We start from the raw sequence: 55,403 nt of genomic DNA on the forward strand, positions 1-55,403 counted from the left end.
GGGCAGCGGGGCCGGCCGGGGCAGCGGGGCCGGCCGGGGCGGCGGGCCCCAGCCGGGCCCCAGCCGGGGCAAGCCGGGCCGCCGGGTCCCGGCGGGTCCCGGCGGGGCGGGTCAGGCGACCGCCTTGGCGGCGGCGCGGCCGGCCGCTCGGCCGGAGAAGACGCAGCCGCCGAGGAAGGTGCCCTCCAACGCCCGGTAGCCGTGGACGCCGCCGCCGCCGAAGCCCGCCGCCTCGCCCGCCGCGTAGACCCCCGGCAGGGGTTCGCCCGCGGTCGTCAGGACGCGCGAGGACAGGTCGGTCTCCAGGCCGCCGAGCGACTTGCGGGTCAGGATCGAGAGCCGGACGGCGATCAGCGGTCCGGCGGCCGGGTCCAGGATGCGGTGCGGGGCCGCGGTGCGGATCAGCTTGTCGCCGAGGTACCTGCGGGCCCCGTGGATGGACATCACCTGGAGGTCCTTGGTGAACGGGTTGGCGATCTCCCGGTCCCGGGCCACGATCTGGTCGCGCACGGTGGCCTCGTCCAGGAGGTCCTCCTCGGTCACCGCGTTCATCCCGCGCACCAGGGCCGACAGGTCCCGCTCCACGACGAAGTCCGCGCCGTTGTCCATGAACGCCTTGACGGGCCCCGGGACGGCCTGGCGCGCCCGGTCGATGACCTGGCGGACCGACTTGCCCGTGAGGTCGGGGTTCTGCTCGGAGCCGGACAGCCCGAACTCCTTGCCGATGATGCGCTGGTTCAGCACGAACCAGGTGTGGTCGTGGCCGGTCTTCATGATGTGGTCGAGGGTGCCGAGGGTGTCGAAGCCGGGGAAGAGCGGCACGGGCAGCCGCCGGCCGGTGGCGTCCAGCCAGAGCGAGGACGGGCCGGGCAGGATGCGGATGCCGTGCCGGGACCAGATGGGGTTCCAGTTCTCGATGCCCTCGGTGTAGTGCCACATCCGGTCCTTGTTGATGTGGCTGGCGCCCGCGGCCTCCGTGATCCCCAGCATCAGGCCGTCCACGTGCGCCGGGACCCCGGACAGCATCCGCTGCGGCGGGGTGCCGAGGCGCGCGGGCCACTGGGCGCGGACCAGGTCGTGGTTGCCGCCGATGCCGCCGCTGGTCACGATGACGGCCTGGGCCCGCAGGGAGAAGGTGCCGGTGGCCGCGCGGCCGCTCGCGGTGCCCCGTACGGCGTCGGAGGGCTCCAGGACCTCGCCGGTGACGGTGTCCACGGAGCCTGCCGTGCGGGAGAGGCCGGTGACGCGGTGGCGGAACTTCAGCTGGACCAGGCCGCGCGCGACCCCGGCCCGGACCCGGCGCTCGAAGGGCTCGACCAGGCCGGGGCCGGTGCCCCAGGTGATGTGGAAGCGGGGGACGGAGTTCCCGTGGCCGTTGGCGTCGTAGCCGCCGCGCTCCGCCCAGCCGACGACGGGGAAGAAGCGGACGCCCTGCCGGTGCAGCCAGGAGCGCTTCTCGCCGGCCGCGAAGTCGACGTACGCCTCGGCCCAGCGCCGCGGCCAGGCGTCCTCCTCGCGGTCGAACCCGGCGGTGCCCAGCCAGTCCTGGAGGGCGAGGTCGCGGTTGTCCTTGATCCGCATGCGGCGCTGCTCGGGCGAGTCCACGAAGAACAGGCCGCCGAAGGACCAGTGCGCCTGGCCGCCGAGCGACTGCTCGGGCTCCTGGTCGAGCAGGATCACCTTGCGGCCGGCGTCGACGAGCTCGGCGGTGGCCACCAGGCCCGCGAGCCCGGCGCCGATCACGATCACGTCTGCGTCGTACGTCATGCGGAACCCGTCCTCCGTCGGTGGTGGGGCGATCCTTGGCTACGGACGGGTAACCCGTCAACAGGGGTGATGGGATGGACCGCATGAGTGCCGCTGATGAAGTACTGGACGTGGTGGACCGGGACGACCGGGTGACCGGGCGGGCGCCGCGGGGCGAGGTGTACGCCCGCGGGCTGATCCACCGGTGCGTGTTCGTGCGGGCCCGGGACGCGGCGGGGCGGGTCTTCGTGCACCGCCGGACGGCGTCGAAGCTGGTCTTCCCCGCGCACTACGACATGTTCGTGGGCGGGGTGCTCGGCGCCGGCGAGGACTACGCGCAGGCCGCCCTGCGGGAGGCGCAGGAGGAGCTCGGGGTGCGGGGGCTGCCGCAGCCCGTAGCGCTGTTCAAGTTCCTGTACGAGGGTCCGGGCGGGGCGTGGTGGTCGTACGTGCACGAGGTGCGGTGCGAGCTGCCGGTCGACCCGCAGGCCTCGGAGGTGGACTGGCACGCCTGGCTCCCGGAGCGGGAACTGGAGCGGCGGGTGGCGGACGGGAGCTGGCCGTGGGTCCCGGACGGGCTGGAGGCGTACCGCAGGCTGCGGGAGTTCCGGGGGGCCGGCCAGTAGATTGGCCGGGTGATCGACTTCGTCAGGGACATGCGCCTCTGGTTCGCACCCGAGCGGCTGAGGGACGAGGGCGAGACCCCCGACTACCGCTTCTCGCTGGCCAACGAGCGGACCTTCCTCGCCTGGATCCGGACCGCGCTCGCCCTGGTGGGCGGCGGTTTCGCGGTGGACCAGTTCCTGCCGGACCTGCGGTGGGCGGTCCGGGTCGGGATGGCGCTGGCGCTGCTCGCGGTCGGCGCGGCCTGCGCGGTGCGGGCGGTGAACCACTGGGTGCGGTGCGAGCGGGCGATGCGGCGCGGGGAGGACCTGCCGCTGTCGCGGTTCCCGGTGGTGCTGTCCGCGGGGGTGGGGCTGGTGGCGGTCACGATGATGGTGGTCGTGCTGCTGGGCTGGACGAAGGGGCAGTGAGCGGCGCGCACTCCGGCACCGGCTCCGGAGCTGAATCCGGTTCCGGCTCCGGAGCCGGCTCCGGGGCGACCCGCGACGCCGGTCTGCAGCCGGAGCGGACCCGGCTCGCGTGGCGGCGCACGACGCTGGCCTGCTCGGTGGCGGCGGTGCTGGGGCTGCGGCAGGCCTCGCGCGGGTCCGGTACGCCCGCGGACGCGATCGGAGCGGCGGTGATCGTGCTGGTCTGGCTGGCGTTCCTGTGGGTGGCGCACCGGCGGATGCGGGAGCTGGCGACGGCCCGGCCGCCGGGGCTCGGGCCCGGCACGGCGGTGGCCACGGTGGCCTGCACGGTGGCGCTGGCGGCCTTCGGGACGGCGCTGCTCCTGCTGCCGGCGTCCGACTGACCGGGCCGGGAGGGGTGCCGCCCTCCGCCGCGGACCGCCGCGGGCGGCCGCAAGGGGCCGTGGTCCGATGATCGGGCTTTTTCGTGCCGCCGGGACACAACGGGTGGTTTCGGGTGATCCGGACTAGCCTCGGCGGCATGACGACCCTGCACCACGAGCACCCTACGCACGAGCACACCCACGGCACGGACTGCGGCCACCGCGCGGTCCCCCACGGCGACCACGTCGACTACGCGCACGACGGCCATCTCCACCGGGAGCACGCCGGGCACTGGGACGAGTGCGAGCCGGCCGGGCACACCGCCCACGACGGCCACCCGCACGCCCACGGCACGGACTGCGGGCACGAGGCGGTGCCGCACGGGGACCACGTCGACTACGTGCACGACGGCCACCGGCACGCCGAGCACGACGGCCACTACGACGACCACTGACGGAGCGGCCCCGGGGCTCCCCGCCCCGGCCCCACCCCCGGCTCCCACCCCCGGCTCCGCCCCGGGAGACCGCCCTCCCCCGGCCCCGCGCCGCCTGGCAGGATGCTGACCTCCTGTCGGAGCGACCCGGGGAGAGCGCAGATGACCGTTGCGGAGCCGTACCTCGTCCAGCCCGCGGCCGGGGTGTACGCCTACGTCCAGCCGGACGGGGGCTGGTGCCTGAACAACGCCGGCTTCGTGACCGGCGGCGGACGGACCCTGCTGGTCGACACCGCCGCCACCGAGCGCCGGGCGCTCGCCCTGCGCGCGGCGGTCGCGGCGGCGGGCGCCGCGCCGCCGCGCACGGTGGTCAACACCCACCACCACGGCGACCACACGTACGGCAACGGCGTCTTCGCCCCCGAGGCGCTGGTCCTCGGGCACGACAACGCGCGGTCGGAGCAGCTCGCCGCCGGGCACCAGCTGGAGGCGATCTGGCCCGCGACCGACTTCGGCGCGATAGAGATCACTCCGCCGGACCTGACCTACAGCGACCGGATGACCCTGTACGTCGGTGAGGCCGAGGTGCAGGTCATCCACCCCGGCGTCGCCCACACCACCGGGGACTCGATCGTGTGGCTGCCCCGGCAGCGGGTCGTGTTCACCGGGGACCTGGTCTTCGCGGAGGGGACGCCGTTCCTGGCGATGGGCTCCCTCTCCGGCTCGCTGCGGGCCCTGGAGCTGCTGCGCTCGCTCGGCGCGGAGACCGTCGTACCGGGCCACGGACCGCTCACCGACGGGTCGGCGTACGAGGCCACCGCCCGCTATCTGCGGTACGTGGCCGGGCTCGCCCGGGAGGGGTGGGCGCAGGGCCTGACCCCGCTGGAGACGGCCCGCCGGGCCGATCTGGGCGAGTTCGCGGCCTGGCGGGAGAGCGAGCGGCTGGTGGCGAACGTGCACCGGGCGTACGCGGAGCTGGCCGGGGAGCCGGAGGGCGTCCCGCTGGACGTCCCGGCCGTGCTGCGGGACATGACGGTGATGAACGGCGGGACGCCGCTGCCCTGCCACGCGTGAGGCGGCGGACGTCTGCGCCGGCGGGCGGAGGGGGTTCTTTCCGCCCGCGCTCTGGACGGCATACCGACTGGTCGGCATGATGGGCGTCGTCCGTCCGACCGATTCGACTTCACTCCCTGTGGAGGTGCGCACCATGTCCTCAGCCTCAGCCGACCCCCGGGGCCTCGATCTGGAGCGGCTGCGCGGCCATTTCGACGCCGTGCGGCCGGGACTCGTGACCGGGGCGCTGCGCGGCCGCCTGATCGAAGGGGGCCGGTCGAACCTCACGTACGAGATCACCGACGGGACCGCCCGCTGGGTGGTGCGCCGGCCTCCGCTGGGGCACGTACTGGCCACCGCGCACGACATGCGGCGCGAGCACCGGGTCATCGCGGCGCTGCACGGCACGGCCGTACCGGTGCCGGGGACGGTGCTGCTCTGTGAGGACGAGTCCGTGCTCGGGGCGCCGTTCTACGTCATGGAGTACGTGGACGGGGTGCCGTACCGGACGGCCGGCGAGCTGGCCGGGATCGGCCCGGAGCGGACCCGGCGGGCGGTGCTCGGCCTGGTCGACACCCTGGTCGACCTGCACGCGGTGGACCCCGGGGCGGTGGGCCTGGGCGACTTCGGCCGCCCCGAGGGGTTCCTCGACCGGCAGCTGCGGCGCTGGGGCAAGCAGCTCGCGGCCTCGCGGGGGCGGGAGCTCGCGGGGATCGACGAGCTGCACGCCGCGCTCGGCCGGGCGCTGCCCGGCTCCCCCGCCCCGACGGTGGTCCACGGGGACTTCCGGCTGGACAACGTCCTGATCGGCGGTCCGGACGACTCGATCCGGGCCGTCCTGGACTGGGAGATGTCCACGCTGGGCGACCCCCTGACCGACCTCGGGCTGCTGGTGATGTACAGCTCGGACCTCGGCCTGGCCGAGTCGCCCGTCAGTACGACGAGCCGGGCGCCGGGTCACCCGGACCCGGCCGAGCTGATCGAGCGGTACGCCGCCCGCTCGGGCCGGGACACCGCGGCCATCGCCTGGTACACCGCCTTCGCCTGGTTCAAGCTCGCGGTGATCCTCGAGGGCATCCACTACCGCTACACGCTGGGGCAGACCGTCGGGGCCGGCTTCGACCGGATCGGCGAGCTGGTCCCGGTCTTCATCGAGCACGGACTGACCACGCTGAACGACCTCCGGAAAGGCTGAGGCACTCATCTCATGGACTTCGCATTCGACGCCCGGACCGAGGAACTCCGCGAGCGGCTGCTCGCGTTCATGGAGGAGCACGTCTACCCGGCGGAGCCCGTCGCCGCGGAGCAGCGCGCGCGGCTGGCCTCGCCCTGGGACACCCCTGCCGTCTTCGGCGAGCTGAAGGCCGAGGCGCGCCGCCAGGGCCTGTGGAACCTCTTCCTGCCCGACGCGGAGTACGGCGCGGGGCTGACGAACCTCCAGTACGCACCGCTGGCCGAGATCACCGGCCGCAGCCCGCACCTGGCCCCGACGGCGACCAACTGCGCGGCCCCGGACACGGGGAACATGGAACTGCTCTCCCAGTTCGGCGACGAGGCGCAGAAGAAGCAGTGGTTGGAGCCCCTGCTGGCCGGGGAGATCCGGTCCGCCTTCGCGATGACCGAACCGGAGGTCGCCTCCTCGGACGCCACCAACGTGGAGACGCGGATCGAGCGCTCGGGCGACGAGTACGTGGTCACGGGCCGCAAGTGGTTCATCTCCGGGGCGATGAACCCGGAGTGCAAGGTCTTCATCGTGATGGGCAAGACCGACCCGGACGGCGTCGACCCGCGCCGCCAGCAGTCGATGGTGCTGGTCCCGCGCGACGCCCCGGGGGTCGAGATCCGGCGGGCGATGACGGTGTACGGGTACGAGGACCACGACCACGGCGGCCATGCCGAGGTGGTCTTCGACGGCGCCCGGGTCCCGGCGGGGAACCTGATCGGCGAGGAGGGCACCGGCTTCGCCATCGCCCAGGCCCGGCTGGGCCCGGGGCGCATCCACCACTGCATGCGGCTGATCGGCATGGCGGAGCGGGCCATCGAGTTGATGTGCCGGCGCGCGGTGGAGCGTACGGCCTTCGGCAAGCCGCTGGCCGCGCAGGGGGTCGTGCAGAACTGGATCGCGGACGCCCGGGTGACGGTGGAGCAGCTGCGGCTGCTGGTGCTGAAGACGGCCTGGCTGATGGACACGGTCGGGAACCGGGGCGCGCACACCGAGATCCAGGCCATCAAGATCGCGACTCCGCGCGCGGTGGTGTCCATCCTGGACCAGGCGGTGCAGCTGCACGGCGCGGGCGGGGTGAGCCAGGACTTCCCGCTGGCCGAGCTGTGGGCGGCGGCGCGGACGCTGCGGCTGGCCGACGGTCCGGACGAGGTGCACCAGCGGTCGCTGGCGCGGCGGGAGCTGAAGCGGTACCGCTGACCGGCGGCGCCGGGGCCCGTCCGGGCTGGGGCCCGCCCCGGACGGGCTCCGGCGCGTGGGAGCCCGTCCGGGGGGCCGGGCCGTGCTCCCGCCGGGCCGGTCCCCGCCGCCCCGAGGCGGGGGGACCGCCGGGCTGATCGTTCCTGATCGGTGCGTGGCGCTCCGCGACCGAACGCGTCCGCATCCGCGCCCTCGCGTTCCAAGTGACGCGTGAGTACTGCACATCCCTTCGGTGACAGGCGTGACTGTCGCGGCACCCGCCACGGGTGACACGGTAAGTCCGCCGCCGACGGAGGGAACCGGAGTGAACAAGGGGTACGCCGCCTTCTGCGACGCAGACCGCTGGTTCTACGACGCGCCCTACCGGCGGGTCGAGGAGAACTACCGGGCCGCGCTCGCCCCCGTACCTGCGGGGTGGCAGTCGCACCGCAGCGGGGACTGGTACGCCCTGCGCCCCCTCGGCTGCGAACTGCCCTCCCAGGGCTGGAAGATCCACGTGTCCGCCGGTCTCGACAACGCCGAGTCCGTGCTTGAACGGGTGTACGCCTACTGCACGGACCGGCGCATCGCCTTCAAGTTCGTGCCGAGCCGCTACCTGCTGCACCTGCGCAACGCCAAGTACGCCGACCGGGCGGCCAGCGGCAAGTTCCTGACGGTGTACCCGGCCGACGAGGAGCAGTGCCGGCGGATCGCCGAGGACCTGGACGCGCTGCTGGCCGGCGAGGCGGGTCCGTACATCCTGAGCGACCTGCGCTGGGGCGCCGGCCCCGTGCACCTGCGCTACGGCAGCTTCACCCTGCGGCACTGCTACGACGAGCACGGCGAACTGGTCCCGGCCATCGAGGATCCGGACGGGGTGCTCGTCCCGGACCCGCGGGGGCCGGTGTTCCAGCCGCCGTCGTGGCTCGCCCTGCCCGACTTCCTCAGACCGCACCTCGACGCCCGCTCCGCGGTCACCCTGACCGATGTTCCCTACGCGGTCGAGCGGGCCCTGCACTTCTCCAACGGCGGCGGGGTCTACGCCGGACGCGACACCCGCACCGGTGAGCCGGTGGTCCTCAAGGAGGGCCGGCCCTTCGCGGGCCTCGCGGCCGACGGGGCCGACGCGGTGGCCCGGCTGCACCGGGAGCGGACGGCGCTCGAACGCCTCGCCGGGCTGGACTGCGTCCCCGCGGTCCACGGCACCTTCACGGTCGGGGACCACCACTTCCTGGTCATGCAGTACCTGGAGGGCGAGCCCCTCAACACCTACTTCGCCCACCGGCACCCGCTCATCGAAGCGGACCCGGACCCCGCGGAGCTCGCCGCCTACACGGACTGGGCCCTGAAGATCCACCGGCTCGTGACCGAGGCCGTGGACGCCGTGCACGCCCGGGGGGTCGTCTTCAACGACCTGCACCTCTTCAACATCATGGTCTCGGAGGACGCCGCGGGCGAACCGTCGGTCGCCCTGCTGGACTTCGAGGCCGCCGCGCACGTCGACGAGGGGCTGCGGCAGACGGTGGCCAACCCGGCGTTCGTCGCACCGCCCGGCCGCCGCGGCTTCGCCGTGGACCGCTACGCCCTCGCCTGCCTGCGGCTCGCCCTCTTCCTGCCGCTGACGAGCCTGCTCGTACTGGACCGGGCGAAGGCCGTGCACCTGGCGGACATCGTCGCCGAGCAGTTCCCCGTACCGCGCCGGTTCCTCGACGAGGCGGTGGAGGAGATCCTCGCCGGGGCGGACTCGGAGCCCGCATCCGCGCCGCATGCCGCAGGAGCGGGGCGGATACCCGCGCCGGCCGGACCGTACCTGCCCGTGGAGCCGGGCGACCACGAGGCGGCCCGCGCCTCGATGACGGCCGCGATCCGCGCCTCGGCCACCTTCGGCCGCGAGGACCGGCTGTTCCCGGGCGACATCGCCCAGTTCGCCACCGAGGGCGGCGGCACCTGCTTCGGGTACGGCGCGGCCGGGGTGCTCCACGCCCTGGCGGAGACCGGCGACGAGCCCTGGCCCGAAGCCGAGGAATGGCTGCTGGCCCGGACCAAGGAACCGGCATCCGGCACCCCGCTCGGCTTCTACGACGGCCTGGCCGGCACCGCCTGGACCCTGGAGCGGCTCGGCCACCGGGACAGGGCGCTCACCCTGGCGGAGCAGCTGCTGCGCCAGCCGTGGCAGGACGTCGGCCCGGACCTGCACAGCGGACTCGCGGGCATCGGGCTGGCCCTGGACGCCCTCGGCACCTCGGCGTCCGAACCGGCCCTGCTCGACGCGTCCGTGCGCTGCGCCGAACTCACCGCCCGGTCGGCGCCGGAGCTGAAACGCGCGGGCCTGCTGTACGGCGGCTCCGGACCGGCGCTGCTCTTCCTGCGCCTGTACGAGCGCACCGGCGACCAGGACTGGCTGCTGCGGGCCGGCGACGCCCTGCGCCGCGACCTCGACCACTGCGTGACCAGCACCTACGGCACGCTCCAGGTCAACGAGGGCTGGCGCACGATGCCCTACCTCGGTGCGGGCAGCGTCGGCATCGGCATGGTCTTGGACGACTGGCTGGGGCACGGCGCGGACCCGCGCTTCGAGCAGGCCCGGCGGGAGATCGTACGGGCCGCGCAGGCGACCTTCTACGCGCAGCCCGGGCTCTTCCGCGGCGCTGCCGGGATGGTCCTGTACCTGGCGCGGACCACCACCCCCGGGCCCGGCACCCGACCCGACGACCTCACCCGCCAGATCGACGCACTGGCGCGGCACGCGGTGCCGTACCAGGGCCATCTGGCCTTCCCCGGCGAGCAGTTGATGCGGCTTTCCATGGACCTGTCCACGGGGACCGCGGGCGCGCTGCTCGCCCTCGGCAGCGCGGCGCCCGGCGGGCGCGCGCAGCTGCCGTTCCTCCCGCCGCCGCGGCGCGCCGCGGCGGCCCCAGAGCCGGCCCCGGATCCCGGGGCCGTGTCCCATCGGAACAACCCAGTGAAGAAGAGGAAAACGACATGACCCTTCTGGACCTGCAGTCGATGGAAACCCCCAAGGAAGAGATCACCGAGGCCGGACTCACCGGCGGCAGCCGCGCCAGCCTGCTCCTCTGCGGGGACAGCAGCCTGAGCGTCACGACCTGTAACTGACCAGGTCCTTCCCGGGCCCGGGCGGCATCACGCCGCCCGGGCCCGCACCACACGTCTGGAGCACCTGCGGATGACCCCGCCCGACCCGACCGGCGAGGCGGCGCTCGCCCACAGCGGTGACCGGGCCCTGGTGGCGGCCGCCCGGCACAGCGCCGGGCGGACCGCGGCCGTCGGCGCCTGCTCGGTGGGTGCCGCGCTGGCGGCCCTGGCCGAGCCGGCCGTGCTCGGGCACGCCCTCGACCTGTTGCTGCGCGGCGATCCGGCCGGCCCCCGCTGGACCCTGTGGTGTGCCGCGGTCGTCGTGGCCGAGATCCTGTTGGACGCCCTCACCACCCGGCTGACCGGACAGGTCGACGGCCGTTCCACGGCCTGGCTGCGCCGTCTGGGCCTCGCCCGGCTGCTGGGCACGGCCCCGCACCACGCGCAGCGGTACGCGCCCGGGGAGCTGGCCGCGCGGCTGACCGCGCACGCCACCGAGGCCGGTACCGCCCCGGCCGCCGCGGCGGGCGCGGTCGCCTCACTGCTGCCGCCGGTCGGCGGGCTCGTGGCCCTCTTCCTCATCGACGTCTGGACCGCGCTCGCCTTCGTCGCCGGCATCCCCCTGCTGGCCGTCCTGCTGCGCGCCTTCGCCCGGGACTCCGCCCTCAGCGTCTCCCGCTACCAGCGGGTGCAGCTCGCGATGGCGGCCCGCCTCGTCGAGGCGCTCGCCGGGGCCCGGACCATCGCCGCCGCCGGAACGGTGGCCCGCGAACGCTCCCGAATCCTGGCCGATCTGCCCGAACTCGGCTCCGAGGGACGGCAGATGTGGCGGGTCTACGGAGGGGTCACCGCCCGGACCTCGGCCCTCATGCCGCTGCTGCTGTACGTGGTGCTCGGCGTGGGCGGCTTCCGCCTCGCGGCCGGGGCGCTGGGGGTGGGCGCGCTGCTCGCCGCCGTGCGCTACGCGGGGCTGGCGGCCGGGGTGGGCGCGGTGACCGGCCGGCTGGCCGCCGTGGTCCGGGGCCGGACGGCGGCCCGCCGGACGGCGGCCCTCTTCGAACTGCCCGCGCTCTCCCATGGTGTCGGGGAGTTGCCCGAGGGCGGGTCCGGCGCCCTGGAGCTGCGCGGGGTCACCGTGCTGCGCGGCGGGAAGCCCGTGTTGCAGGAGGTCACCCTGCGGGTCCCGGGGGGCGCCACCGTCGCCGTCGTGGGCCGGTCCGGGTCCGGCAAGACCGTCCTCGCCGCCGTCGCCGGGCGCCTCACCGACCCCGACGCCGGCCAGGTGCTCCTGGACGGGACGCCCCTGCCCCAGCTGTCGCAGCGGGCGCTGCGCGGCGCCGTCGGCCACGCCTTCGACCGTCCCGCGCTGCTCGGCGAGACCGTCGCAGACGCGGTCTCCTTCGGCGCGGGCCCGCGCCCGGGGCCCGACGCGGTGCGGGCCGCGGGCCGGGCGGCGGGGGCCGAGTCCTTCGTACGGCGCCTGCCGGACGGGTACGACACCCTGCTGGCCGACGCCCCGCTCTCCGGGGGCGAGTACCAGCGCCTGGGTCTGGCACGGGCGTTCCTGTACGCGGGTCGGCTGCTGGTGCTCGACGACGCCACCTCGGGGCTCGACACGGTGACCGCGAGGGAGGTGGAACGGGCCCTGGCCGACGGGGTCCGGCCGGGCACCCGGATCGTGATCGCGCACCGGATCTCCTCGGCGGCCCGCGCCGATCTGGTGGTCTGGCTGGACGGCGGCCGGGTCAGGGGCACGGGCAGCCACGCCCGGCTGTGGCGGGACCCGGAGTACCGGGCGGTCTTCGGCGCCGATCCCCCGCCGGGGTCGCCGGAGGCGGTACCCGGGCGGCAGGCGGCGCCCGGATCCGGAGCCGTACGGGCCCCGGGGGGCGGCTCGCGGGCCGATGCCGGGGAGCCGCCGGCATGAGCGGCACCGACACGAGCCTGACGAGCGCCGACGACGGCACGGGAACGCCCGGCGACGGAGGCGGGGCGGCTCCCGAGGGCACGGCGGGCGCCCGGGCCGCGGGCCGCCCCTACGACCGGGCCGGGGCCGGGTCGCCTGGCGGGGCCGCGGGTGAGGACAGGGACCGGGGCGCGGACCAGGGTCGGGGCAAGGCCCGGCTTCCGCGCAGAAGTGGGGGGCGGGGCCGGCGCGGGCAGGGGATGTGGCGGCGGGTGGGGCCCGAGGCGCGCCGGTTCCTGCGGGGCCGCCCCCGTACGCTGGCCGTGCTCGCGCTCTGGTCGCTGCTGGAATCCGCCCACACCTTCCTCGGGGGCTACGGAGTGGCCCGCGCCCTCGACGACGGCTTCCTGGCCGGGCGCACCGCGACGGGACTGGCCTGGCTGGCGCTCGCCGGCGTCGGCGCACTGCTCGGCGGCCTCGCCCTGCGCGGGGTGTTCGGCGCACTGGCGGATCTGGTGGAGCCGCTGCGGGACGGGCTGGTGCGCCGGGCCGTGCGTCAGGCGCTCAACCGTGCGGTGGCCGACCCCGCGCGCGCCGCCGACGCGAGCGCGGTGTCCCGGCTGACCCAGCAGACCGAGATGGCCCGCGACTCCTTCGCCGGACTGGTGCTGACGGCCCGCTCGTTCCTCTTCACCGCCGTGGGCGCGCTCGCCGGGATGGCCGCCCTCGACCCCGTGCTCCTGGTCGTCGTGACTCCCCCGCTGCTGCTGGGGCTGGCCGGCTTCCTGGCCACGCTGCGCCCGATGGCCGCCGTCCAGCGCGAGGCGCTGGACACCGACGAGGCGCTCGCCGCGCGGGTGGGCGAGCTGGCGGCGGGGCTGCGCGACGTCGTGGCCTGCGGGGCGGGCGGCCTGGCCGCGGCCCGGGTGGAACCGCTGATCGCCGCCCAGCAGCGCCTCACCGGGCGGCTCGCCCGCTGGGGTGCCGTCCGCACCCTGGCCCTCGGCTGCGCGGGCCGGGCCCCCGTCCTCGCCCTGCTGGCCGCCACTCCGTGGCTGCTCGCCCGCGGGGTGACGGCCGGTACCCTGGCCGGCGCCCTGACCTATCTCGTGCAGTCGCTGCTGCCCGCCCTCAACACCCTGATGGCCGCGCTCGGTTCCGCCGGGACCCGGCTGCTGGTGGTCCTGGACCGCTTCTGCGACCCGGAACCACCGCACGGGCCGGAGCCCGTACGGAAGCAGGTGCAGGAGCAGGAGCAGGAGACGGAGACGGTACGGGGGCGGCCGCAGCGCCCCGGCGCCGGAGCGGCGGGCCCGGCGCCCCGACCGGCCGTTCCCGCCCCCGCGCTCCCCGACGCCCCGGCCGCCGAGCTGCGCGGCGTGGACTTCGCGTACGGACCGCGCGCCCATCCCGTACTGGACTCCCTCGACCTGACCGTACGGCCCGGCGAGCACCTCGCGGTGGTCGGGCCGAGCGGGATCGGCAAGTCCACGCTGACCGCGCTGCTCGCCGGGCTGCTCGGCCCGGACCGGGGCACGGTGCTGGTGGCGGGGGCGCCCGCCCGCCCGGGCCCGGCGGGCGGCGGTCCGGACCCCCGGCGGACGCTGCTGCCGCAGCAGGCGTACGTGTTCACCGGGACGGTCCGGGAGAACCTGACCCACCTGTGCCCCGATCCGGCGGCCGTGCCGGGGGACCGGGTGGCGGACGCCGTGGCCGCCCTGGGGCTGACGGAGCTCCTGGAGCGGCTGGGCGGTCCGGACGCCCCCGTCGACCCGCTCACGCTCTCCCAGGGCGAGCGCCAGCTGCTGGCGCTCGCCGCCGCGCACCTCTCCCCCGCCCCGCTGCTCCTGCTCGACGAGGCCACGTGCCACCTGGACGCGCGGGCCGAGGAGCGGGCGGAGCGGGCGCTGGCGGCCCGCCCCGGCACTCTGGTCGTCGTCGCGCACCGGATCTCCTCGGCGGTCCGGGCCGACCGGGTCCTCGTACTCGACGGGACCCGGGCGGTGTGCGGCACGCATGCGGAACTCCCGGACAGGTCACCCCTGTACCGGGATCTGGTGGGAATGTGGGACGAGAACGGCCGGATCACGCCGGTCTGAGCGACCGGCGCGCGCCCGGGCGCGGGCCTCTACACCCAGCCCGCCGTGCGCGAGATGCGTATGGCGTCTATGCGGTTGCGGGCGCCGGTCTTGCGCGTCGCGGCGGCCATGTAGTTGCGCACCGTGCCGCAGGCCAGGTGCAGGGCGCGGGCTATCTCGGCGACCGAATCGCCTTCGGCGGCCCGGGCCAGAACGCTCAGCTCGCGCGGGCTGAGGGGCACGGGGTCCGCCTCCATGAAGGCGGAGGCGAGGGACGCGTCTATGAAGCGCTCGCCCGCGGCGACCTTGCGCACCGCGCGCACGAGCCGGCTCGGGGAGCCGTCCTTGTCGACGTATCCGAGGGCTTTGGCCTGGAAGGCCCGGCCGAGCGTGCCGGGCGTCCCGGCCGTCGCCAGGACGAGGAGGGGGGCCGGCGGGGTGAGCGGCCGCCGGCGGGAGCGGGCGTCCCCCGCGAGGAGGGCCGTCGCCCCCGGACAGTCGGCGTCGACGACCGCGACGTCCGGCTGTAACGCGTCCACGCTCCGTGCGGCCGTGTGCCACCCCGCGGACGCGACGTCGAAGTCGCCTTCGGATCTCAACAGCGCGGCAAGGGCGGACCGCACGAGACTCACGCTGTGCAGGACGAGGACCTTCGTCATCACTAACTCTCCTTGGGGGCCGGACTGATCAGCACCATCCGGCTGCCCCGGTACCGGCCCGGTGGAACGTGGTCGCCGGGGGCGTGCGGGGGCGCATGGCTGTAAACAGCACGCCCCTGAGTGCTGCCGTACGCCGCACTGCCCCCTCGGCGGCCGGCGGTCGCCCCCCCCCGGCGGCCGGACGCGGCGGCCGGACGCGGCGGCCGGACGCGTCAGGGCCGCAGGGCGCGCAGCAGCAGGTCGGCCAGGTGGTCCGCGACCTGCTGGGGCGTGAGCGGACCGTCCGCCCGGTACCAGGTGGAGAGGTGGTGCACCGATCCGAAGTGGTAGTCCACCACCAGATCGGCCGGCGTGGCGGTGGAGAAGACCCCGGTGCGCTGCCCCTCCTCGACCAGCGCCCGGAACCGCTCGTGGTAGCGCCGGCGCTCGGACCGCACCTGCTTGAACTTCTCCGGGCTGAGCTGGTGCATCGAGCGGAAGAAGATCATCGCGTCGTCGAGGTTCTCGATGGTGGTGACGACCACGTCGGCGGCGGCCGCGCGCAGCCGCTCCTCGACCGGGGCGTCGGATTCGGCCACCGCGTCGAGCCGCTGCTGCTGGAGGCGGAGCATCCGCGCGTACACCTCGTGCAGCAGATCGTCCTTGGACCCGAAGTAGTGGTAGAGCGCGCCCTTGGTGACCCCGGCCGCCTCGACGATCTCCTGCACCGAGGTGCGGTCGTAGCCGCGCTCGGCGAACAGCCTGGTGGCGACGGCCAGCAGGCGCTGCGGTACCGGCGCTTCGTGTGTGCCCTCGGGCTCCGTGGTCCTGGCCGCCATGGCGCTGCCCTTCCCTTCCGTGTCCTTCGTCGTGGCCCGTCGTCCCGCGCCGGTTCCGGGCGGCCGGGGCGGTCACCGGCGACCGCCCCGGGGACCGTGCGGCTGTTTTCAGCCGCGGTCGCGCAGTTCCCGTCGCAGGATCTTGCCACTGGTCGTCTTCGGAAGGACAGGCAGGATCTCCACCTGGCGCGGGTACTTGTACGCGGCGATGCGGGCGGCGCAGTAGGCGGACAGCTCCGCCGGCTCGGCCGAGGCGCCGGGGCGCAGGCTCACGTACGCCTTCACGCTCTCCCCCCGGTACGGGTCCGGAACGCCCACCACGGCCGCCTCGCGGACGGCGGGATGGGTGTAGAGCACGTCCTCGACCTCGCGCGGCCAGACCTTGAAGCCGGAGGCGTTGATCATGTCCTTCTTCCGGTCGACGACGTAGAGCCAGCCGGCCTCGTCCATGAACCCGATGTCGCCGGTGCGCAGTTCGCCGTCCGGGAAGGCGCGGGCGGTGTCGTCGGGCAGGCCCCAGTAGCCGGGAACCACTTGGGGGCCGCGGACGGCTATCTCCCCGGCTTCGCCGAGCGGGACCTCGGCGCCGTGCTCGTCGAGGACGCGCACGACGGTGTCCGCGCCGGGCAGCCCGACGGAGAGGGCGCCGGAGGCGGGGTCGACGGGGGCCTCCAGGTGGGCCGGGACGGAGGCGCAGGGCGCGGTGCACTCGGTGAGGCCGTAGCCGTTGCGGAGGTAGAAGCCGAAGTCGGCGCGCAGGCGCTCGACGAGTGCGGGCGGCAGCGGGGCGCCTCCGGAGGAGACCACCCGCAACGAGGCGAAGTGGTCCGCGGTGGCGTCCGGGTGGGCGGCGAGGGCCATGAAGGCGGTGGCCGGGCCGACGGTGTAGGCGGGGCGGTGTTCGAGGAGGGCGTCCAGGACGGTTCCGGCGTCGAAGCGGTGGGCGAGCGCGAGGGTGCCGGCGTTCGCGAAGCAGGCGGCGAGCTGGCAGACCATGCCGGTGATGTGGAAGAGGGGCGCGAGGGCGAAGTAGGTGGCGCCCTCGGGGACCGGGTGGCCGGTGACCTGGCGGACGGCGTTGTAGGTGAGCGCGCCGTGCGGGTTCAGGGCGCCCTTGGGGGTGCCGCTGGTGCCGGAGGTGTAGCTGATGAGCGCGGTGTCGGCGGCGGTGAGGAGCGGGTCGGCGGGGGCGGGGTGGCCCTGGCGGGCCACGGCCGCGAAATCACAGGCGCCGAGGCCGACCTCGCGCACGCCGGGCCCGGCCGGTACCGCCTCGCGGCCCTCCCGTCCCGCCTCGTGTTCGTCCCGTCCCGCGTCGGACTTCAGGACCCGCGGGTCGTTCCTGGTCTGGAAGTCGCGCTCGTGGGCGGTCAGCACGGTCCGTACGGCGGTGCCCGCCGCGGCCCCGCCGAGGTACGCGGTCCACGCGCGGTCGTCGCAGACCAGTGCGACGGCCCCGGAGTCCCGGAGGATGTGTCCGACCTCGCCGGACTTGTACATCGGGTTGAGCGGGACGACCACCGCCCCGGCCTTCCAGGCGGCGAGGACGGCCAGCACGAAGTGCGGGGTGTTCTGCAGCATGACGGCGACCCGGTCCCCGCGGCGGACCCCCCGCAGCGCGAGGTGGCCGGCGACGGAGTCGGAGAGCGCGTCGGCCTCGGCGTAGTCCGTGCGGCCGTCGAAGTAGGCGAGCGCCGTGCGGTCGGGGGCCCGGGCGACGGCGCTGCGGAAGGCGTGGAGCACGCTGGCCGGCGGCGCGACGGGGGCGCGCTGGGCCGGGCTGAGCAGCCCTAGCCAGGGCCGGGCCGCGTACGGCGATCCCGGGGCGGGCGCGATCCCGGGGCTCACCGGTCCTCCCACTTGCGCTGGAGGTGGTTCATGCCGCCCAGCCAGCGGTCCGGCTCGGTGGCGCGGGCGGCGTAGAAGTCCGCGACCTCGGGGTGCGGGAGGATCAAGAACCGGCCCTTCTCCATGCCGTCGAACAGCGCGTCGGCGACCGCTTCCGGCTCGATCGCGGTCGGCGCGAGGACGAGTTCGCCCGCCGATCCCGCGGCGGTCAGCATGTCGGTGCGGACCCCCTGCGGGCAGATGGCGTGGACGTCGACCCCGCGGTGGCGGTAGGTCAGCGAGAGCCACTCGGCGTAGGCGAGCGCGCCGTGCTTGGTGACACTGTACGGCGCCGCTCCGATCATGGTCAGCAGCCCGGCGGCCGAGACGGTGGACACGAAGCGGCCGCTCCCCCGCTCCAGCCAGTCGGGCAGCAGCAGCCGGGCCGCCCGGACGTGGGCCATCACGTTGGTCTGCCAGGCGGCCTCCCAGACGGCCTCGTCGGCGAAGGCGTCGCCGCCCGAGGCGAGCCCGGCGTTGGCGCAGTAGACGTCGACCCTCCCGCCGAGGGCCTCGCGGGCCTCGGCCACGATCTCCGAGGCGTCGCCCGGCACCGCGATCGCCCGCGCCCCGATCGACCCGGCGACGGCGGCGGCCCGCGCGGGGTCGATGTCGTTGACGGCGACGGTGGCGCCTTCGGCGGCGAAGCGCCGCGCGAGGGCGGCTCCGATGCCGCCGCCCGCGCCGGTGACGACGACTCGCTGGTCCTGGTACGCGCTCACGGGGATCACCTTTCGGGGCCGGGTACCGGGGCGCCGGTGGCGGATGGCCACCGTACGTCCGGCGGGGATCCGCGGCGCGGATCGCGGGCAGACTAACCAGTCGGTATGTCCTGACGGAAGGGGTCTGCCGCCTAGCGTGGCCGGATGACTCTGTCGCGACGCGGGGTACTGGGACTGGCGGGGGCCATCGGGGCGGCGGGGGCGGCCGCGACCCCCGCGCCCGCCGCGGCGGCGGGCGGGCCGGCGGGCGGGCAGGCGGGCGGGCGTGTGCGGACCGGCTTCGGGCAGCTCGCCGCGGACGGGTACGCCGCCCTCGCCGGGCAGAAGGTCGGCGTGGTCACGAACCCCACCGGGATCACCGCGGACGCCCGGCACCTGGTCGACGTGCTGCACGCGGACCACCGGGTGGACCTGGTCGCGGTCTTCGGCCCCGAGCACGGCTTCCGCGGGACGGCGCAGGCCGGCGGCTCCGAGGGGGCCTCCCGCGACCCGGCCACCGGGCTGCCCGTGTACGACACGTACGGCCGGAGCGGACAGCGGCTCGCGGACGTGTTCACGACGGCCGGGGTGGACACGGTGGTCTTCGACATCCAGGACATCGGGGCGCGCTTCTACACCTACATCTGGACTTTGTACGACTGCATGCGCGCCGCCGCGCTCGCCGGCAAGGCACTGGTCGTGCTGGACCGGCCCAATCCCGTGGGCGGCCGCAGGCCCGCGGGACCGGTGCTGGAGCGGCCGTACGCGAGCTTCGTGGGGCGGGAGCCGATCGCGCTCGCGCACGGGATGACGGCGGCCGAGCTGGCCCGGCTGTTCAACGGGGAGTTCCTGGCCCGCGCGCCGGAGGGTCCCGTCCGGCTCCGGACGGTGGCGATGACCGGTTGGCGGCGGGAGTCGTTCTTCGACGAGACCGGGCTGCCGTGGGTGCCGCCGAGCCCGAACGTGCCGACCCCGGCGACGGCCCTCGCGTACGCCGGCACCTGCCTGTTCGAGGGGACGAACCTGTCGGAGGGGCGCGGGACGGCCACGCCCTTCGAGGTGGTGGGCGCGGAGGGCCTCGACCGCCGGTGGGCGGAGGCGGCCGACGCGCTGGAGCTGCCCGGGGTGTGGTTCAGGGAGGCGTACTTCACGCCCTCCTTCTCCAAGCACGCCGGGAAGGTGTGCGGCGGGGTCCGGCTGATCGTCCACGACCGGGAGGCCTTCGACCCGGTGCGGGCGGGGATCGGACTGCTGGTCACCGCGCGGCGGACGTGGAGCGGCTTCGCCTGGCGCACCGACCACTGGATCGACCGGCTGACCGGGTCGGACCGGGTGCGCACGATGGTCGACGCGGGAGCCGGGGTCGAGGAGGTCGCGGCCGACTGGGCGGCGGGACTGGCCCGGTTCGCGGCGGTGCGGGAGGAGTACCTGCTGTACCCGTGACGCGGCCGGCAGCCTCCTCCGGCATCCCGGGCCGGCCGGGGGGCTGGTCGGGCGGGCGCGGCGGCGGGATGCTGGCTGCACCGGACGGGCGCGGTGCGAGGGGGGACGTCATGGCGGACGGCGGCGGGATACGGGTGGGGCCCTACGCGGAGCTGACCTTCGACGCCGAGGGGGACCCGGACCGGGCGGCCCAGGCGGAGGTGGCCCGGATGGAGGCCACCGACCTGCTGGTCTTCGCGCACGGCTGGAACAGCGACCGGTCCGCCGCCACCCGGCTGTACGACCGGTTCTTCGCGCCCTTCCCGGGGCTCGTGGGGTCCGGGGTGCGGCTGGGGTACGTGGGGGTGGTCTGGCCCTCGATGCGCTTCGCGGACGAGCCGATACCCGACTTCGACCACCCCGGGGTCCGTCCCGAGCGGGCCGCCGGCCCCGAGCTGGACCCCGGGACCCGGCGGGCCCTCGGGGTGTTCTGGCCGTCGCGGGGGCCGGAGTTGGACCGCGCGGCCGAACTGCTGGCGGCGCGCGAGGAGTCGGCGGCCGCCTTCATCGAGTTCGGCGCGCTCGTCCGGGAGCTGGCCGGGGTGGACGCGGTGCCCACGGCGACCGCTCCCCCGGTACCCGCCCTCTTCACGGAGGACGTGCTGGAGGTGTGCCGGGAGCTCACCTCGGCCCTGGCCCGGACGGGCGCGCTGCCCGCGGGCGCGGTGCCGGCGCAGGGGCCCGCGGGGCCGGTGCCGGCGGGGGGCGCGCCGCGGGTCCTGTGGAACGGCGCCAAGGAGCTGCTGAGGCAGGCCGCGTACTACCAGATGAAGAAGCGGGCGGGCGTGGTCGGTGAGCGCGGCCTCGGTCCGGTGCTGGCCGAGCTGGCGGAGCGGCGGCCGGCCCTGCGCGTCCACCTGATCGGCCACAGCTTCGGGGCGCGGGTGGTGTCCTTCTCGCTGCGCGCGGTGCCGGACGGTGCCCGGTACGTGAAGTCCCTCACCCTGCTCCAGGGGGCCTTCTCCCACTACGCCTTCGCCGACCGGCTCCCGCACGACAAGGGCCGCGGCGGCGCCCTGCGGGGGCTCCAGCGGCGGGTCGACGGACCGGTGGTGGCGTGCCACTCCCCGCACGACACCTCGCTCAAGGTGTTCTATCCGCTGGCCTCCCGGATGGCAGGGGATTCGGCCGCTCTGCTGGGTCTCGACGAGCGGTGGGGCGCGATCGGGCACGACGGGGTGCGGGCGGTGCCGGAAGCACGGCGGCTGGGGCTCGACGCCGCCCTGCGCGACGGGGTGCCCGCGGCCGGTTGCGTCAGCGTGGACGCGGGCTCCGTGGTCCGGCGCGGCGGGCCGCCGGCGGGGGCGCACAGCGACATCTGCCACGCGGAACTGGCCCGGCTGGTGGTCTCCGCGGGGCGCATGGGGCGCTGACTTCCGGCCACGTGCCACCCGCACGCCTCGTCCGCCCCGCATGCGCCTGCCTCTTACCGGGCATGTTGGGCACATCGGCGGAGGTGAAGGTGTGATGGCGGGTTTCCGGAGTTTGGCCTACCAGGTGCGCGACGCGCGCAATGACCGGGCCCTGCGGCGCCACTCCCTGCGCCGCTGCCTGGAGCGGTTCGCCCCGTACGGGCACCGTGCCACGTGGTGGCACCTGTGCGACCGGCACGGGATCGGCCCCGAGGACCGGGGGGCCGATCCGCTGCGGCTGGTCGCCGCGCTGGAGGAGCTGGAGGACGCCCGGGCGGTGTGGCTGGCGTACGAGCGGCAGTTCGCGGAGCGGCGCAGACGGGAGAAGCACCACGGGCTGCGCCGCCCGGAGTGGGCGTGGGGCGGGAGCGGCGACGCGGTGGTGCGGTGTGCTGATCCCGGGGTGCGGCCCGAGGGGACGCTGGGCGAGGTGCTGCGGCGGCTGGTGCGGGCGCTCGAATCGGAGCCGGGTACGGGCTGCCCGGTGTGCGGGGAGCACGAGTTGCGGTGGCCGGCGGCGCTGCCCGGGTCCAGGCCGCGCCCGGTCGGGCCCGGTGGGGCCGACGGGAGCGGAGCGGGACCGGCCCCCTGGGAGGGGGCCTGGGCCTGGGACGGCGGCCCGGTGTGCGAGGGCTGCGGGATCGTGGTGCCGAGACCGGCGCTGGCGGACGCCCCCTCGGCCGGAGCGGCGTGAGGCCACCGCTGCTGGTGTCGCTGAACGGCGCCCGGGGCGCGGCGGACGGCCCGGCCGTGCCGATGTCCCCGCGGGGACTGGCGGAGTCCGCGCTGGCCGCGGTCGCCGCCGGGGCCGGGGAGGTACTGGTGCACCCGCGGACCCCCTGCGGGCGGGAGAGCCTCTCGCCCCGGGTGGTCGGGCCGGTGCTGGAGGAGCTGCGGGGCGCGGGGGCCGGCGTACCGGTGTCGGTGTCGCTGGGGATCGGCGCCGAGCCGGATGCGGCGGAGCGGTTGGCACGGGTGCGGTCCTGGACGGTGCTGCCGGACCGGGCGGCGGTGCACTTCGCCGAGCCGGGGGCGGTGGAGCTGGCGGAGGCCCTGCTCGCGCGCGGGGTGGCGGTGGACGCGGTGGTGCCGCTGGGCGGCCGGACCGGTCCGGAGCCGATGGCGCGGTTCCTGGCCTGGCCGGTGCGCGGTCCGGGCGGCCGGGTTCGGCTGGTCGCCGAGCTGGCGGAGGCCGAACCGGCGCTGGTGGCGGGTCTGGGCGGACTGCCGCCGGTGGGGCTGGTTTTGTACGGGCGCGGGGAGGCGGCCTGGCCGGTCCTGCGGCTTGCCGCGCGGTGCGGTACCGGCGCGCGGACCGGCGCCGGGGACGTGCTGAGCCTGCCGGACGGCCGCCCGGCCCGCTCGAACGCCGAGCTGGTGGCGGCGGCCGGGCGGGCGCTACAGCCGTGAGCCGGTGAGCCGTTCGCCGAAGACGTCGTCGGGGTTGGACAGCGCGCAGTTCTCCAGGGAGAGGCAACCGCAGCCGATGCAGTCCGTCAGGTGGTCGCGCAGGCGGCCGAGTTGGGCGATGCGCTGGTCGAGCTCGGCCCGCCAGGCCTCGGAGAGCCGGGCCCAGTCCTCGCGCGTGGGGGTGCGCTCCTCGGGCAGCTGGGCGAGCGCCTCGCGGATGCTGGCCAGCGGAATCCCCACGCGCTGCGCGGCCCGTACGAAGGCCACCCGGCGCAGCGCGTCACGGGTGTAGCGGCGCTGGTTGCCGGACGTGCGGCGGCTGCTGATCAGCCCCTTGGACTCGTAGAAGTGGAGCGCCGACACGGCCGCGCCGCTGCGCGCGGACAGCTGGCCGACGGTGAGCTCGTGGACTTTCTCGGGAATCTGCGGCACCAGGCCGAGGGTAGTCGGAGGTCCGTTGACATACCCATACGGTCCCAGCATGCTGAGCAAGCGCTTATTCACACGCGCTGCGCGTCCGTCGTCCACGAGTCGTCTGCGAGAGGCAGGATCAGGGCATGACCGAGCCGAGGGTCTTCACGTCCGCCGAGGAGCTGCGCGCCGGAACGGGCGAACCGCTCGGCCCCAGCGGATGGCTGGAGGTGGACCAGAAGCGGATCGACCTCTTCGCGGACGCCACCGGCGACCACCAGTGGATCCACGTGGACCCCGAGCGGGCGGCGTCCGGGCCCTTCGGCTCCACGATCGCGCACGGCTACCTGACGCTGTCGCTGCTGCCCAGCCTGGTCCCGCAGATCATGCGGGTCGAGGGCATGCGCATGGGCATCAACTACGGCACGAACAAGGTCCGCTTCCCGGCCCCGGTCCCGGTCGGCTCACGGCTGCGCGCCACCGCCGTGATCACGGAGGTCACGGAGGCCGGCGGCGGCGTCCAGGTCACCGCGGTGGTCACGGTCGAGCGCGAAGGCGGCGACAAGCCGGTCTGCGTGGCGGAGTCGGTGTCCCGCTACTTCTTCTGAGGGGCGGGCGGCCGCGAGGCCACCATGCGGAGCACGAGGTCGGCGTAGAGCGCGCCGACCTCGTCGGGCGTGCGCTGCCCCGCCACGCTGAACCAGCGGGCCACGTCGATGCAGAGCGACAGCACGGCGAGGGTCGTGCCGGGCACGTCGGGGACGTCGAACTCCCCCGCCTCGACCCCGTCGGCGAGGATTCCGCGTACGGCCGCGTCGCTCCGGCGGCGCAGCGCCACGATCTCGGAGCGGTGCTCCGGAGCGAGGGCATCGAGCTCGTACTGGACCACGCGCGCGGTGGTGTGGTGGGCCGCGTGCCAGCGCACGAAGGACCGTACGGCGCCGTCGAGCCGCTCGGCGGCGCTGCCGGGACCGGCGGCCGCGGTCGTGAGGATCTCCAGCGCCTTGTCGTGGCCGAGCCGGCTGATCCGGTGGAGCAGCTCTTCCTTGGTCTTGTAGTGGATGTAGAGCGCGGCGGGGCTCATCCCCGCCCGGCCCGCGATGTCACGGGTGGTGGTGGCGTGGTACCCGCGCTCGGCGAAGGCCTCGACGGCGGCGACGAGCAGCCGCCGCGCGGCGTCGGGGGTGACCTCCGACCACGGCCGGTAGCCGCCGGTCGTCTCCTCCGCGCTGTCCATCGCCCACTCACCCTCTTCGCCGTACGGGAAGGGACACCTTACCGGAGGGTGAGCAAGCGCTTAGCACCGTTCGGCCGGGCGGGCGGCTCGGCGGCCGGACGGGGCGGTTCGGCTACTTCGGTGCGAAGGGGTCGTACTCCGCCATCATCTTCTCCATCCGGGCCTGGTCCACCCGGCTGACGATCTTCGTGACCTCCTGGCGGTCCCGGATCACCTTGGCGAGGGTGAAGGCGGAGGTGGTGAGGTAGAGGACCGCGATGCCCAGGAAGGCGCGGACCCAGCCGTCCACCTCCAGGTTGTAGATCCCCACGGCGACGGCGCTCATGGCGACGCCGAAGGAGGCAACGGCCTGGCCGTAGTACGCCCCCGTGTTCTGCTGCTTGACCGGTGTCTCGTTCATGGGTCGAGCATCGGTCCGCGCGGCCGCGGGCACATGCGCACGCGTACTCATGCGGGGTACTCAACCCGCGGGGCGCGGCCCCGCTCCGAGGGGCGGGATCGCGCGGGGCGGGGCCTCAGAAGGCGGAAACCCCGGTGCGGGCACGGCCGATGAGGAGCTTCTGGATCTGGCTGGTGCCCTCGTACAGGGTCATCACGCGGGCGTCGCGCAGCAGCTTGCCCGCCGGGTACTCGTCGACGTAGCCGTAACCGCCGTGCACCTGGAGGCAGTTGCTCGCGGCGCGGACGGCCGCCTCGGAGGCGAAGAGCTTGGCGGTGGAGGACTCGGTGGCGAAGGGCTGCCCGCGGTCGATGAGGTCCGCCACCCGCCACGTCAGCAGCCGGGCCGCGTCCACGTCGACCGAGATGTCGGCGATCAGCTCCTGGACCAGCTGGTGCCGGGCGATCGGCTTGCCGAACTGCTCGCGCTGGGCGGCGTACGAGACGGCCGCGTCCAGCGCCGCCTGGGCGATGCCGACGCAGCCCGCCGCCACCGACATCCGGCCCTTGGCCAGCGCGGACATGGCGACCGAGAAGCCCTTGCCCTCAGGTCCGAGCATGGCGGAGGCCGGGACGCGCACGCCGTCGAAGACGAGTTCGGCGGTCGCCTGCCCGCGCAGCCCGAGCTTTCCGTGGATCTCGCGCCGGGTGAGGCCGGGCGCGTCGGCGGGGACGAGGAAGGCGGAGATGCCGCGGTGGCCCGGCTCGTCGTTGGTGCGTGCGAAGAGCAGCACGACATCGGCCCAGGTGCCGTTGGTGATGAAGGTCTTGCCGCCGGTGACGACGTACGCGTCGCCCTCGCGCACGGCCCGGGTGGTGAGACTGCCCGCGTCGGAGCCGGTGCCGGGCTCGGTCAGGCCGAAGCAGCCGAGCGCGTCGCCGGAGCACAGGCGGGGGAGCCAGTCCTGCTTCTGCTCGCGGGTCCCCCAGGCGGCGACGGTCTTGGCGACCAGGCCGAGGGAGACGGAGACGATGCCGCGCACGGCGGAGTCGCCCCGCCCGAGCTCCTCGGTGACCAGGACGTAGGCGAGGTGGTCGCCGCCGGAGCCGCCGTACTCCTCGGGCACGGTCAGGCCGAGGAAACCGAGCGCGCCGAGCTTCTTCACGATGGCCCGGTCGACGCTCTCCGTACGGTCCCACTCGGCGGCGTACGGGGTCACCTCGCGCTCGGTGAACTCGCGCGCGAGCCGGCGCACGGCGCTCTGTTCCTCACTCAGCTCCAGGTCCACCGGGCACCTCCGGGGTCGTCGTGGCGGTATCCGGGCCAGTTAACTAGCACCGGTAGTTTATGGCGGGCAGGCCCTACTATGTGGCGCATGGCCAGACCGCGCAAGCCCCTGCTCAGCAGAACCCTCATCGTCGAGGCGGCGGGCGCGCTGGTGGACGCGGAGGGGCTGGAGGCGGTGTCCACGCGGCGGCTGGCGGCCACGCTCGGGGTCAGCGGCCCCTCGCTGTACAACCACTTCCGGACCAAGGACGAGATCCTGGAGGCGGTGGCGGACGCGGTGAGCGCCCGGGTCGACTTGTCGATGTTCGAGGAGCCGGCGTTCGGGGCGGAGGGCGGCCGTGACTGGCGGGGCGCGCTGCACGCCTGGGCGCACTCGTACCGCGACGCCCTGTCCGACCATCCGAACATCGTCCCGGTCCTGGCCAGGGGGCCCGGCCGCCGGCCGGCGGCGCTGCGGCTGGCGGACGCGGTGTTCGGCGCGATGACGGCCGCGGGCTGGCCGCCGGCGCACGCGACCCGGATCGGCGCGCTGATGCGGTACTTCGTCCTCGGCTCGGCGGTGGCGTCCTTCGCCCGGGGTTTCGTGGACGACGAAGCGGCGTACGACCCGGTGGACTACCCCCACCTGGGCCGGGCGCACCTGCTGGCCGAGCGGCAGCGCGAGGTGGACCAGGGTGCCTTCGAGACGGGCCTGACAGCGCTGCTGGACGGACTGGGCCTGCAGTACGAGGCGCTGCGGGAGGGGCCGGGGCCCGCAGGGGCGCCGCACTGAGCACGGCGGCCCCGGCCCGGCCCGCCGGCGGGGCACCGGCCCGGCCCGGCACCGGCCCGCCGGCGGGGGCGGGCCGCGCGGCGGGGCGGCGGGGCGGCGGGTTAGAAGACGACCAGGGAGCGGCCGCCCTTGCCCGCGAGCATGGCATCGAAGGCGGCGGGGATGCCGTCGAGGGTGATGCGGTCGGTGACCAGGGAGCCGAGGTCGAGGCGGCCCTCGCGGACGTGCTGGGCGATCACCGGGAGGTCGCGGACGGGGTCGCTGTTGCCGTAGACGCAGCCGGTCAGGGTACGGGCGAAGTGGAAGATCTCCAGGGCGTGGAAGGACACCTGCTGCTCCTTGCCGCCGATGCCGACGACCGTGGTGCGGCCGCCCCGCCGGGTGGACTCCCAGGCCCCGCGGATGGTCTCCGCGCGGCCGACGCACTCGATGGCGACGTCCGCGCCCTGGCCCCCGGTGAGCGCCCGGATCTGCTTGGCCGTGGTGTCCGAGGCGAGGACGAAGTCGGTGGCCCCGGCCGCGCGGGCCAGCTCCTCCTTGGCCGGGGAGACGTCCACGGCGACGATCGGGCCCGCCTGCGCGATACGGGCGGCCTGGATCGCGGCCAGTCCGACTCCGCCGACGCCGAAGACGGCGACGGCCTCCCCGGGGAACACCTGGGCGCTGTGGTGGACGGCCCCGTAGCCCGTGAGGACGGCGCAGCCGAGCAGGGCGGCCTCGGCGAGCGGGATTCCGGCGGGCGCGGGCAGCACGCAGTTCGCCGCGACGACGGTCTCCTCGGCGAACGCGGCCACGTTCAGCCCCGGATGCAGCTCGGTGCCCTGCGCGTCGTGGGCGTAGACGGCGCCGACCCCGCTCAGGGCCTCGGCGCAGAGCCAGACCTCACCGATGCCGCAGTGGTGGCACTCCCCGCAGGAGGGCGCCCAGTTGAGCACCACGCCGTCGCCGGGGGCCACGTGCGTGACGCCTTCCCCGACGGCGAGGACGGTGCCCGCCCCCTCGTGGCCGAGGACGGCGGGGACGGGAACCCTCATGGTGCCGTTGGTGAGGGAGAGGTCGGAGTGGCAGACTCCGGCGGCGGTGAGCCGGATCCGGACCTGACCGGGTCCGGGATCGGGCAACACGATCTCCCGTATCTCCAGCGGTGCTCCGACGGCGGGCAGGATGGCGGCGCGGACCATGGTCGTCGTCTCCGTCTTCAGAACTGCAGGGACTTGGTCTGGAGGTACTCGGTCAGGCCGTGCGGGCCCAGCTCGCGGCCGACGCCCGACTGCTTGTAGCCGCCGAAGGGCGCGAGCACGTTGAAGCGGCCGCCGTTGATGTCCACCTGACCGGTGTCCATGCGGCGCGCGAAGGCGGCGGCCGTCTCCGCGTCCGCCGCCCAGACCGCTCCGCCCAGGCCGTAGACGGTGCCGTTGGCGATGCGCAGGGCCTCCTCCTCGTCCTCGTAGGACAGGATCGACAGCACCGGGCCGAAGATCTCCTCCTGGGCGATGGTCATGTCGGGGGTGACGTCGGCGAACACGGTCGGGGAGACGAAATACCCCTGCTCGTGCGGCGCGTCGGGGCCGCCGGCGACGAGGCGGGCGCCTTCCTCGACACCCTTGGCGATGTACCCGCGCACGCGCTCGTGCTGCTTGGCGTTGACGACCGGGCCGAGGCGGGTGCCCGGGTCCCGGGGGTCGCCGGTGGGGTACTTGGCGACGGCGGCGGCCGCGAGCGTGACCGCCTCCTCGTACTGGTCCCGGTGGACGAGCATCCGGGTGAGCGCGTTGCAGCTCTGCCCGCTGTTGTTCATGACGTGTCCCACGCCCGCCGCGACGGCCTTGGCCAGGTCGGCCCCGGGCAGGATGACATTGGCTGATTTTCCGCCCAGTTCGAGGGCGACCCGCTTGACGGCGGCGCCGGCGGTGGCGCCGATCTGCCGGCCGACGGCGGTGGAGCCGGTGAAGGAGACGAGGTCGACCCCCTCGTGCGCGGCCAGGGCCTGCCCGGTGACCGGGCCGGTACCGGTCACCAGGTTGAAGACGCCGGCCGGGATGCCCGCCTCGTGCACGGCTTCGGCGAAGAGCTGCGCGGTCAGCGGGGTGTCCTCGGCCGGCTTGAGGACGAGGGTGCAGCCGGCGGCGAGAGCGGGTGCCACCTTTGCAACGATCTGGTGCAGCGGGTAGTTCCAGGGCGTGATGGCCCCGACGACCCCGACCGGCTCCAGCAGCACGGTGGAGTTCCCGATCCGCTCCTCGAAGGCGTACGAGGCCGCGAGCTCGGCGTAGGAGGCGGCCACGGCGATCGGCGAGCCGACGTGGACGTTCTCCGAGAACCCGCGGGGGGAGCCGAGTTCGGCGGTGATCGTCTCGGCGATCTCCGTCTTCCGTGCGGCCAGCACGTCGCGCAGCGCTCCGATCAGGGCGGCCCGCTCGGCCGGAGCGGTGGCCGCCCAGCCCGGGAAGGCCGCACGGGCCGCGCGTACGGCCTCGTCCACATCCTCGGCGGTGCCGGCCGGCACCGATGCGATGACCTGCTCGTCGGCGGGGTTGACGACCTCGATCCGCTCGCGTCCGGCGGCGGGCCGCCATTCCCCGCCGATGTACATCCCGTCGTGGGCCTTCATGGCATTTCCTCCCGAGCACGCACGAGCGCGTAGACCTGTACCTCGCGGACACCCTACAAACTAGCGCCGGTAGTTTTCGGCGCGCCAGGGTTGGCGGAGATCAGATGATGCCGAAAAGCATTCCTGCCGCGAGGACGACCAGGGAGGTCAGGGCCGCCCATTTCACGGTGAAGCGGGTGTGGTCGCCGAACTCGACCCCGGCCATGCCGACGAGGACGTAGACGGCCGGAACCAGCGGGCTGGACATGTGCAGGGCCTGGCCCACGAGGGAGGCGCGGGCGATCTCGAGCGGGGAGACCCCGTGCGCGGCGCCGGCCTCGGCGAGGACGGGCAGGACGCCGAAGTAGAAGCCGTCGTTGGACATGAAGTAGGTGAGCGGCAGGCTCAGCAGGCCGGTGACCAGGGCCATGTGCGGGCCCATGCCCTCGGGGATGGCGCCGACGAGCCAGTCGGCCATGTCCTTGACCATGCCGGTGCCGGTGAGGACGCCGGTGAACACGGCGGCGGCGAAGACCATGCCGGCGACGTTGAGGACGTTGTCCGCGTGGGCGGCGATCCGGGCCTTCTGATCCGGCATGTGCGGGAAGTTGACGGTGAGGGCGAGGGCGGCGCCGAGGAGGAACAGCACCGGGATGGGCAGCAACTCCATGATCATGGCGCTGAGCAGCGTGACGGTGAGGCCGGCGTTGAACCAGTAGAGCCGGGGCCGCAGGGTCGGGCGGTCGGGGTCGAGCCCCTGGAAGCCGTCCTCGGGGGCGGGCGCGGCGGCGCCGGCCCGCGGGGCCGCGCCGGGGGCGGGGGCCGGGTCGAAGGACGGGGAGCCGGCCGTCCCGACAGGACCGGCGGACGCGGCGGACTTCACGGGCCCGGACGCGGCGGGCGGGGTGGCCGCGGTGGCCTCGGCCTGCCCGGCCCCGGCCCCGGCTCCTGCCGGTACCGGGAGCATGCGCGCCTCGGCGGGCTCGGGGGCCGGCGGAGCCGGCCGGGTCTCCGCGGGCCTCCCCTCCCCCGGCAGCACCAGAAGGCCGACGCGGCGGCGCTCCTTGAGGCCGAGGGCGTAGGCGAGGACGAAGACGAAGAGCAGCCCCGCCGCGAGGGCCGGGATCATCGGGACGAACACGTCGGCGGCGTCGAGCTTGAGGGCGGTGGCGGCGCGGGCCGTGGGACCGCCCCAGGGGAGGGTGTTCATGACGCCGTTGGCGGTGGCCGCGACGCCCGTCATGACCACCAGGCTCAGACCGAGCCGCTTGTACAGCGGGTACATGGCCGAGACGGTGATCATGAAGGTGGTCGAGCCGTCCCCGTCGAGGGAGACGATCGCGGCGAGGACCGCGGTGCCGACGACGACGCGCACCGGGTCGGCCTTGCAGAAGCGCAGGATGCCCCGGACGATCGGGTCGAAGAGGCCGACGTCGATCATCACGCCGAAGTAGACGATGGCGAACATCAGCATGGCGGCGGTCGGGGCGAGTTTGCCGACGCCGTCGATCACGTAGTCGCCGAGGTGTGCACCCTGTCCGGCGAACACGCAGAAGAGCGCGGGGATGAGGACGAGCGCCGCGATGGGCGACATTTTCTTCAGCATGATCAGGACCAGGAAGGTCACGATCATGGCGAAGCCGAGGAAGGTCAGCATGCTGGGAACGTAGGCCCGCCTCCTCGGGCCGACAAGACGTCCACGCGTGAGCAATACGAGCAAAACCCCAGCTCAGGGCAGGGGCGTCAGTTCGACCGGGAAGCCGTTGAGCACGGCGGTGCCCGACAGCCGGTCCAGCCGGCTGCCGTCGAGCAGCTGGTTGACGTTCACCCCCGGCTCGGCGGCGGCGACCGAGAGCCGGGAACCGGCGCGGTCGTGGCCCCAGCCGTGCGGCAGGCTCACGACTCCGGTCCGGACGGAGTCGGTGACCTCGACGGGCACCTCCAGACTGCCCCCGTCGGCGGTGATCCGGGCCCGCGCTCCGTCGGTCAGGCCCAGCCGCTCCGCGTCCTGGGGGTGGACGTGCAGGGTGCAGCGGTTGGAACCCCCGACGAGGGCCGGGACGTTGTGCAGCCAGCTGTTGTTGGACCGCAGGTGGCGGCGGCCCACGAGCACCAGGGCGGCGGGGCGTTCGGCAAGGGCCGCGCGCAGCCGGGGCAGCTCGGCCGCGATCGGTTCCGGCAGCAGCTCGATCCTGCCGCTGCGGGTCTTCAGCACGCCCGGCAGCCTCGGCCGCAGCGGGCCCAGGTCGACGCCGTGCGGGTTCTGCCGGAGGTCGTCGAGGGTGAGGTCGTACGGTCCCGTGCGCAGCATCATGTCGAGCCGCCGCTCGGGGCCGGCGCTGCCCGACAGCGAACGGGCCTGCGCCTGGGGGTCGCTGCCGAACAGGGGTGAGCGGGGGTCGGTGACGGCGCGGGCGAGGGTGTCGGCGACGACCCGTTCGTCGACGGCCTCGGGCGGGGCCCCGTGCAGCCCCGACACGGCGAGGATCAGGCGCGCGTGGATCTCGCACTCGTCCATCCGGCCCTCCTCCAACGGGACGGCGGCGGGTGAGTAGCGGGCCTGGTTGCGCACGGCGAAGCCGTTGAAGGCGAAGTCGAAGTGCGCGCTCTGGGCGGGCGGCGGCGGGGGCAGCACGACGTGCGCGCGGCGTGAGGTCTCGTTGAGGTAGGGGTCGACGGAGATCATGAAGTCGAGGCCGGCCAGCGCGCGGTCGAGCCGGTTGCCGTCGGGCGCGGACAGGACGGGGTTGGCTGCGATGGCGAGCAGCACCCGGATGCGCCCCTCGCCCGGGGTCTCGATCTCTTCCGCGAGTGCGGCGAGCGGGAGTTCGCCCTTGGCCTCGGGATGGCCGCTGACCCGGCTGGACCAGCGGCCGAGGGCGAATCCCCTCCCGGGGCCGGCCGGCCGGGGCGCGCCGGAGGTGGCGGAGAGCGGGAAGAGGGCTCCGCCGGGCCGGTCGAGGTTCCCGGTGAGGATGTTCAGTACGTCGACCAGCCAGCTGGCCAGGGTGCCGTACTCGACGGTGCAGCTGCCGATGCGCCCGTAGACGGCGGCGGTGGGCGCGGCGGCGAGTTCGCGGGCGAGGGTGCGGATCTCGCCGGCCGGGAGGTCGCAGGCGGGTGCCACGGCCTCGGGTGTGAAACGTGCGAGCGCGTCCCCGAGTTCCGCGAGGCCGTCGGTGATGTCCTCGAGCACGCCGGGGGCGGTGAGCTTCTCGGCGACGAGGGTGTGCGCGAGTGCTGCGAGCAGCAGCGCGTCGCTGCCCGGACGGGGGGCGAGGTGGCGGTCGGCGAGCCGGGCGGTACGGGTGCGGCGGGGATCGACGACGACCAGGGTGCCGCCTCGGGCCCGCAGGGCCTTGAGCCGGCCGGGGAAGTCGGGGGCGGTGCACAGGGAGCCGTTGGATTCGACCGGGTTCGCGCCGAGGAGCAGGAGGAAGTCGGTGCGGTCCAGGTCGGGGACCGGGATGGCGAAGGGGTCGCCGAAGAGCAGCCCGCTGGACACGTGCTTGGGCATCTGGTCGAGGGTGCTGGCGGTGAAGAGGTTGCGGGTGCCGAGCGCCTTGAGGAGCAGCGGCGGGTAGAGCGCGCCGGCCATGGTGTGGACGTTGGGGTTTCCCAGGACGACTCCGGCGGCCTGGGCGCCGTGTTCGGCCAGGAGGGCGGGGACGGCGGCGGCGATGTCGTCGTAGGCCTCCTCCCAGGTGGCTTCCCGGAGCCGGCCGTCGCGGCGGACGAGGGGGGCCCGCAGTCGGTCGGGGTCGGCGTCGAGCGCTCCGAAGGCGGCGCCCTTGGGACAGATGAAGCCGTGGCTGAAGACGTCCTCGCGGTCGCCGCGGGCGCCGGTGACGGCGGTGCCTTCGATGGTGAGGGTGAGGCCGCACGTGGCTTCACACAGGGGGCAGATGCGCAGGGCGGTGCGGGGCATGGGCCCTCCAGGGGCGGCAGGCTGCGGCACGGGCACGCGGGCGGACCCGAGCATACCGACCGGTAGGCACGGTGGGGAGGGGGTTGCGGCGACGAGGGTGCGGCGGGGGCGGGCGCCGCATGCGCGAGGTGGCCGGCGCGGCGGTCGGCGTGCGGGCGGTGCGGCCGGGAGGTGCCGCCGGCGTACGGCGGTTGGCTGACGGTGTACGCGGGGGCGGCAGGAGTACGGACGGGCTGACGGACCGGTCGGCTACGGCCGGGGGCGGTCCAGGACGCGTGCGAGGTAGGCGTGCATCATGGCGCGGGTCTCGGCCACGATGTCGGGGTCCCCGGCCGGGTCCCCTCGGAAGGCGAGCTGGATGAGCGCGTCCGTGGCCTCGACGGCGACGAGGACCGCGCGGCCCAGGGCGGCGTCGGGGGTCAGCCGCAGGTGTGCGCACAGCAGCTCGGTGAGGCGGACGGCGACGAGGTTGTTGGGGTCGGACTCCGGTCCCTCCGACGGGGGCGCGGGCACGCCGAAGTCGACCAGCGCGAAGCCCGGAACGCTGCGCTTCATGGCCAGGTACTCGTCCAGCACCGCGTCCACCACGGGCTGCCAGGGGGCGGCGGGGAGGACGGCGAGGCGGTCCGCGATGCCGTCCGCGTAGCGGTCCAGGTTCCGGTGGGCGAGGGCGATGGCCATGGCCCGCTTGTTGCCGAAGAAGCGGTAGACGGAGCCGATCGGCACGCCGGCGCGCAGGGCGACCGCGCGGGTGCTGAGGTTCTCGTATCCGGTCTCGTCCAGCAGCTCGGCGCACGCGTCGAGGATCCGGGCGAGCCGGTCGGCGCTGCGCTGCTGGACGGGGGCACGACGCAGGGAGTGGGCGGGGGGCACGGGGTCCATCATGCCGCTCCTGGTTCTATCCGTGCGGCCGGGGCCTCAGTTCAGCAGGAGGCTCAGTCCCCCGATGGTGTAAGTGATCATCAGCGCGAGCAGCGGCAGTTGGCCGGCGACCGCTTTCGCGGGAGGGAAGAGCCGCACGGAGCGGTCGTGCGCGGCGACGACGCCGAGGACGTGGCCGGTGACGACGGCGACGACCTGGAGGGTGGCGAGGCCGCCCGGACCCAGGGGCGGGGCGGATGCGGGGGCGTTGTCAGTGCCGAGTGCCATGCTTACCGTGCGTGGTCCTTCGACTACCAGGAGGGAGAAGTAGTGGGCGATGAGATAGCCGAGTGCGATCGGTACGAGTGAGTGCGCGAAGGCGGTCAGCGGGCCGGGGTGCGGACCGCTGACGAGTCGGGTGGCCGCCGCGCAGAGGCAGTACAGGGTGGCGACGAGGGCGACGGAGGCGAGGAGTCCGAGCGTGGCCGTGGGGGTGCGGCCGAGGGGGGAGGTCTGTAGGGCGTTGATCCACGAGGGGTTGTCGGAGAAGCCGTCGTAGGCGGTGGAGCCGAGCAGGACGCAGACGGTGGCGACGAGGCCGGGCCGCTCGGGCGTCGCGTCGAGTCCGTGGAAGGGGTTGCGGAGGGCGAGGCGGCCGTCGCTGCGGCGGCCGAGGGGGGAGAGCCGGGCCAGGAGGGCGGAGTAGGCCTCGAAGGCGTCTCCGCTGTCGAACCAGCGCTCGCCGAAGCGGGCGGCGAGGAGGAGGTGGGTGGTGGCGTAGGCGGCGAGGGCGATGAGGAGGGTGGTGGTCGAGGCGGGTTCGGGCGCGGCGAGTTCGAGCCAGGTGAAGGCGAACAGCCCGGCGGCGGCGGGCCATTGGCCCAGTCGGGCGGGAAGGGGGCGGTCTGGGTCACGGCGGCGCACGGCGCGGGTGAGCAGGCGGTGCAGGGTGCGGAGCGGGTTGAGCAGGCGCCAGACGGGGCCGAGGAGGAGGGAGGCGGGGACGAGTCCGACCCAGAGCAGGACGTAGACGGCGCCGGGAGCGGGATTGCGGGCGGGGTCGTCGGGGCCGAGGAGGAGGTGCAGGAGGACGGCGAGCGCGGCGGCGAGCCCGAGTCCGCGCAGGACGGTACGGGTGGCCGGCGCGTCGGCCGCCCCCTGGAGGGCGGCGGGCAGGGCGGTCCCGGAGCGGTTGCCGCGGAAGCGGGAGGTGGACCAGAGCAGGCCGAGCGCGAGGAAGGAGACGAACAGTGCGGTGAAGGCGCCGGCGAAGGCGTAGAAGGGGGAGATCGGCAGGTCGTGCTGGGAGCCGATCCCGTGCGCGAGTGCGGTGAGCGGATCGGCCGGGTGAAGGACCACGCCTCGGCCGCTGCCAACCACGTCGCCGGGAACGCCCGCGAACCCTCCGGGGCTCACCACGAGCCCGCCGCGGCCGGAGCGGGAGCGGGACGCTCGACCGGGGCCGGGGCCGGGGCCGGGGCCGGGGCCGGAGGCACGAGCGCGGGCCGAGTCGAGGCCGGGGCCGCCAGGGCTGCGGGTGCGGGTCTGGTGGGGAACCCGGTGCGGGACGGGTGCCGGGAGGCGCTCATCGCACGAGGAGCTGGGTCAGGACGAGGCCGGACGTGTGGGTCTCGACCTCGAAGAGACCCGTACGGTCGACCGTCAGGACCAGGATGGCCTCCCGGCCGGCGGGCAGGGCGAGTTCCTTGTCGTAGCCGTGGACGTGCAGGGTGTCCGCGCGGTCGCTGGTGACGCGCAGGGCAACGCGTTCGCCGCGCCTCAGCTCGGTGCGCGCGGGGGCGGGGCTCACCCTGCCGTCCCGCACCGTGACGGTGACCGTGCGGTCTGCCTGCTCCGGGGTCGGCTGCGGGGCCGGTCCGGGGTCGCGGCCCGGGGGCGGCGGGGTGGCGTCGTGCCCGTGTCCGCCACCCGGCCCGCCCTCGGCGGCGGTGAGCGGGGTCGTGGCCTGGACGGGTTTGCCGGACACCGCCCAGGCGGTGTGGTCGTCGGCGTAGAGCCGGACGGTCAGGGTGTGCGTGCCCGTGGGGACCTGTGCGGCGGGCAGGTGGAACCAGGGGCCGTACAGCCGTGCCAGTTTGCGGCCGTCGAGCTCCAGGTGGGCGTGGCCGGCGCCCGGGAGTGCGGCGCCGCCGGTGCTGTCGGGGGTGAAGCGGAAGTCCTCCACCGTCACCTGGAGGTTCCATCCGTCCTCGGAGTCCGGGCGGGCGGCGAGCCCGACCTTGGGCGCACCCCCGGCCGGGACTTCCCGGAGCCGGTGGCCGGCGCCGTCATCGGCGGCGAGCAGCGTGCCGGCGCTGCCGGACGCCTGCTCGTGGGTGGTGCCGGGCTTGTGGTGGGTGGTGGCCCGCCCGCCGCAGCCGGCCACGGCGCCGCCCGCGAGGAGCAGGAGGAGGGTGACCAGGGCGGCGGTCCGGGTGGACCGGCGGCGTTTCCCGGGTGCGCGGGGCGGCGTACGGCAGGCGTCACACCGCATCGGTTCGGCGGCGCTCCCGCCGACGACGGGGCTCACCGGGCGGCGCCGGCGACGCGGCGGGCCGGACGGGCCGCGGAGCCCGCGGCGGGGCGGGTCACGGGGTGCCGTCCGTGTCCGTGCGGCCGGCGTGGGGGTCGGCGGCCGTCCCGCGGCCGACCGGTGAGGCGCCGGGCGCAGGGGGGCCTGCTGGGGCGGAGTCGGGCGCCGGGGGGTTGGTCGGGGTGCGGTCGGCTGCTGCGGGGGCGGCCGGGACCAAGGCGGGGTCGTTCGCCGGGGCGTCGTCGGGGCTCGGGGGGTGGGCCGGGCCGCCCGCGGGGCGGGCGGAAGCCACCGCGGCCCACAGGACCCAGACCACGGCGGTCAGGGCGCGTACCCAGGCGGGGCTCAGAGGGGTCCAGGGGATCATCAGGACCGCCTTGTCGAAGGCGTCCAGCAGGGTGAGCCCGGCCAACAGCAGGGTCAGGCGGGCCAGCCAGGGCCGCTCGGCGCGCAGCGCCAGACCCGTGCCCGCCCACCAGAGGCCGAGCAGCAGGAGCGCGAAGGCCGGGACGGGGGTGGACTCCAGCGGCATCGTGGAGCCGGCCACGTCCAGGACCAGCCCGGCCAGGCCCAGCAGCGAGGCGGCCGTGCCCAGCCGGGAGCCGCGCAGCCGGCGCCGCCACAAGATCCCGCCGACGAGCAGCAGGACCGCCGCCACGGCCAGCGCGACCTGGGTCTCCACGCGCTCCGGGCCGCGCGCGCCGTACCAGTCGCAGCCGGCCGGGAGCTTGCGCGCCTGGACGCTGTAGTCGGCGCAGACGAGGAGCTGGACCAGCTTCACCGGCTCGCCGACCAGCCGCGCGGAGGCCCCCGTCAGCTCGCCGCGGGCGGCGCCGCACTGCGGGAGCGTGCCCGGGGTGGAGCCGTCGGGACCGTCCTGCCAGCAGTTGCCGCGCCCCTGGCCGTCCCACCAGACGTCCATGCCGTTGGGCCGGGCGGCGCCGGACCTGTCCTTGCCCAGGACGTTGGAGGCGTACCGGTTGTGGTGCGAGGTGTCGGTCTGCTTCGACCACGCCTCCTCACCCCGGATGAACGCGGGGACGGCGCTGAGGAAGAAGCCCGCCCGCCGGTGCCCGTACACCCAGTTGTTCTCGTAGAGGTTCCAGTTGCCGCCCGCGGTGATGATGCCGGTCCCCGGCGGCATGGAGATCTGCGGGCAGACCACGCCCCGCTCGTAGCCCCGCTCGACGGGCGGCTTGGCGCAGGTGCCGTCGGCGACGTACCGGTAGTAGTCCTGGTTGTTGTCGTGGATGAGGTTCCGCTCGAACTTGGCGTGGTTCTGCGGGAGTCCGGGGTGGCCGGGGAAGGCGCTGTCCATCGAGGCGCCGCCCATGTTCTGGTCGAACTCGTTGTCGTGCACCCAGACCGAGTCGCCCGCGGTGCCGGAGTAGCCGACCATGTTGTGGTGGCTGCGGCAGCCGGTGATCTCGATGGAGTAGCGGGGGACTTCGTAGCCGCGGCCGTTGTTGATGTCGGAGGCGCTGCCGGGGTAGATCCCGGAGTCGCCGTTCCCGTACGACTCGCAGTTCTTGTACAGCCCGTGGTCGCTGGCGAAGGTCAGGAAGCCGTACTCGTCGTTCCAGCGGGTCAGCACGTCGTCGATGACGAAGCCGTCGCCCGCGAGGACGTACAGCGAGTTGAAGGTGGTGCGCTGGGCGGTGAAGTTGCGGAAGTAGATGCCGTTGGACCTGTCGGCGCGGATGGCGTTCAGCTTCTGGTACTTGGCATCGACGACCACGTCGAGGCGGGAGGCGCCGGTGCCCTCGATCTGGAGGTTCGTCTTGCCTAGGATCGCGACGAGGTTCTGGTTGTGCCGGCACTGCGCCTGCTGCTCGTAGCTGAGGATCTGGTAGCCGAGCGAGGAGTCGGGCGCCTTCAGCGCGGCGCACTCGCCCGTCGGCTTCGGGAGGGAGGGCTCCTCCTCGTAGAGGCCGGGGAGGATCGCGATGTTCATCCCGGGCCGGTCGACGTCGTCGACGGCCTCTTGGAGGTGGCGGTAGCCGCTCTTCTCGCACCGCTCGTAGAGGGCCAGATTGCGTCGGCGCAACTCCTCCGGGAAGCCGGATATGCGGCGCTCGAACGCGGGCCGGTCCGTCTTGCAGACCACCAGGTCCGGCTCCGCCGCGCGGTACGCGGGTACGGAGCCGGTGCCGTCGGGGAGCGCGACGGGGCGCTCCTCGTGCGCTCGGGCGGCGGGCGCGGCGGCGAGGAGGGTCAGGAGGGCGAGGAGGGCGGCGAGGAGCGCCGCCGGTACGGCAGGGAGCCTGCGGGTCCACGACATGCGCGAGAGAGTAGAGCAATGTTCACCTTTTCGGATCCCCCTGCGCGGGAATCCCTTGCGGGACCGTTCGGGCTCCCTGGCGGGGGCATGCGGGATTCCCTGGCGGGAGCGTGCGGGATTCCCTGGCGGGGGCCTTGCGTGACCCCGCGGCGGGACCGGGTGCGCGACTCCGTGGCGGCGCGTGTGGAATCTCTGCGGTGGCGCGCGCCGGGAGGGGTGGGCGACGCACGCCGGCGCCGATCGGGACCGGGCCGCACCGGCGGGGCCGTCCACGGCGGCGCCCGCCGTGGCACATGGCGGCAGGGCCCTCGCCGGTGCGCCGGGCCCCGCACGCGGGCAGGACCGGGACAGAGTGTGGAGCGGCGCACGGGACGGAGCCGAAGGCGACTCGGACGGCATGCAGGCGGACCCCCGGCACGGCGCGCAGGGCGGACCCGGGGCCGACCCCCGGGGCCGACCCCCGGGGCCGACCCCCGGGGCGGAACAGGCCGGCGCGCAGGGCGGCGCCGGGGGGCGGCTCGCCGGGTGGTGTGGGCGTTGGCCGGGAGTTGGCGTTGACGTGGGGGGCGGGGAATCCTACTGTCACCCATAGGATTCCTTCGGAGGAGCGGGAGCGGCACATGAGCGAGCAGTCCGGCAGCGAGCAGGCCAGGAAGACGGCGGAGGCCCTGGAGTACCTGGGCGGCTTCGGCAACGAGCACAGCTCGGAGGCCGTCCCTGGCGCCCTGCCCCACGGCCGGAACTCGCCCCAGCGCGCACCGCTGGGCCTCTACGCCGAGCAGCTCAGCGGCAGCGCCTTCACCGAGCCGCGCCGCGCCAACCGCCGGTCCTGGCTGTACCGGATCCGCCCCTCGGCCGCGCACCCGCCCTTCACCCGGACCGACAACGGCGCCCTGCGCACCGCTCCGTTCACCGACGCCCCGGCGGACCCGAACCGGCTGCGCTGGAACCCGCTGCCCGACCCGGCCCCCGGCACCGACTTCCTGGCCGGCCTGTGGACCCTCGGCGGCAACGGCGACGCGGCCCAGCGCACGGGCATGGCGATCCACCTCTACGCCGCCAACGCCTCCATGACGGACCGGGTGTTCAGCGACTCCGACGGCGAGCTGCTGATCGTCCCCGAGCGCGGCGGCCTGCTCCTGCGGACCGAGTTCGGCCTGCTCGCCGCCCGCCCGGGCGATGTGGCCCTCATCCCCCGCGGCGTGCGCTTCCGCGTCGAGCTGCTCGACGCGGACGCCCGCGGCTACGTCTGCGAGAACTACGGGCAGCCCTTCGAGCTGCCGGACCTGGGCCCGATCGGCGCCAACGGCCTCGCCGCCGCCCGCGACTTCCGGGCCCCGGTGGCGGCCTACGAGGACGTCGACCGCCCGACCGAGGTGGTCAACAAGTTCTGCGGCAACCTGTGGTCGGCGACCTACGACCACTCCCCGCTCGACGTCGTCGCCTGGCACGGCAACCACGTCCCGTACGTCTACGATCTGCACCGCTTCAACGTCATCGGCTCGATCAGCTACGACCACCCCGACCCGTCGATCTTCACCGTCCTGACCTCGCCCTCCGACACCCCGGGCCTGGCGGGCGTGGACTTCGTGGTGTTCGCCCCGCGCTGGCTGGTCGGCGAGGACACCTTCCGCCCGCCCTACTTCCACCGCAACGTGATGAGCGAGTACATGGGCCTGGTCGAGGGAGCCTACGACGCCAAGGCCGAGGGGTTCGTACCCGGCGGCGGCTCGCTCCACAACATGATGTCCGCGCACGGCCCGGACCGGGAGACCTTCGACCGGGCGAGCAACGCCGAGCTGAAGCCGCAGAAGATCGACGACGGCCTGGCCTTCATGTTCGAGACCCGCTGGCCGATCACCGCCACCGCGCAGGCGGCCGGCGCGGACCACCTCCAGCGGGGCTACGACGACGTGTGGGAGGGTCTGCAGCGCCACTTCCGCGCCTGACCCGCACTGCGTACGCTCGCCTGCGCCTGCGTCCGCGCCTGCCGCCGCACCCCACCCCGTCCAGCCGTACGGAGAACCACCCGTGACCGCCTTCGCCCCCGACTCGCTGGTGCTGAACCGGAAGCTCCCGCTCTGGTACCAGGTATCGCAGTCGCTGCGCGCCTCGATACTCGGGCGCACCCCGGACGCCTCGCTGCGCCTGCCCACCGAGGAGCAGCTGGCCGGTCACTACGGGGTGAGCGTGCTGACCATGCGGCAGGCCCTCAAGGAGCTGGAGGGCGAGGGGCTGATCAGCCGGCACCGGCGGCGCGGCACCTTCATCGAGCCGGGTGCGAAGCGCGGCGCCCCGGTACGCCTGCTGGGCTCGGTCGACGCGATCGTGGCCCAGCAGTCGGGGGACCGCACGACGATCCTCGGCCACGGGCGCACGGCCGTGTCTGGGGAGCTGCTGGAGCACTTCCCGGACACGGCCGAGGTGGTCACCTACCGCCGGCTGCGCCACGACCGGGAGACCGGCGAGCCGACCAACTGGGCGGAGAACGCGGTCCTCCCGGAGTTCGCAGCCGCGGTGGAGCCGGCCGACCTCGAGCGGTGGCCGATGACCAAGGTGCTGCGGGACGTCGCGGGGGTGCGCATCAGCCGGATCACCGACACGATCGAGGCGCGGCTCGCGGACCCGGAGACGGCCGAGCTGCTCCAGGTCCCGCTGCTCAGCCCGATCCTGCACTACACGGGTGTGACGTACGACGAGGACGGCCGGGTCGTCGACGTGGCGCGGATCCGCTACCGCGGGGACCGCTTCTCCTTCAGCGTGACGGTCGACGCGCACTGACCGGCGGCGGCCGCGAGCCGGCCGCCCCGAACGGTCCGCGAGCCGCGAGCCGCGAGCCGGCCGCGGCCGGACCGACGCTACTGCGCGTCGTCCTCGGCGGTGCGCTCGCCCTCCGCCTGGGACGGGGTGGTGCGCGTCGTCTGGGGGTGCCGCTGGTCGCGCTGCGCCTGGTCCATGTCCTCGTCGAGCCGCTCGCCCTCGGCCTGCGACGGAGTCGAGTATTCGTCGTACTGACTCATGAACGTCTCCTCGATTGATACCGCCGATACCGCGCATATGCGTACACAAGGAGCGTAACGCTTCGGCCTGGACGCAGCCCGGCCGTCGGGCGCCGTCGCTACCATCGGCGGCGTGAGCGACGACGTACCGCTGCTGGACGATCTGATGCCCTGGGCCGTGGACGGCCTGCGCCTCGGCCGGGACTGGGTGGCCGCACCCGACGCCGCGTCCCTGCGCGCCCGCTGGGCGGCCCTGGCCGGGGCCGAAGGTGCGGACCGCGAGCGGCTGTTCCGCCCGAGCCGCAGCCGTACGCCGGCCGCCGGGGCCGCGGCCCTGCCGGGGCAGCGTTCGGTGACGGCCCGGTTCGCCGACACCCCCGGCCCCTGCCCGGACCCCGTACGGGTGCTGCGCGCCCCCTTCGACGAACAGTGGCTGCTGCCCGACCAGCGGGTGATCGACACGGCGCGCCCGGAGCTCTGGCGGGTGCGGGACGGGCACCAGCTCTTCGTGGTCGAGACCCCGGAGCCGCTGGTCAGCGCGTACCTGCCGGCCGGGCGGCTCGGCCGGGTCCGCCCGCTGCACCGGCGCCCCGGTGGCGCCGAGCCGAACCTCGCTCCCGGCCTGCTGTCCCTGCTGGGCGCGCGCCACGGCGGCCGGGCCACCCCCGAGGACGTCCTGTGCTGGGTCCTCGCGGCGGGACGCCCCGGACCCCGGGGGTACGAGGTTCCCCTCCCCGCCGACCCGGACCGGTGGCGGGCCGGGCTCGCGCTGGGACACCGACTGCTCGGCGTCCACGTGCGCGGGGTGCGCGGCGGCGAGCCGCCCCGGCTGCCCGGCGGGAGCCGCCCCTACGTCCGCTCGGCCGTCGCGGGCTGGCCGGACGGACTGACGTACGACGCGGGGACCGGGACGCTGGGTCTGGGCGGGGGGACCGTCTCGCCCGTCCCGCCAGCGGTCTGGGAGTACGAGGTCCAGGGGGTCCGGGTGCTGGAGTCCTGGTTCGCCGCGCGGACCGCGCACCGCGCGCCCGGGGCCGACGGGCTGGAGGCGATGGGACCGGCCGAGTGGCCGCAGGCCTGGACCTCGGAGCTGCTCGGGCTGGTCACGACCTTGGCGCTGCTGGCCGATCTGGCCCCGGAGCGGGCCGCGTTCGAGCCGGGCGCGGCGCTGTCCGCGGCCGAGCTGCGGGCGGCCGGGGTGCTGCCGCCGCCCCGCTGGACACGCCGCCCGGCCTCGGTACTGGACCACCGGGAGGAGGGCCCAGGCGGCCAGTTCGCCCTCCTCTAGGAGAACCCCGCCCGGAGCCCGCAACGGCGGCGCAGGGCCACCCGTGGCGCGCGGTCCTAGTCGCCGCCCCAGGCCGCCAGCAGCCGCTCCACCGTGCGCTCGAAGACGGCGGCCAGGTCCGGCCCGGCCTCGGTGATCGGGGCGGCTCCGCCCGTGAGGGCCGCGGTCAGCCGCGGGTACTCCCCCGAGGCCAGGCGCGAGCCCAGCCAGGCCTGGCGGGCGTCCTGCTCCGCGGCCGCGCTCCAGGGCAGCGACCTGGCCCGTTCGGCCAGGGCCAGTTCGCTGCCCGCGAAGGCCGCCACCGAGCTGTTGAGCGCCGCGACGAGCTCCAGCTTCGCGCCGTCCGGAGCGTCCAGCGGCTCCAGGCAGTCCAGGCTGTGCTCCAGGTAGCGCAGGGCGTTGGGGCTGAAGCCGTGGACCGGGCTGAGCAGCCGGGGCAGCCACGGGTGGCGGTGCATCAGCTCCCGCGCCTGGCGGGCCAGGTCCATCAGGTCGGCCCGCCAGTCGCCGGTCGGCGGACGGAGGTCGTACTCGCCGCTGACCGCGTCGACCATCAGCTCGTACAGGTCCTCCTTGCGCGGCACGTAGTTGTACAGGGACATCGTCCCGGCGCCGATCCCGGCGGCCACGCGCCGCATGGAGACGGCCTCGATCCCCTCCGCGTCGGCGATCCGCACCGCCTCGGCGGCGATCGACTCGCGGCTGTGCGCGGGCCTCGGCCCGCGGCCGGCCCGCTGCGGGCGGGCCCAGATCACTTCGGGTTCAGCGGGTCGCCCGCCGGTTGCCATCGCTCGGATCACCTCGTCCTTGTCGCCACCATCTTAGTTACGTACGACGTACGTAGTGCGGTAGGGTGCCGCACATGACAACTACGTACGCCGTACTGAGTGAAGGTCTGGAGAAGGACTACGGGAAGGTCCGCGCCCTGCGCGGCCTCGACCTGGCCGTGCGCGCTGGCACGGTCTGCGGCCTCCTGGGGCCCAACGGCGCGGGCAAGACCACCGCCGTGCGGGTCCTCACCACCCTGACCGCCCCCACCGGCGGCCGCGCCTGCGTCGCCGGCTACGACGTCGCCCGCCGGCCCGCGGCGGTCCGCCGGGCCATCGGCGTCACCGGCCAGTACGCCTCGGTGGACGGGGACCTGACCGGCCGGGAGAACCTGCGGCTCTTCGCCCGGCTCGCCGGACTGCGCGGCTCCGCGGTGCGGGCCCGCGCCGACGAGCTGCTGGAGCGCTTCGGTCTCGCCGGAGCCGCCGACCGGACGGCGGGCACCTGGTCCGGCGGCATGCGCCGGCGCCTCGACCTCGCCGCCGGGCTGATCACCCGCCCCCGGGTGCTCTTCCTCGACGAGCCCACCACCGGGCTCGACCCGGGGGCCCGCGAGCACATCTGGACGGCGGTCCGGGCGCTGGCCGGGGAGGGCACGACCGTGCTGCTCACCACCCAGTACCTGGAGGAGGCCGACCGGCTCGCCGACGACATCGTGGTCGTCGACAGCGGCCGGGCCGCCGCCACCGGCACCCCGGCCGAGCTCAAGGCCCGGATCGGCGCCCGCGCCGAGGTCCACGTCACCGCGCGCGAGGCGGTCGCGGGAGCCGCGGCCGTACTCGACCGGCTCACCGGCAGCCGCCCCGTGCCGGACGAGGAGCGGCTCACCGTCGGGGTGACGGTGCTCGACGCCGGGCTGACCCTGCCCCGGATCATCCGCGCGCTCGACACCGCCGGGGTCCCGGTCAGCGACGCGAGCCTGCGCCCGCCCACCCTCGACGAGGTGTTCCTGCGCCTCACCCGCCCCACCGCCCACACCGTCGGGGACCGGCCCCCCGAAGGTCCGCCGCTCGGGAGCCCGCGCACCGGGGACGAGAAGGAGCACGCCGCATGAGCACCCTGCTGTACGACGGCGGCGCCGTCCTGACCCGTCAGCTCCAGAAGGCCCGGCACGCCCCGGCCCTGCTGATCCTCACGCAGACCATGCCGATCACCATGCTGCTCTTCTTCGGGTACGTCTTCGGCAGCGCGCTCGCCATGCCGGGCTCCGACTACCGCTCGTTCCTGGTGCCCGGCCTCCTCGCCGCCACCGCGGCCAACGGCCTGATGACCGGGCTGTTCACGGCCGCGCAGGACGCCCACCGCGGGGTGATGGACCGCTTCCGGACCCTGCCGATGAGCCGCGGCGCCGTACCGCTCGGACAGACGGCGGCCGACCTGCTGACCACGGCCGTGTCGATGGTCCCGCTCATGCTGGTGGGAGTGGCGATGGGATGGCGGATCGAGCGCGGCCTGCCCGGGGCGCTCGGGGCGCTGGGGGTGCTGCTGCTCTTCCGCTTCGCCACCGCGTGGGCGGGCACCTACCTGGGTCTGCTGAGCAGGAACGAGGAGGCCGCCGGCCAGCTGGGCGGCGCGACCTTCGTGCTGCCGATGCTGTCCAGCGCCTACCTGCCGACCGCCGGGCTGCCCGGGTGGCTGCGCACGGTCGCCGAGTGGAACCCGATCAGCGCCGTGGCCACCGCCGTGCGCGCGCTGTGCGGCAACCCGGGCGCCGAGGCCGGGGCGGGCGCCGCCTGGCCCGCCGACCACCCCGTCGCCGCCGCACTGCTCTGGTCGGTCCTGCTGCTCGCGGTCTTCGTACCGCTCGCGTCCCGGCGGTTCGCCCGGGGTGCGACGGGCTGAGGGCACGGAGGAAGCGGAAGGGGGGCGGGGGGCCGCGGGGGCCGGGGGTGACAGGGTGGGGTCCCGCGGGATAGGCATCGGTGTCATGGACACCGACAGCGCAGCAGCACCCGAGCCCCTCCCCCTCGCCGGCGTCACCGTCGTCGCCGTCGAACAGGCCGTCTCGGCCCCCTTCGCCACCCGCCAGCTCGCCGACCTCGGCGCCCGGGTCGTCAAGGTCGAGCGGCCCGACGGCGGCGACTTCGCGCGCGCCTACGACACCGCCGCCCACGGCCTCGCCTCGCACTTCGTGTGGGCCAACCGCGGCAAGGAGTCGATCGCGCTCGACCTGAAGGACCCGCGCGGGCTGGAGGTGCTGCACGGGCTGCTGGCGGGCGCCGACGTCTTCGTGCAGAACCTGGCCCAGGGGGCCGCCGCCCGCCTCGGCCTCGACTCGGCCGCGCTGTGCGGGCGCTACCCGCGGCTGGTCGCCGTCGACGTGTCCGGCTACGGCGCCGAGGGCCCGTACGCCCACAAGCGCGCCTACGACATGCTCGTGCAGTGCGAGGCGGGGCTGGTGTCGGTGACCGGCACTCCCGCGCAGCCGGTCAAGGCGGGCATCCCGGCCGCGGACATCGCGGCGGCCATGTACGCCTTCTCGGGGGTGCTCGCCGCCCTCCTGCGGCGCGGCGTCACGGGCCGCGGGGGCAGGGTGGAGGTGTCCATGCTGGACGCCCTCGCCGAGTGGATGGGGCATCCGCTGCACCACACGATGCACGGTGGGGAGCAGCCCGTGCGCACCGGCCTCGCCCACGCGGTGATCGCGCCCTACGACGCCTACGCGACGGCGGACGGGGACGGTGTGCTGCTCTCGGTGCAGAACGACCGGGAATGGCGGCGGCTGGCGCAACAGGTACTGGACAGGCCGGAGTTGGCGGACGATCCGCGATACGCGACGAACGCGGCGCGCACCGCCAACCGGGCGGGGACCGACGCGGCGGTGGCCGAGGCCCTGGGCCGGCTGGGATCGGACGAGGCGATCGAGCGCCTGGACGCCGCGGGCATCGCCTGCGCGCGGCTGAACTCGGTGGCCCAGCTGGCCGGTCATCCGCAGTTGGCGGCGCGGGACCGCTGGCGGGAGGTGGCGTCGCCCGTCGGGCCGCTGCGGGCCCTGCTTCCGCCGATCGGGCTGCCGGGAGGCGCGGCACCGCACATGGGTGCGGTGCCCGCGCTCGGCGAGCACACCGAAGCCCTCCTGCGCGCCTTGGGGATGACGGGCGCGCGGATCACGGAACTGCGCCGGGACGGTGTGGTCGCGTAGGGCCGGGGAGCCGGGAGCCCTGGGGCGAACGGCTTGCGGTAGGGGGACGGTTTACGAGCGGCGGCTGCCGAAGAGCGTGCGACGCAGGCGGCGCAGCGGCGCGAAGAGCGAGACGCGCGCGCTCCGGCTCCGCAGGCGGTGCGTGTGGTCGCGCGAGGTGAGCTCGCGCATCAGCAGCGTCGCCTCGGCGGCCTCGCGGTGCGGGACGGCAGGGCCGCCCAGCACGGCGAGGTGGCGGTCGAGGCGCGAGCTGGTCGCGTTGCTGCCGCAGCTGATGGCAGGCACGCGAGGCGGCCTGCTGCGCATTGCTATCTGTTCCATGTCTCTCCCCACCCGTACGAGGGCACCCGGCCCGGGCAGGTTAACCCTATCGCCCCCGCGTCGCGCTCGGGTATCCCGGTGGTGTGAATTACCCCTGCGGTTACGGGGAGTTGACGATTACTCAGTGGAGTCGACCGTCACTCTCCGCACAGGGAAGCCCGGTTGCCCGCCCCGCGGGCACGCTCCGTCGCGAGTCCCGCACGACGGGGTCCACTTCGCGCCCCCTGCGCTAACTTGGAGTGATCATCCAGTGACGCATGGACGCACATGGGGGGTCACGTGAGGGGCAACGCGGGTGACGGAGAAGGGGAATCGGGCACCGGGCGTGTCGTCTCGGGCCGCTACCGGCTGCTGGAGCCGCTCGGCCACGGAGCGGCGGGCATCGTGTGGCGGGCCCGGGACGAGGTGCTGGCCCGCGACGTGGCGGTCCGGGAGGTGCGGGCCCCGGCCGGCCTGGACCCGGCCGAGGTGCAGCGGGTGTACCGCCGGCTGGAGCGGGAGGCCTGGGCCGCGGCGCGGGTCTCGCACCGCGGGGTGGCCGGCGTCCACGACGTGGCCTCCGAGGACGGCCGCCCCTGGGTCGTGATGGAGCTGGTCCGCGGCCCCTCGCTGGCCGATGTGCTGGCGGCCGAGGGGCCGATGCCCCCGCGGGGGGCCGCGTACATCGGGGAGCAGGTGCTGGCGGCGCTGCGCTCCGCGCACGATGCGGGGGTGCTGCACCGGGACGTCAGGCCCGCCACCGTGCTCCTCGCCAACGACGGCCGGGTGGTGCTGAGGGATCTCGGCATCGCGGGCCTGCCGGGGCCGTCTTCCGTCATCCTCGCCGGGGAGGTGGCCGGGTCCCCCGAATTCACGGCACCTGAAAGGGTGTTGGGTCACGAGCCGGGGCCCGGCTGCGACCTGTGGTCACTCGGGGTGGTGCTGTACGCGGCCGTCGAGGGGGTCTCGCCCTTCCGGCGGGCCACCCCGGCGGACACCCTGCGGGCGGTGGTGGAGGAGGAGGCGCCGCCGCCGCGCCGGGCCGGAGCCCTGGCGCCCCTGCTGGAGGGGCTGCTGCGGAAGGACCCGGCCGACCGCCCGGCACCGGCGGAGGCGGCCCGGATGCTGCGGCTGGTGGGCGCGGGGGGCGCCGTACGGAGCTCCGGCGGACCGGGGTCGGGACCGGAGGTGGCCGCGCCGGCCGGACCGGCCCGCTCACGGCGGGAGCCGCAGGACGACCGGCCGGGTGCGTCCGGCCCTGCGGGGGCCGCGGCGCCCGCGGGGCCTCCGGAGCCGCGCGCAGGGGACGCGGGCGCCCGGCGCGAGGGCAGGGCCGGGCTGGTGCTGGGCGCCGGGATCGCGGTGCTGCTGCTGGCACTGGCCGCCCTGGGGTGGCTGCTGCTGCGCGACGGCGGGTCCGGGGGCTCGGAGGGTCGACGGCCGGCCCGGGTGGAGGGGGTCGTGGCGGGAGCGGGCAGCTCCCCGACCCGCCCCTGAGGCGTCTGCGACGGGCCCGCGGCGCACGGGGAGGGGAGGGGGCCCCGGCGGGGCGGGGCCCCCTCCCCCGGCACGGCCGGTAGGCCGGCGCCGCGGCGGGCGGCGCCGGCCGTCCGTCAGGCGGCGCCGCCCTGCCGTCCGTCAGGCGGCGCTGGTGAAGACGGGCAGGTAACCGCCGGACTGTCCGGCGGCGGTGGGGTGGTAGGACTCGCCGATGTTGAGCCAGTTGACACTGTGCAGCCACGGACTGCTGGAGCAGATCTCATGGCCGGTGAAGGCGCCGGCGACCGAGGCGAAGGCGAAGCCGTGGTCGGCGGCGCGCTTGGCGATGGCCGCGTTCAGGTGGTCGGATGCGCCGTTGATGGCGGAGCGCTCGCCCTCGGTCAGGCCGGTGACGCACGAGCCGTTGAGCTTGTAGAAGCGGGGGTAGCCGAGCACGACGACGCGGGCGCCCGGTGCACGGCTGTCGATGGCGTTGTAGACCTGGTCGAGCAGGCCCGGGAGGGTGGAGGTGACGTAGGCCTTGGCCTGGTTGACGCGGTTGACGCAGGTGGACTCGGACTGGAGCACACAGGTCGTCATGACGTCGGCGAAGCCGGCGTCGTTGCCGCCGATGGTGACGGAGACGAGGTCGGTGCCGGCGTTGAGCGGCCCGAGCTGGTTGGCGAGGAGGTCGCCGGTACGGGCGCCGGAGCAGGCGACGAAGGAGAAGCTCTGCGGGGCGTGGGCGGCGGCCCACAGGGCGGGGTAGGCGCGGGTCGTGCGCTTGCAGTCGCCGCTCGCGGCGTCGTAGTTGCCGGCGCCGACGCCGGAGGAGTACGAGTCGCCGAGTGCGACGTAGCCGAAGTCGGCCTGGGCGGCGGACGCCTGGCCGGCGCCGAACAGGGCCGCGCACGCGGCGAGTAACAGGGCGGAGGAAAGGGCGGCGAGACGGGACGACCTCGTGCTCATGTATGCGGCTCCTAGTGGGGGGTTACTCCTGAGTCCGTGGTACAAGGAACCCGGCCCCACCGGAAGTGTTCATGCCAAGAACTTTCAGCACAGGATCGTGCTTCGAACCTTCACCCGCGGTGCGTTTGAAGAGGGAATCCGGCCACCCGATCCGGCGGAACACGCGTGCACGCGGGCACTTCGTGCCGGATCATGGGCGCCATGCCAGCCAACCCGCATGACGCGCTGCCGATCAGGCTCAACGTCGACGACAGCGACTCGCCGTCGGACGTGGTCGACGCGCTGTTCCTCGGCCGGTTCGCCTCCGGTGAGCAGCCCTTCTCGCACAGCGTGTCGATCGACCGGGTGAAGGCGGGGGCCAGCCTGCTGCCGCCCGGGGCCGCCGTGTTGCGCTCGGCCCGCGACAGCGACCGCAGCGCCATCCTCGCGGAGGGCGAGGGGTGGACCGTGCTCGTCTCACGCTGGAGCCGGGGCGCGGACGTGACGGTGACGGCGGTCAGCGACGAACTGGCCTCCAGCGTGCTCGGCGAGGCCACGGAGGGGGTGCGGGACGACCCCGAACCCCAGCCCGAGAACGTCACGATGGGCTTCTGGTACGTCTCCCCGCGCCGCGGACCGTACCGGACGACCCGCCAGATCGCGGCCGGCACCTGGGCCGAGGTCCGGCCGAACTACACGGCGCCGGTGGCCGGGGCGATGGACCGGCTGATGAAGGTGACCCCGGACGACATCGCGGGGCGGCTGCTGCTGCTCCACGGCCCGCCCGGCACCGGCAAGACCTCCGCGCTGCGCACGCTGGCGCGCTCGTGGCGGGACTGGTGTCAGGTGGACTGCGTCCTGGACCCGGAGCGGCTGTTCAACGACGTGGGCTACCTGATGGACATCGCGATCGGCGAGGACGAGGGCACCGCGAAGGGCCGCTGGCGGCTGCTGCTGCTGGAGGACTGCGACGAGCTGATCCGCGGCGAGGCCCGGCACACGGCGGGCCAGGCGCTGTCCCGGTTGCTGAACCTGACGGACGGCCTGCTGGGGCAGGGCCGCAACGTCCTGGTGGGCGTCACGACCAACGAGGATCTGGAGCGCCTGCACCCCGCGGTGGTCCGGCCGGGCCGCTGCCTGGCCCGCATCGAGGTCGGACGGCTGACCCACCGGGAGGCGGTGGACTGGCTCGGCACGGACGAGGGCGTGTCCCGCGAGGGCGCCAGCCTGGCCGAGCTCTTCGCCCTGCGCCGCGGCACGGGCCCGGCGGCCGTACTGCCGCCGCAGCCGCACACGGCGGAGGCGGGGCTCTACCTCTAGCCTCCGGCGGGCACCGGGACCGGACCACGGCCGAACCCCCGGCCGCCGCCCTGCTGCCCGCCGCCCGCGGCTCGTACCCGGCGGGAGGCGGCCCCGCGTACGGGCGGCACCCGGCGGTCCGGCCAGGCGTCCGCCGCCCTGCTGCCCGCCGCCCGCGGCTCGTACCCAACAGGGGCGGTCCCGCGTACGGGTGGCACCCGGGGGCCCGTCCGGGCGGGCGGGGCCCGCGGCCTAGCCGCCGTTCGCGTACCGCGCGCGCAGGGCCTCCGTCGCGGCCGACAGGGCCTGCGCGCGCGTGAGGCCCAGCCGGTGGGCCCGGTCCGCGTAGGCCTGGGCGGCCGCCGCGGCCTCCCGGGCCGGCCCCTCCCCCGACGCCGCGACGAACGTCCCGTTGCGGCCCCGCGTCTCGATCACCCCGTCCGCCTCCAGCGCCCGGTACGCCTTCGCCACGGTGTTGGCGGCGAGACCCAGCTCCTCCGCCAGCCCCCGCACGGTCGGCAGCTTGAAGCCCGCCGGCAGCTTCCCCGACCTGGCCCGGTCCGCGATCTGCGCGCGCAGCTGTTCGTACGGGGCGGCCGAGCCGGCCGAGCCGTCGATGGCGATCTTGAGGTTCGTCGAGGTCACGCGGCTGATTCTCCCCCATCGGCGGTTAATTGGGAGGCGCTGCACGCAAGACCGCGCGTAGCGTCGCGCGTATGACCGTCACCGTTCGCGACCTCCGCCCCGACGACCCCTCGGACGCGGAAGCCGTCGTGCGGGTACGCCGCGCCGCCCTCCCCTTCCTGATCACCACCGCCGGGAGCGTCGCCTTCGAAGTGGCCTCCGCCCACCCGGCCCGCCACTTCCGCCTGCTCGTCGCCGAGGCCGGCGGCGGCCTGGTCGTCGGGACCGCCCAGGTCGGCATCGCCCACGACGCCGTCGAGCCCGGCCAGTCGTACGTCAACGTCTACGTCGACCCCGCCCACCGCGGCCTCGGCGCGGGCACCCGGCTGCTCCGCACGGCCGAGGAACACCTCGCCCGCCGCGGCGCGGTGGACGCCTACGCCTGGGTCCTCGACGAGCCGGCCCACCGCGCCTTCGCCGTGCGGCACGGCTACCGCCCCAGCCGCTCCGCGCACTTCCTGCGCCTCGACCTCGCGGCGGCTGCGCTGCCGGCGCTGCCGCGGCCGCTGCCGGACGGGGTCGAGCTGCGCCCGGGATCGGCCTTCGCCGCGGACCCGAGGCCCCTCTTCCTCGCCGACGCGGAGGCGTCCTGCGACGAACCGGGCGACGTCCCGGCCCCGCTCGACGACTACGAGGACTGGCTGGCGCGCACCTGGAACCATCCGGCCCTCGACAAGGAGCTGACCACCGCCGTCCTGGTCGACGGCGCGGTGGCCGCCTTCAGCGCCGCGCAGACCGACGGCCGCGCCCGCTACGGCTCGGCGATGACCGGCACCCTGCGCGCCTTCCGGGGCCGGGGCCTGGCCAAGCTCGCCAAGACGGACTCCCTGCTCCGGGCCCGCGCGGCCGGCTACACGGAGGCGTTCACCGGCAACGATGCGGGGAACGGGCCGATGCTCGCGGTCAACGAGTGGTTCGGGTACGAGATCTGCGCGACCGAGACGCGCTTCACGAAGAAGCTGGAGACACCGTGAACGAGCAGTACCTGACCGTGGTCCTGACCAAGGCCGGACGTACCAAGATCCGCTATCCGGCGGTCCCGGTGGCCGATGACGGCGACCGGATCTCCGTACGCGCCCCCTGGGCGGCCGAGGGCGTACGGGACTTCGGCTTCGTGCGCTTCGAGCCGGGCGACGTGTTCGTCGAGCACTTCTGGCGCACGCGCTGGTACGCGGTCAAGGAGGTCCGGACCGGCGAGGGGGTCCTCAAGGGCTGGTACTGCGACGTCACCCGCCCGGCGCTGCTGCGGGGCGGGGAGATCCTGGTGGACGACCTGGACCTCGACCTGTGGGTCTCGGCGGACGGGAGCTCCGTCCTGCGGCTGGACGAGGACGAGTTCGCCGCGAGCGGCCTCGCCACGTCGGACCCGGAGGCGGCCGCCCAAGCCGTCCGCGCCCTGGACGCGCTGGACGAGCAGGCCCGCACCCCGGCCGGACTGTCCGCGCTCCTGCGCTAGGCCGTGAGGGCGGGAGGGCGGGCGGAGCCGTCCGGCTGCGCCGTCGCCCTCCCGTGGGGAGCCGGGAGGGCGACGGCCCGGGTGGTCCGGGGCCACACCATATGCACGGGATGCGGCTGCGGAAAGGCATATGACAAGGGAAGTTCCCGGGCGGAGTTTCAGGCGTCCTCGTCGTAGACCCCGGCCTCCACTTCGAGGGCGAGTTCCTGCAGGACCTCGATCGCGGAGACGTCGGTCCGGCCGCCGTCGTGCGCGATGGCGAGACTGGTGAAGGCCAGGCTGAATCCGGCGACCATGGTCTGCAGGGCGGGCCCGAGCGCCTCCGCGACCAGGCGGGCCACCTGCTGCGGGGAGGACTCGGCGGGCACGCTGATCGAGGGCAGCATCTCGTTCATCAGCTTGGTGACGACCCTCGACTCCAGCTCGGGACCGTCGTCGTCCTCGCCGGCCTCCGCGGCCCGGCGGATCTCCTGGGCTTCGGTGAGGATGCCGATGACCCGCTTGAGTACCTCTGCGCGCTCCATTCCGGGAGGGTAGCCGTGATCACCCGCCCCGAAACGGACTCCGGCCCCTCATCTCCCGCCCGGCCCGCAGGTCCCGCCCGGCCCTCGTGTCCCGCCCTACCCCCAGGTCCCACGCGACCCGGACGCCGCAACGCCTCCTAGGGTGGGCCCGGTACGCGGGCAAAAGGAGCGGGAACTGTGCGAACAGAGCGAATAGAGCGGCACCGTGTGGACGAGTCCGCGCTGTCGGCGGCGCGTGAGGACTTCGCCCACCGGATCGGCGGACAGGTCCACTCCATGGCGAAGGCCGGCCGGGTGACCGCGTGGGAGTGGTGGCTGATAGCCGACCGGTTCCGCGACTACCTGGGCGCGCTCTCCGTCGAGACGCCCGACCTCGACACCCCGGAGGCGGAGGCGGCCCTCGGCGACGCCGCCGAGGCCGCCGCCGGCGCCGTGGCGTACGCCGCGTACTACCCCCACAACCCCTTCGACGTCTTCCTGCGCCACACCGGCTTCGGGCTGCGCTACGAGGCCGGGGAGGACGGCGGCCGGGAGGCCGTGAGCGCGGACCGCTGGATCGAGGCCTTCTGCCTCGCGATCCTCGTCGACAGGACCGGACACCACGGTGAGGCCTTCCACTTCGCCCGCGTCGAGCCCCAGCGGGGCATGGCCGGATCGCCGTCGTGCGAGCTGGTCGACGGCCTGCTCGCGTACGTCGGCGGGATCACCGGGGAGGACGGCCGGAGCGTCCCGCCGTCCCCGCGGGACAAGACCGCCGCGCTCGACGCGGCGCTCGCCCGGCTCCGCAGCCGGGACGCCGGGAGCCCGGAGGACCTCGCCGGCCACCCGCACGCCGCCGGGCTCCGCGCGCTGCGCGCCCTGGCGGGCGGCGACCGGGACTCCTTCCGCGGCGAGTTGGCCGCGCTGCTGCTGCCGTACGCCTCCCTGGGCAGCCGCGGCGCCGCTCCCCGCACCCTGCTCCCCCTCCTCCCGCTGGCGCTGGCCGCGCTCGCGTTCCGCCGCGAGGGCTGGCAGCGGCCCTTCGACACCGGGTACCTGCCGCGGGCGCTGGTCACCGGGTTCCGGGCCGCCGGACCCCGGGTCGGGGCGTACGGCCGGGACCGGCGGCCGGACGCGGTCGCCGCGCTCGCCGCGGGACCGGTGGTGGTCGAGCGGCCCGGTCCGCTGCGGCCCGTGCACCCGCAGAGCGAGGCACTGTACGAGCGGTCCACCCGCGAGGCCCTCGCCCCGGCCCCCGGGGAGCCGCCCGCCGTCTGGCGGCTGGCGCAGGCCGCGCACTACCAGAAGCTCCTGTTCACGGCGCGCGCCGGCCAGTCCGCGGACGCCACGGACGCGCAGGTGGAGAACCTGCGCCTGGAGGCCCGGCTGAACGCCGTGGTCTTCCGGGCGGCGCTCGCCGAGCCCGGCACGGAGATCGAGGTGACGGTGTGGGGCGAGCGGCTCGCGTACCCGGCGCACCGGGGCGGGGAGACGGGTCCCGGGCCGTGGCACGCGGCCGTGAACGTCGCCCTGGTCACCGGCCGCCGCGAGGACCTGGCCCCGCTCGTCCTCGCCGGCCCCGCCCTCCACCAGGAGGACCGGTCCGCCTCGGCCTCCTACCGCCGGGCCCTGCACGACTACCTGCGCGGCGTGGACCCCGAGCCGGCCACCGATCTGGCGGTGGGCGCGACCGGGCAGATCAGGGACTGGGGCTTCGAGGCG

Annotated in this window: 51 protein-coding genes (1 of these 51 running past the window's edge); 28 read left to right on the plus strand and 23 right to left on the minus strand. The window is 75.0% G+C overall.

What is annotated here, in order from left to right:
* Positions 1-111: 111 nt before the first annotated feature.
* The gene (locus tag ACFWU6_RS19855; RefSeq protein WP_383810127.1) at positions 112-1,767 is read right to left on the minus strand and encodes an FAD-binding dehydrogenase; all 1,656 of its coding nucleotides are present in this window, start codon (positions 1,765-1,767) and stop codon (positions 112-114) included.
* Positions 1,768-1,850: 83 nt separating this feature from the next.
* Between ACFWU6_RS19855 and ACFWU6_RS19860 the strand changes: the two genes are divergently transcribed.
* The 11 genes from ACFWU6_RS19860 to ACFWU6_RS19910 all read left to right on the plus strand — a co-directional run bounded on the left by ACFWU6_RS19860 (position 1,851) and on the right by ACFWU6_RS19910 (position 14,128).
* Entirely contained in the window at positions 1,851-2,372 is a 522-nt protein-coding gene (locus ACFWU6_RS19860; RefSeq protein ID WP_383982210.1) for an NUDIX hydrolase, read from the plus strand.
* 9 nt (positions 2,373-2,381) lie between these two features.
* Entirely contained in the window at positions 2,382-2,780 is a 399-nt protein-coding gene (locus tag ACFWU6_RS19865; RefSeq protein ID WP_383982212.1) for a YidH family protein, read from the plus strand.
* Between the two features lie 83 nt (positions 2,781-2,863).
* Positions 2,864-3,163, plus strand: coding sequence for a DUF202 domain-containing protein (locus ACFWU6_RS19870; protein ID WP_383982269.1), 300 nt, complete (start codon positions 2,864-2,866; stop codon positions 3,161-3,163).
* A 137-nt stretch (positions 3,164-3,300) separates the two neighbouring features.
* Complete coding sequence (locus tag ACFWU6_RS19875) at positions 3,301-3,597, plus strand: hypothetical protein (RefSeq protein ID WP_383810135.1); 297 nt, start codon at positions 3,301-3,303, stop codon at positions 3,595-3,597.
* Positions 3,598-3,738: 141 nt separating this feature from the next.
* Positions 3,739-4,650, plus strand: a complete 912-nt coding sequence (locus ACFWU6_RS19880; protein ID WP_383982214.1) for an MBL fold metallo-hydrolase — start codon at positions 3,739-3,741, stop codon at positions 4,648-4,650.
* Positions 4,651-4,783: 133 nt separating this feature from the next.
* Entirely contained in the window at positions 4,784-5,824 is a 1,041-nt protein-coding gene (locus tag ACFWU6_RS19885) for a phosphotransferase family protein (RefSeq protein WP_383982216.1), read from the plus strand.
* A 12-nt stretch (positions 5,825-5,836) separates the two neighbouring features.
* Positions 5,837-7,051 carry an acyl-CoA dehydrogenase family protein gene (locus ACFWU6_RS19890; RefSeq protein ID WP_383982218.1) on the plus strand — a complete coding sequence of 405 codons (1,215 nt, stop codon included), beginning with the start codon at positions 5,837-5,839 and terminating at the stop codon, positions 7,049-7,051.
* A 304-nt stretch (positions 7,052-7,355) separates the two neighbouring features.
* Positions 7,356-10,016 (plus strand): class III lanthionine synthetase LanKC, encoded by a 2,661-nt coding sequence (gene lanKC, locus ACFWU6_RS19895; RefSeq protein WP_383982220.1) that lies wholly within the window; start codon positions 7,356-7,358, stop codon positions 10,014-10,016.
* Entirely contained in the window at positions 10,013-10,144 is a 132-nt protein-coding gene (locus ACFWU6_RS19900; RefSeq protein WP_383810148.1) for a SapB/AmfS family lanthipeptide, read from the plus strand. Before lanKC ends, ACFWU6_RS19900 begins: the two co-directional genes overlap by 4 nt.
* A gap of 70 nt (positions 10,145-10,214) precedes the next feature.
* Entirely contained in the window at positions 10,215-12,050 is a 1,836-nt protein-coding gene (locus tag ACFWU6_RS19905) for an ABC transporter ATP-binding protein (protein ID WP_383982222.1), read from the plus strand.
* Positions 12,047-14,128, plus strand: a complete 2,082-nt coding sequence (locus ACFWU6_RS19910) for an ATP-binding cassette domain-containing protein (protein WP_383982224.1) — start codon at positions 12,047-12,049, stop codon at positions 14,126-14,128. Before ACFWU6_RS19905 ends, ACFWU6_RS19910 begins: the two co-directional genes overlap by 4 nt.
* Positions 14,129-14,157: 29 nt before the next feature.
* Here ACFWU6_RS19910 and ACFWU6_RS19915 read toward each other — a convergent pair whose 3' ends face one another.
* From ACFWU6_RS19915 to ACFWU6_RS19930, 4 genes are all read right to left on the minus strand, one after another.
* On the minus strand, positions 14,158-14,766 hold the full coding sequence (locus tag ACFWU6_RS19915; RefSeq protein WP_383810157.1) for a response regulator transcription factor: 609 nt from the start codon (positions 14,764-14,766) through the stop codon (positions 14,158-14,160).
* 212 nt (positions 14,767-14,978) lie between these two features.
* A complete protein-coding gene (locus ACFWU6_RS19920; RefSeq protein ID WP_383810160.1) occupies positions 14,979-15,584 on the minus strand; it encodes a TetR/AcrR family transcriptional regulator in 606 nt (201 codons plus the stop codon).
* Between the two features lie 108 nt (positions 15,585-15,692).
* Positions 15,693-17,432 carry an AMP-binding protein gene (locus tag ACFWU6_RS19925; protein ID WP_383982226.1) on the minus strand — a complete coding sequence of 580 codons (1,740 nt, stop codon included), beginning with the start codon at positions 17,430-17,432 and terminating at the stop codon, positions 15,693-15,695.
* Positions 17,429-18,202 carry an SDR family oxidoreductase gene (locus ACFWU6_RS19930; protein WP_383810166.1) on the minus strand — a complete coding sequence of 258 codons (774 nt, stop codon included), beginning with the start codon at positions 18,200-18,202 and terminating at the stop codon, positions 17,429-17,431. The genes ACFWU6_RS19925 and ACFWU6_RS19930 overlap by 4 nt, the downstream gene beginning before the upstream one ends.
* A gap of 135 nt (positions 18,203-18,337) precedes the next feature.
* Between ACFWU6_RS19930 and ACFWU6_RS19935 the strand changes: the two genes are divergently transcribed.
* From ACFWU6_RS19935 to ACFWU6_RS19950, 4 genes are all read left to right on the plus strand, one after another.
* Positions 18,338-19,615, plus strand: coding sequence for an exo-beta-N-acetylmuramidase NamZ domain-containing protein (locus ACFWU6_RS19935; protein ID WP_383982228.1), 1,278 nt, complete (start codon positions 18,338-18,340; stop codon positions 19,613-19,615).
* 110 nt (positions 19,616-19,725) lie between these two features.
* Complete coding sequence (locus tag ACFWU6_RS19940) at positions 19,726-21,027, plus strand: serine-threonine protein kinase (RefSeq protein WP_383982230.1); 1,302 nt, start codon at positions 19,726-19,728, stop codon at positions 21,025-21,027.
* 94 nt (positions 21,028-21,121) lie between these two features.
* Complete coding sequence (locus ACFWU6_RS19945) at positions 21,122-21,760, plus strand: hypothetical protein (protein ID WP_383810174.1); 639 nt, start codon at positions 21,122-21,124, stop codon at positions 21,758-21,760.
* Complete coding sequence (locus ACFWU6_RS19950) at positions 21,757-22,476, plus strand: 3-keto-5-aminohexanoate cleavage protein (protein WP_383810177.1); 720 nt, start codon at positions 21,757-21,759, stop codon at positions 22,474-22,476. The genes ACFWU6_RS19945 and ACFWU6_RS19950 overlap by 4 nt, the downstream gene beginning before the upstream one ends.
* Here the strand turns inward: ACFWU6_RS19950 and soxR are convergent.
* Entirely contained in the window at positions 22,465-22,908 is a 444-nt protein-coding gene (gene soxR / locus ACFWU6_RS19955; RefSeq protein ID WP_383810180.1) for a redox-sensitive transcriptional activator SoxR, read from the minus strand. The genes ACFWU6_RS19950 and soxR overlap by 12 nt on opposite strands.
* A gap of 125 nt (positions 22,909-23,033) precedes the next feature.
* Between soxR and ACFWU6_RS19960 the strand changes: the two genes are divergently transcribed.
* Positions 23,034-23,495 carry a MaoC family dehydratase gene (locus ACFWU6_RS19960; protein ID WP_383982232.1) on the plus strand — a complete coding sequence of 154 codons (462 nt, stop codon included), beginning with the start codon at positions 23,034-23,036 and terminating at the stop codon, positions 23,493-23,495.
* Here the strand turns inward: ACFWU6_RS19960 and ACFWU6_RS19965 are convergent.
* The 3 genes from ACFWU6_RS19965 to ACFWU6_RS19975 form a co-directional block, all read right to left on the minus strand.
* The gene (locus tag ACFWU6_RS19965) at positions 23,483-24,124 is read right to left on the minus strand and encodes a TetR/AcrR family transcriptional regulator (RefSeq protein WP_383982234.1); all 642 of its coding nucleotides are present in this window, start codon (positions 24,122-24,124) and stop codon (positions 23,483-23,485) included. The two genes, ACFWU6_RS19960 and ACFWU6_RS19965, sit on opposite strands and share 13 nt — an antisense overlap.
* A 112-nt stretch (positions 24,125-24,236) precedes the next feature.
* Positions 24,237-24,524 (minus strand): YiaA/YiaB family inner membrane protein, encoded by a 288-nt coding sequence (locus tag ACFWU6_RS19970; protein ID WP_383810189.1) that lies wholly within the window; start codon positions 24,522-24,524, stop codon positions 24,237-24,239.
* Between the two features lie 115 nt (positions 24,525-24,639).
* A complete protein-coding gene (locus ACFWU6_RS19975) occupies positions 24,640-25,791 on the minus strand; it encodes an acyl-CoA dehydrogenase family protein (RefSeq protein WP_383982236.1) in 1,152 nt (383 codons plus the stop codon).
* Positions 25,792-25,878: 87 nt separating this feature from the next.
* On the opposite strand from ACFWU6_RS19975, the gene ACFWU6_RS19980 reads away from it, so the two are divergent.
* Positions 25,879-26,562 carry a TetR/AcrR family transcriptional regulator gene (locus ACFWU6_RS19980; protein ID WP_383810195.1) on the plus strand — a complete coding sequence of 228 codons (684 nt, stop codon included), beginning with the start codon at positions 25,879-25,881 and terminating at the stop codon, positions 26,560-26,562.
* A 101-nt stretch (positions 26,563-26,663) separates the two neighbouring features.
* Here the strand turns inward: ACFWU6_RS19980 and ACFWU6_RS19985 are convergent, their stop codons facing one another.
* The 8 genes from ACFWU6_RS19985 to ACFWU6_RS20020 all read right to left on the minus strand — a co-directional run bounded on the left by ACFWU6_RS19985 (position 26,664) and on the right by ACFWU6_RS20020 (position 38,755).
* Entirely contained in the window at positions 26,664-27,743 is a 1,080-nt protein-coding gene (locus tag ACFWU6_RS19985; RefSeq protein WP_383982238.1) for a zinc-binding dehydrogenase, read from the minus strand.
* A 17-nt stretch (positions 27,744-27,760) separates the two neighbouring features.
* Positions 27,761-29,173 (minus strand): aldehyde dehydrogenase family protein, encoded by a 1,413-nt coding sequence (locus ACFWU6_RS19990; protein ID WP_383808774.1) that lies wholly within the window; start codon positions 29,171-29,173, stop codon positions 27,761-27,763.
* Positions 29,174-29,273: 100 nt separating this feature from the next.
* Entirely contained in the window at positions 29,274-30,809 is a 1,536-nt protein-coding gene (locus tag ACFWU6_RS19995) for a CitMHS family transporter (protein WP_383982240.1), read from the minus strand.
* Positions 30,810-30,881: 72 nt separating this feature from the next.
* Positions 30,882-33,080: a molybdopterin oxidoreductase family protein gene (locus tag ACFWU6_RS20000; protein ID WP_383808768.1), complete on the minus strand. Its 2,199-nt coding sequence runs from the start codon at positions 33,078-33,080 to the stop codon at positions 30,882-30,884.
* A gap of 249 nt (positions 33,081-33,329) precedes the next feature.
* A complete protein-coding gene (locus ACFWU6_RS20005) occupies positions 33,330-33,962 on the minus strand; it encodes a TetR family transcriptional regulator (protein WP_383808766.1) in 633 nt (210 codons plus the stop codon).
* Positions 33,963-33,998: 36 nt separating this feature from the next.
* Positions 33,999-35,300, minus strand: coding sequence for a hypothetical protein (locus tag ACFWU6_RS20010; protein WP_383808763.1), 1,302 nt, complete (start codon positions 35,298-35,300; stop codon positions 33,999-34,001).
* Between the two features lie 226 nt (positions 35,301-35,526).
* Complete coding sequence (locus tag ACFWU6_RS20015) at positions 35,527-36,435, minus strand: hypothetical protein (RefSeq protein ID WP_383982271.1); 909 nt, start codon at positions 36,433-36,435, stop codon at positions 35,527-35,529.
* 94 nt (positions 36,436-36,529) lie between these two features.
* Positions 36,530-38,755, minus strand: coding sequence for a right-handed parallel beta-helix repeat-containing protein (locus ACFWU6_RS20020; RefSeq protein WP_383982242.1), 2,226 nt, complete (start codon positions 38,753-38,755; stop codon positions 36,530-36,532).
* A gap of 620 nt (positions 38,756-39,375) precedes the next feature.
* On the opposite strand from ACFWU6_RS20020, the gene hmgA reads away from it, so the two are divergent.
* Together hmgA and ACFWU6_RS20030 are read left to right on the plus strand one after the other, a co-directional pair.
* A complete protein-coding gene (gene hmgA, locus ACFWU6_RS20025; RefSeq protein WP_383982244.1) occupies positions 39,376-40,704 on the plus strand; it encodes a homogentisate 1,2-dioxygenase in 1,329 nt (442 codons plus the stop codon).
* Positions 40,705-40,786: 82 nt separating this feature from the next.
* Complete coding sequence (locus tag ACFWU6_RS20030) at positions 40,787-41,536, plus strand: GntR family transcriptional regulator (RefSeq protein ID WP_383808752.1); 750 nt, start codon at positions 40,787-40,789, stop codon at positions 41,534-41,536.
* Between the two features lie 77 nt (positions 41,537-41,613).
* On the opposite strand, the gene ACFWU6_RS20035 is transcribed toward ACFWU6_RS20030, so the two are convergent.
* Entirely contained in the window at positions 41,614-41,775 is a 162-nt protein-coding gene (locus ACFWU6_RS20035; RefSeq protein WP_383808749.1) for a hypothetical protein, read from the minus strand.
* A gap of 103 nt (positions 41,776-41,878) precedes the next feature.
* On the opposite strand from ACFWU6_RS20035, the gene ACFWU6_RS20040 reads away from it, so the two are divergent.
* Complete coding sequence (locus tag ACFWU6_RS20040) at positions 41,879-43,042, plus strand: type ISP restriction/modification enzyme (RefSeq protein ID WP_383808780.1); 1,164 nt, start codon at positions 41,879-41,881, stop codon at positions 43,040-43,042.
* A gap of 56 nt (positions 43,043-43,098) precedes the next feature.
* Here the strand turns inward: ACFWU6_RS20040 and ACFWU6_RS20045 are convergent, their stop codons facing one another.
* Positions 43,099-43,830, minus strand: a complete 732-nt coding sequence (locus ACFWU6_RS20045) for a TetR/AcrR family transcriptional regulator (RefSeq protein ID WP_383982246.1) — start codon at positions 43,828-43,830, stop codon at positions 43,099-43,101.
* Between the two features lie 74 nt (positions 43,831-43,904).
* Between ACFWU6_RS20045 and ACFWU6_RS20050 the strand changes: the two genes are divergently transcribed.
* The 3 genes from ACFWU6_RS20050 (at position 43,905) to ACFWU6_RS20060 (ending at position 47,012) form a co-directional block, all read left to right on the plus strand.
* The gene (locus tag ACFWU6_RS20050) at positions 43,905-44,924 is read left to right on the plus strand and encodes an ATP-binding cassette domain-containing protein (protein WP_383808743.1); all 1,020 of its coding nucleotides are present in this window, start codon (positions 43,905-43,907) and stop codon (positions 44,922-44,924) included.
* Complete coding sequence (locus tag ACFWU6_RS20055) at positions 44,921-45,712, plus strand: ABC transporter permease (RefSeq protein WP_383808740.1); 792 nt, start codon at positions 44,921-44,923, stop codon at positions 45,710-45,712. Before ACFWU6_RS20050 ends, ACFWU6_RS20055 begins: the two co-directional genes overlap by 4 nt.
* Before the next feature lie 85 nt (positions 45,713-45,797).
* Positions 45,798-47,012, plus strand: coding sequence for a CaiB/BaiF CoA transferase family protein (locus ACFWU6_RS20060; protein ID WP_383808737.1), 1,215 nt, complete (start codon positions 45,798-45,800; stop codon positions 47,010-47,012).
* 51 nt (positions 47,013-47,063) lie between these two features.
* On the opposite strand, the gene ACFWU6_RS20065 is transcribed toward ACFWU6_RS20060, so the two are convergent.
* Positions 47,064-47,333 (minus strand): hypothetical protein, encoded by a 270-nt coding sequence (locus tag ACFWU6_RS20065; RefSeq protein ID WP_383982248.1) that lies wholly within the window; start codon positions 47,331-47,333, stop codon positions 47,064-47,066.
* A gap of 279 nt (positions 47,334-47,612) precedes the next feature.
* Here ACFWU6_RS20065 and ACFWU6_RS20070 point away from each other — a divergent pair, with 279 nt between their 5' ends.
* Positions 47,613-48,809, plus strand: coding sequence for a serine/threonine-protein kinase (locus ACFWU6_RS20070; RefSeq protein WP_383982250.1), 1,197 nt, complete (start codon positions 47,613-47,615; stop codon positions 48,807-48,809).
* 141 nt (positions 48,810-48,950) lie between these two features.
* On the opposite strand, the gene ACFWU6_RS20075 is transcribed toward ACFWU6_RS20070, so the two are convergent.
* Positions 48,951-49,760, minus strand: coding sequence for an SGNH/GDSL hydrolase family protein (locus tag ACFWU6_RS20075; RefSeq protein ID WP_383808730.1), 810 nt, complete (start codon positions 49,758-49,760; stop codon positions 48,951-48,953).
* A gap of 201 nt (positions 49,761-49,961) precedes the next feature.
* Here ACFWU6_RS20075 and ACFWU6_RS20080 point away from each other — a divergent pair, with 201 nt between their 5' ends.
* Positions 49,962-51,059 carry a DUF5925 domain-containing protein gene (locus ACFWU6_RS20080; RefSeq protein WP_383808727.1) on the plus strand — a complete coding sequence of 366 codons (1,098 nt, stop codon included), beginning with the start codon at positions 49,962-49,964 and terminating at the stop codon, positions 51,057-51,059.
* A gap of 231 nt (positions 51,060-51,290) precedes the next feature.
* On the opposite strand, the gene ACFWU6_RS20085 is transcribed toward ACFWU6_RS20080, so the two are convergent.
* Positions 51,291-51,683 (minus strand): GntR family transcriptional regulator, encoded by a 393-nt coding sequence (locus ACFWU6_RS20085; RefSeq protein ID WP_383982252.1) that lies wholly within the window; start codon positions 51,681-51,683, stop codon positions 51,291-51,293.
* A gap of 71 nt (positions 51,684-51,754) precedes the next feature.
* On the opposite strand from ACFWU6_RS20085, the gene ACFWU6_RS20090 reads away from it, so the two are divergent.
* Entirely contained in the window at positions 51,755-52,696 is a 942-nt protein-coding gene (locus ACFWU6_RS20090) for a GNAT family N-acetyltransferase (RefSeq protein WP_383808721.1), read from the plus strand.
* Positions 52,693-53,178 (plus strand): DUF402 domain-containing protein, encoded by a 486-nt coding sequence (locus ACFWU6_RS20095; RefSeq protein ID WP_383808718.1) that lies wholly within the window; start codon positions 52,693-52,695, stop codon positions 53,176-53,178. The genes ACFWU6_RS20090 and ACFWU6_RS20095 overlap by 4 nt, the downstream gene beginning before the upstream one ends.
* Before the next feature lie 158 nt (positions 53,179-53,336).
* Here the strand turns inward: ACFWU6_RS20095 and ACFWU6_RS20100 are convergent, their stop codons facing one another.
* Positions 53,337-53,702, minus strand: a complete 366-nt coding sequence (locus ACFWU6_RS20100) for a hypothetical protein (RefSeq protein ID WP_383808715.1) — start codon at positions 53,700-53,702, stop codon at positions 53,337-53,339.
* Positions 53,703-53,879: 177 nt separating this feature from the next.
* Here ACFWU6_RS20100 and ACFWU6_RS20105 point away from each other — a divergent pair, with 177 nt between their 5' ends.
* A protein-coding gene (locus ACFWU6_RS20105) for an immunity 49 family protein (protein ID WP_383982254.1) crosses the window boundary here: on the plus strand, positions 53,880-55,403 show its 5' portion. The gene runs 246 nt beyond the window's last position; only the first 1,524 of its 1,770 coding nucleotides appear in the window; its start codon is at positions 53,880-53,882; its stop codon lies off the right edge, out of view.

Source organism: Streptomyces sp. NPDC058674 (assembly GCF_042716505.1).
GTDB lineage: Bacteria > Actinomycetota > Actinomycetes > Streptomycetales > Streptomycetaceae > Streptomyces.

What these genes read in the sequence shown, in the direction of transcription:
- ACFWU6_RS19855 (WP_383810127.1), bottom strand. Translation starts at nt 1,767, where the DNA reads ATGACGTACGACGCAGACGTGATCGTGATCGGCGCCGGGCTCGCGGGC.
- ACFWU6_RS19860 (WP_383982210.1), top strand. Translation starts at nt 1,851, where the DNA reads ATGAGTGCCGCTGATGAAGTACTGGACGTGGTGGACCGGGACGACCGG.
- ACFWU6_RS19875 (WP_383810135.1), top strand. Translation starts at nt 3,301, where the DNA reads ATGACGACCCTGCACCACGAGCACCCTACGCACGAGCACACCCACGGC.
- ACFWU6_RS19880 (WP_383982214.1), top strand. Translation starts at nt 3,739, where the DNA reads ATGACCGTTGCGGAGCCGTACCTCGTCCAGCCCGCGGCCGGGGTGTAC.
- ACFWU6_RS19885 (WP_383982216.1), top strand. Translation starts at nt 4,784, where the DNA reads ATGTCCTCAGCCTCAGCCGACCCCCGGGGCCTCGATCTGGAGCGGCTG.
- ACFWU6_RS19890 (WP_383982218.1), top strand. Translation starts at nt 5,837, where the DNA reads ATGGACTTCGCATTCGACGCCCGGACCGAGGAACTCCGCGAGCGGCTG.
- ACFWU6_RS19900 (WP_383810148.1), top strand. Translation starts at nt 10,013, where the DNA reads ATGACCCTTCTGGACCTGCAGTCGATGGAAACCCCCAAGGAAGAGATC.
- ACFWU6_RS19905 (WP_383982222.1), top strand. Translation starts at nt 10,215, where the DNA reads ATGACCCCGCCCGACCCGACCGGCGAGGCGGCGCTCGCCCACAGCGGT.
- ACFWU6_RS19910 (WP_383982224.1), top strand. Translation starts at nt 12,047, where the DNA reads ATGAGCGGCACCGACACGAGCCTGACGAGCGCCGACGACGGCACGGGA.
- ACFWU6_RS19915 (WP_383810157.1), bottom strand. Translation starts at nt 14,766, where the DNA reads ATGACGAAGGTCCTCGTCCTGCACAGCGTGAGTCTCGTGCGGTCCGCC.
- ACFWU6_RS19920 (WP_383810160.1), bottom strand. Translation starts at nt 15,584, where the DNA reads ATGGCGGCCAGGACCACGGAGCCCGAGGGCACACACGAAGCGCCGGTA.
- ACFWU6_RS19935 (WP_383982228.1), top strand. Translation starts at nt 18,338, where the DNA reads ATGACTCTGTCGCGACGCGGGGTACTGGGACTGGCGGGGGCCATCGGG.
- ACFWU6_RS19940 (WP_383982230.1), top strand. Translation starts at nt 19,726, where the DNA reads ATGGCGGACGGCGGCGGGATACGGGTGGGGCCCTACGCGGAGCTGACC.
- ACFWU6_RS19945 (WP_383810174.1), top strand. Translation starts at nt 21,122, where the DNA reads ATGGCGGGTTTCCGGAGTTTGGCCTACCAGGTGCGCGACGCGCGCAAT.
- ACFWU6_RS19960 (WP_383982232.1), top strand. Translation starts at nt 23,034, where the DNA reads ATGACCGAGCCGAGGGTCTTCACGTCCGCCGAGGAGCTGCGCGCCGGA.
- ACFWU6_RS19965 (WP_383982234.1), bottom strand. Translation starts at nt 24,124, where the DNA reads ATGGACAGCGCGGAGGAGACGACCGGCGGCTACCGGCCGTGGTCGGAG.
- ACFWU6_RS19970 (WP_383810189.1), bottom strand. Translation starts at nt 24,524, where the DNA reads ATGAACGAGACACCGGTCAAGCAGCAGAACACGGGGGCGTACTACGGC.
- ACFWU6_RS19980 (WP_383810195.1), top strand. Translation starts at nt 25,879, where the DNA reads ATGGCCAGACCGCGCAAGCCCCTGCTCAGCAGAACCCTCATCGTCGAG.
- ACFWU6_RS19985 (WP_383982238.1), bottom strand. Translation starts at nt 27,743, where the DNA reads ATGGTCCGCGCCGCCATCCTGCCCGCCGTCGGAGCACCGCTGGAGATA.
- ACFWU6_RS19990 (WP_383808774.1), bottom strand. Translation starts at nt 29,173, where the DNA reads ATGAAGGCCCACGACGGGATGTACATCGGCGGGGAATGGCGGCCCGCC.
- ACFWU6_RS19995 (WP_383982240.1), bottom strand. Translation starts at nt 30,809, where the DNA reads ATGCTGACCTTCCTCGGCTTCGCCATGATCGTGACCTTCCTGGTCCTG.
- ACFWU6_RS20000 (WP_383808768.1), bottom strand. Translation starts at nt 33,080, where the DNA reads ATGCCCCGCACCGCCCTGCGCATCTGCCCCCTGTGTGAAGCCACGTGC.
- ACFWU6_RS20005 (WP_383808766.1), bottom strand. Translation starts at nt 33,962, where the DNA reads ATGGACCCCGTGCCCCCCGCCCACTCCCTGCGTCGTGCCCCCGTCCAG.
- ACFWU6_RS20015 (WP_383982271.1), bottom strand. Translation starts at nt 36,435, where the DNA reads ATGCGGTGTGACGCCTGCCGTACGCCGCCCCGCGCACCCGGGAAACGC.
- ACFWU6_RS20020 (WP_383982242.1), bottom strand. Translation starts at nt 38,755, where the DNA reads ATGTCGTGGACCCGCAGGCTCCCTGCCGTACCGGCGGCGCTCCTCGCC.
- hmgA (WP_383982244.1), top strand. Translation starts at nt 39,376, where the DNA reads ATGAGCGAGCAGTCCGGCAGCGAGCAGGCCAGGAAGACGGCGGAGGCC.
- ACFWU6_RS20035 (WP_383808749.1), bottom strand. Translation starts at nt 41,775, where the DNA reads ATGAGTCAGTACGACGAATACTCGACTCCGTCGCAGGCCGAGGGCGAG.
- ACFWU6_RS20045 (WP_383982246.1), bottom strand. Translation starts at nt 43,830, where the DNA reads ATGGCAACCGGCGGGCGACCCGCTGAACCCGAAGTGATCTGGGCCCGC.
- ACFWU6_RS20050 (WP_383808743.1), top strand. Translation starts at nt 43,905, where the DNA reads ATGACAACTACGTACGCCGTACTGAGTGAAGGTCTGGAGAAGGACTAC.
- ACFWU6_RS20055 (WP_383808740.1), top strand. Translation starts at nt 44,921, where the DNA reads ATGAGCACCCTGCTGTACGACGGCGGCGCCGTCCTGACCCGTCAGCTC.
- ACFWU6_RS20060 (WP_383808737.1), top strand. Translation starts at nt 45,798, where the DNA reads ATGGACACCGACAGCGCAGCAGCACCCGAGCCCCTCCCCCTCGCCGGC.
- ACFWU6_RS20065 (WP_383982248.1), bottom strand. Translation starts at nt 47,333, where the DNA reads ATGGAACAGATAGCAATGCGCAGCAGGCCGCCTCGCGTGCCTGCCATC.
- ACFWU6_RS20075 (WP_383808730.1), bottom strand. Translation starts at nt 49,760, where the DNA reads ATGAGCACGAGGTCGTCCCGTCTCGCCGCCCTTTCCTCCGCCCTGTTA.
- ACFWU6_RS20080 (WP_383808727.1), top strand. Translation starts at nt 49,962, where the DNA reads ATGCCAGCCAACCCGCATGACGCGCTGCCGATCAGGCTCAACGTCGAC.
- ACFWU6_RS20090 (WP_383808721.1), top strand. Translation starts at nt 51,755, where the DNA reads ATGACCGTCACCGTTCGCGACCTCCGCCCCGACGACCCCTCGGACGCG.
- ACFWU6_RS20100 (WP_383808715.1), bottom strand. Translation starts at nt 53,702, where the DNA reads ATGGAGCGCGCAGAGGTACTCAAGCGGGTCATCGGCATCCTCACCGAA.